Source organism: Rhizobium sp. Rhizsp42 (genome assembly GCF_047304155.1).
Classification (GTDB): Bacteria; Pseudomonadota; Alphaproteobacteria; order Rhizobiales; family Rhizobiaceae; genus Rhizobium.
Genome location: NZ_JBGLYS010000026.1, coordinates 55,680 through 103,885 on the forward strand (window position 1 = coordinate 55,680; position 48,206 = coordinate 103,885).

Below are 48,206 nucleotides of genomic sequence, written 5' to 3' on the forward strand. Positions count from 1 at the left end.
CGACGAGCGAGAGCGGCCAGACGAGCAATGCCGCGGCTTCTGCCCGCTGCTCGGGCAGGAAGAGCGAGAAGAACTTGATCAGGGTGGCGATCGGAAGGTCGATCAACCGCGACCAGTGCATCAGCGTGCCGTTGCCCAGCCCCATGCGGTACTGCATGAGATCGAACCAGCCCTGTCCGTTCAGGAAATCGCGAACCTCGACGAGGCGCATGACATCGTCATTGTCGGCGCCGACATAGTCCTTGGCGTTCGGCAGACGGAGCGCGACGATCGCGATTATCAGCAGCACGCTGTAGAAGAAAACGGAAGGCCAGAGCCGCGCCGCCTGCAATTGCAGCCTTTCGCGGAGGGACATGGATGTTGGTTCACCAGTCATCGGGGCAACAGTCGCCATGAAGCAGATCTCGTCATTGATTGCGGCGCGACTTTACGATGCGCGTATCAAGAAAGCGTAAAGTAGCGGCGCTGACACATCTTCGCGGCCTCATCCGTGACCTTCGCCCTCGTCATAGGCACTTGTTAACGGCCCTCATTTAGACTTGCCGCAAATTCCTCCTGATGGGTGTGATCATGACTGGATCGCGTGTCGATAATCTGAGCGTTGCCGTTTTGCTTCCCTGCTATAACGAGGCGGCGACGATCGGCGCGGTCGTGCGCGGCTTCAAGGCGACGTTGCCGGATGCTGCTGTTCATGTCTACGACAACAACTCCACCGACGGCACGGCGCTCCACGCCATGCTGGCGGGCGCCCATGTCGTGCGCGAGCGGCGCCAAGGCAAGGGCCATGTGGTGCGCCGCATGTTCGCCGATATCGATGCCGACATCTACATCATGGCCGACGGCGACGGCACCTATGCGCCTGAGGACGCCGAGGAGCTCATCCGCACGCTGCTGTCGGAACGCGCCGACATGGTCGTCGGCACACGCCGTGGCGTGCATGACGACGCCGGCCGCCAGGGCCACGCCTTCGGCAACCGCATCTTCAACATCTTGTACCGCACGATCTTCGGGCCCGATTTCACCGATATCTTCTCCGGCTACCGGGTGTTTTCCCGCCGCTTCGTGAAAAGCTTCCCGGCGGTCTCGGCCGGCTTCGAGATCGAGACCGAGATGTCCGTGCACGCCTCGCGGCTGAAGCTGCCTGTCAGCGAGCTCGAGCTCGACTATGGCCGCCGGCCCGAGGGCTCGCATTCCAAGCTCTCGACCTTCAAGGATGGCGCCAAGATCCTTTGGATGTTCGCCATGCTGATGAAGGAAACACGTCCCTTCGCCTTCTTCGGCATCATCACCGGCCTGTTCATGGCGCTGAGCCTCGGCTTCATGACGCCGGTCCTAGCCGAATATTTCGAGACGGGGCTCGTCAGCCGCATGCCGACCTGGGTCATGTCGATGGCGCTGATGATGATCTCGTTCATGATGTTTACCGCCGGCGTGATCCTGGATTCGGTCGCCCGCTCGCGCGCCGAGCATCTGCGCATCGAATACATGCGGCTCGAGGCATCGCATCTTCTCGGCAACGGTTTCGCCTCCGAACTCGAAGAGATCGACATTCGCCGGCAGCCCTCTCAAGCAGGTGCGGCGTGAAGAAACTACTGCGCTTCGGCATTGCCGGTGGGCTGGGCTTCATCGTCGATGCCGGCGTGCTCATGCTTCTGCTGCACACGACGCAGATCGGGCCTTTCATCGCCCGGGTGATCGCGATCGCGCTCGCCATGGTGACGACATTCGTCTTCAACCGCACCTTCACCTTCGAACGCTCGGGAGATTCTCTCGCCGCCGAAGGGTTTCGCTACGGCTCGGTCGGGATCACCGCCGCATTGGTCAATTACGGGCTCTATTCGGCGCTGCTTCTTTCGATGCCCGACCTGCAGCCGCTGGCGGCGATGGTGTTTGCCACCGCCGCGGCAACTGTCTTCAGCTTTTTCGGCTACTCGCGCTTTGTCTTTCGCGAGAAATAATCACACCGTCTCCCAGCCATCCTTCTCGCTGGCGCGATAGATCGCGTCGATGAATGCCTGGCTGAGCTTGGAGCTCTCCAGCGACACGATCTCCTGCGGCTCGCCCTTGGCGGCGCGCGCGAAAGCTTCGGCCTCGCGCTTGTACTGGCGGCTGTCGGGGAAGCGGAAGGTGGTGGATTCGTTGTGGCTGCGGTTGCTGAGCTCGATCTCTTCCGCGCCCCAGCGATCGGCGTTGAAGGGCGACTTCACCTCGATGAAGCCTTCGGAACCGTGAAACACCATGGTCTGGCGGTTCGCCATCTGCGTGGAGATGTAGAAGCTGAGCTCGAAGCCGCCGAAATCCGCCTTGACGCTGGAATAGATGTCGGTGCCGAAATCAGGATCGCGGCGGGTGACGGCCTGAACGCGGCGCGGCTCCTCGCCGGTGACGAAGCGGGTGGTGATGGTCGGGTAGACACCGATATCGGGCAGCGCGCCGCCACCGAGCGAGGGAATGTTGCGCATGTTGCCGGGGTCACGGTTGAAGTAGGTGAAGGCACCCTGCACGTGCAGCAACGTGCCGATGGCGCCGTCCTTGATCAGCTGGCGCACCTTCAGCCACACCGGCGCGTAGGTGACCATGTAGGCTTCCGTCACCAGCACCTTGTTGCGGTCGCGCGCGGCGATCAGGCTGTCGATCTCGTCTGCCTTCAAGGCGATCGGCTTTTCGCAAAGCACATGCTTGCCGGCATCGGCCGCCTTGATCGTCCATTCGACATGCTGGGCTGTTGGCAGCGGGATATAGACGGCGTCGATCTTGTCGGAGGCCAGCATTTCCTCATAGGAGCCGAAGGCGTGCGGCACCGAGAAACGGTCGGCCATTTCCCTTGCCCTGCCGAGATCGCGGCTGGCGATGGCCGTGACGACGCAGTTTTCCGCGTCCTGGATGGCCGGAACCACGAGCTCGCGGCCGATCTTGGCGGTCGACATGATACCGAAGCGCAGCATGGTCTTTTCCTCTCCTGATTTGATTTCGGGGGAGCTTAGAGACGGCCGGCCGAGGGCGCAATGGCGCGATCACAATTCGCGGCGCTTGCCGCGGCACAGGTTTTCATCCGCCCGGATGCGCACTAGGTTACATCGCAGCGGCGTCCTGTCGCGGTCCGAATTTCACCAGATTGAAGATTTCAGGAGTATTTCATGGAATTGCGTCGCCTTGGAAAAACCGGCCTTTCGGTCGCGCCGATCGTGTTCGGCGGCAATGTGTTCGGCTGGACGGCCGACGAGAAGACCTCTTTCAACATCCTCGACGCCTTCTTCGACGCCGGCTTCAACACCATCGACACCGCCGACGTCTATTCGGCCTGGGTGCCGGGCAACAAGGGCGGCGATAGCGAAGAGATCATCGGCAAGTGGCTGAAGCAGAACAAGGTCGCCCGCGACAAGGCCGTGATCATCACCAAGGTCGGCTCGGAAATGGGTCCCGGCAAGAAGGGGCTGAAGGAGCAGTATATCCTTGAAGCGGTCGAGGCGTCGCTGACGCGGCTGCAGACCGATTATATCGACCTCTACCTCTCGCACTGGCCGGATGCCGAGACAGCCTATGAAGAAACGCTCGGCGCCTTCGCCAAGCTGAAGCAACAGGGCAAGATCCGCGCCATCGGCTGCTCCAACCTCGACGCCACGCAGCTGCAGGCCTCCTTCGACGCCGCCGAGAAGGCCGGCTTGCCGCGCTATGACGTGATCCAGCCGGAATACAATCTCTACGACCGCGCCCCCTTCGAGGGACCGCTGGCCGATCTCTGCGTGAAGGAGGATATCGGCGTCATCACCTATTTCAGCCTCGCGGCCGGCTTCCTGTCGGGCAAGTACCGCAGCAAGGCCGATACCGAAGGCAAGGCGCGCGGCGGCAAGGCGGCCGGCTATCTCGACGACAAGGGTTTGAAGATCCTCGCGGCGCTGGACACGGTCGCCACCGAGAGCGGCGCCAAGCCAGCCGAGATCGCGCTTGCCTGGCTGCTGCGCAAGAAGGGCGTCACCGCCCCCATCGCCAGCGCCACCAGCCTGTCGCAGCTCGACAGCCTGACGAAATCGGCGACGCTTGCGCTTAGCGGCGAGGCGATGGCGCTGCTGGATAAGGCGGGCGCCTGAGGGCGGACACTCCGACTGCCATGCGACCGCCCCGTTATTGGTGGGCGAGCGCCCCATTCTCCACGTCATGCTCGGGCTCGTCCCGAGCATCTAAGCACACCTCGGCTGGCTCGACGTGGATTGCTCTACCATCGTCGGAAAGGCTCTAGATGCAGGGGCCATGACCGTTGCATTTGGGATGACGTGATTAGATCCTCGGGACGAGCCCGAGGATGACGTCGCGTATGATAATAATGTTGCTATTTCAATAGCTTATCGGATGGGCGTCTTGCAGTGCCAGGCGTGCTGCAAGCTCACCGCTGCACCAGCCTCCAGGTCACAACCGTTCGGCCACCCCACATGCCGCGTCATGCTCGGACCTGTGTCGAGCATCTGCCACGCATCATACCTCAAACAAAAATGCCGCCAAGCGCATCACGCCGGCGGCATCATTGTCAGCATGAGGCAATCAGCCCCCTGTCTTCAAGCGTGAAGCATCATTCCCACTCGATCGTGCCCGGCGGCTTGCTGGTCACGTCATACACCACGCGGTTGATCCCACGCACTTCGTTGATGATGCGGGTGGCGGCGCGGCCGAGGAATTCCATGTCGTAGTGGTAGAAATCCGCCGTCATGCCGTCGACGGAGGTGACGGCGCGCAGGGCGCAGACGAATTCGTAGGTGCGGCCGTCGCCCATGACGCCGACGGTCTGGACTGGGAGCAGCACGGCGAACGCCTGCCAGATCGCGTCGTAGAGACCGGCCTTGCGGATTTCGTCGAGATAGATGGCGTCTGCTTCGCGCAGAATCTCCAGCTTTTCGCGGGTGATGCCACCCGGGCAGCGGATCGCGAGGCCGGGGCCTGGGAAGGGATGGCGGCCGATGAAGCTATCAGGCAGGCCGAGTTCCTTGCCGAGCACGCGCACTTCGTCCTTGAAGAGCTCGCGCAGCGGCTCGACGAGCTGCATGTTCATACGTTCAGGCAGGCCGCCGACATTGTGGTGCGACTTGATCGTCACCGACGGGCCGCCGGTGAAGGAAACGCTCTCGATCACGTCGGGATAGAGCGTGCCCTGGCCGAGGAAATCGGCGCCGCCGAGCTTCTTGGCCTCTTCCTCGAAGGTCTCGATGAACAGGCGGCCGATGATCTTGCGCTTGGTCTCCGGGTCGGAAACGCCCTCGAGCTCGCCGATGAACTTGTCGGCCGCATCGACGTGGATCAGGTGCAGATTGTAGTGTTCACGGAACATGGCGACGACATTGGCCGCCTCGTCCTTGCGCATCAGGCCGTGGTCGACGAGCACGCAGGTGAGCTTGTCGCCGATCGCCTCGTGGATCAGCAGAGCCGCAACCGAGCTGTCGACGCCGCCGGAGAGCGCGCAGAGCACGCGCTTGTCGCCGACCTGCTTGCGGATTTCTTCAACCGCCTTCTGGCGGTAGGCCGACATCGACCAGTCGCCCTTGATGCCGGCGATGTTGTGAATGAAGTTGCCGATCAGCTTGGCGCCATCGGGCGTGTGGACCACTTCGGGGTGGAACTGCACGCCGTAATACTTGCGCTTCTCGTCGGCGATGAAGGCGTAGGGTGCGTTCGGCGAGGTCGCGACGACCTTGAAGCCTTCGGGAAGCGCGGTGACGCGGTCGCCATGGCTCATCCAGACCTGGTGGCGCGAACCCTTCGACCAGAGGCCCTCAAACAACGCGCTGTCCTCGTCGACTTCGAGGAAGGCGCGGCCGAATTCGCGGTGATGGCCGCTCTCGACCTTGCCGCCGAGCTGCATGCACATCGTCTGCTGGCCGTAGCAGATGCCGAAAACGGGAAGGCCGCTGTCGAAGATGATCTGGGGTGCGCGGGGCGAACCCTCATCGACCGTCGAGGCCGGGCTGCCGGACAGGATCACGGCTTTCGGCTTCAGGCTCTTGAAGCCTTCTTCGGCGGACTGGAAGGGAACGATCTCGCAGTAGACGCCCGCTTCGCGCACGCGGCGCGCGATCAGCTGGGTTACCTGGCTGCCGAAATCGACGATGAGAACGCTGTCGGGATGTGCTGTCTGGGTCATGGCGAGCCTTTAATGAAAAGCACCCGGTCTTGCAATGCGGGAAATCCGCCGCCGCGGGATTTTATTGCATCGATTGTCCCGCTTTCGCAGGGCCTGGAGCCGTTTTTCGGGCATAAGAAGCGCTAGAACCAGAATACCCCATCTTCCAGCGCGGTGAACAGGCTGTCGGTGGCATCCGATAGCTTGCGGTCGATCACGTGCAGATATTCGGTCCAGCCGGAAATGTGCTGCAGCTCCTCGGCGCCGTCGGAAATTCCGCGCAGGCCGATCAGCGGCAGATTGTAGGCTTGGCAGGCGCGCAGGATGGCGAAGGTTTCCATGTCGACCATGTCGGCATCGATCGAAGAATAGGCCGCGCCCGAAACCACGTTGCCGCCGGTCGACAGCGTCGCTTCCGCGACACCGGGGATGCGGAGCGGCAGGTCGATCACGGCAGGCAGGTCGAGAAACGGCGTGCGCCCCTTCTCGAAACCGAGCGGCGAGGCGTCCATGTCGCGGTAGGAGACTGACGTCACCTGATAGACCGCCGTCTGCTCGAGCTTGGCGGAACCGGCCGAACCGAGCGAGACCACGAGCTGCGGCAGGTCTCCGGCATGGTCGAGGGCTGCCAGCGTCCGCGTCAGCACCACAGCGGCCTCGACTGGGCCGACGCCCGTCATCAACGGCTCGAAGCGCGAGCGCAGGAAGGGGCCATACTCGGCCTCGGCTGCCATCACGAACAGGATGGATTTTCCCGCGACCGATTTCAGTTCGAACGTCATCCAGTAATGCCCTCTCTGCCGCGTATGATCATCATGGTGCTGGTCATCGAGGCGATCAGCTTGGCTGGGCCGTCGCTGATCGCGTAGCCGCGCCCGTCGGCGACGATGATATTGGTGCCGGGCTTGGTGATCTCGCCGCGAAACAGGAAGCGCTCGCCGCGCCCTGGCGAAAGCAGATTGACCTTGAATTCGATCGTCAGCACCGAGGCGTCGGGGTCAATGACGCTGTAGGCGGCAAAGCCGCAGGCTGAATCCAGCACGGCCGAAATGATGCCGGCATGCAGGATGCCGTGCTGCTGCGTCAGCTTCACGTCGAACGGCAGCTCGATCTCCACCATCGCTCGCTCCACGCGGGTGAGTTCGGCGCCGATCGTGTGCAGCGCCGCCTGGCGCGAAAAATTGGTCTGGATGCGATCGCGGAAATCGCCGCTATCGGTATTGGTCATCTGTCTGCCCTCTTGCGAGCCGGAAAGTGCCATGCGTCGCCGCGCCACACAAGCGCAATGGATCGCAGCCGGTACGATTGTGCACTCAACGCCGGCGGCGGGTCGTGCTAGATCGGGGTTGAGATGAAGGAGAGATCGGCATGCTGCAGGTGAGGCGTTACACGGCGGATGATTGCGACGACACGATCGCGATCTTCTTGTCGGCGATCCGCGAGGTGGCGTCCCGCGATTACAGCCCGGCCGAAATCGAAGCCTGGGCGAAGGTCGAGGATCGCGCTGCCTGGGTCGAGCGCCGCGCCAGCCGGCCAACCTTCGTCGTCGAGCATGCGGGACGCGCGATCGGCTTTTCCGATCTGGAGCCCGACGGTCATCTCGACATGATGTTCGTCCATCCCGCCCATCAGGGCATCGGCGTCGCCAGTCTGTTGCTCGCGACGGTCGAGGAGGAAGCGAAAAAACAGGGCATCGGCCGCATCTTCACCGAGGCAAGCCTCACCGCGCGGCCCTTCTTCGAGGGTCGTGGCTTCGGCGTCATCGCCCGCCAGAGCGTCGAGAAACGTGGCCAGCGCCTCACCAACTTCCGCATGGAGAAATTTCTCTAGAGCAGCTTCTGCCAGGCATGGCCGGGGTGCGCTTGTCCCAGCATGGCCTTCAGCCAGTCGCGCTCGGAAGGGGCAAGCTTCGGCAGCGCGTTGGCAAAGTCGATCTCGTCCTTGTCGCGCCGGTATTTGGCCTTGAACAACAGCACGCCCGCCGGCCTGAGATAGGGTATGCCGTCGGCGGTGGTGGCGATCATCTCGGCGCGGGGAAACGCAATCGAGGGATCGCGCTTGTAGACCCAGCGATCGGCCGTTCCCTCCTCGATCATCATGTCGACGCGCCAGCAGCCGGTGGCGTGATCGTGACACCATATCTGCGCGATCCCGGCGGGCGGCGCCACGTCATCCGGCAGGGGCGAGACCACGCCGCTTCCGACAGCGTAAAAATCCATGTCGCCGAGCGCCTCGCGAAACACCGCGACGTCGCCGCGCAGCACCGTGAACTCCAGGTCCTCGTGATCGCGTGTCTTCTCGCCATGCCAGAGATCGAGCGCCCAGCCACCGACCACGCACCAGGGTCTCGAAATCCTGCCGAGCCGCAAGGCAAGTTCCGCAGGCTGCCAGGCGTCCCATGCGCCGTGATCGGGGATCGGTCGTGTCTCCATGCGGCCCGTGTTAGCGGGGAGCGGCATCAAGGGCAATCTCAGTTGAGATAGACGATCGAGGCGTTGAGCAGCGTCGCGAAGGAAACCCAGGCGAGGTAGGGCAGGAAGAGCAGCGCGGCGATGCGGTCGGCATTCCAGCGGTTGAGGATGAAGGCGATGATCAACGCCAGTAGAGCAAGGATCACGATGAGCGCCACCATCGGCACCTGCAGGCCGAAGAAGAACGGCGACCAGAGAAAGTTCGCCACCATCTGTCCCGCCCAGATCAGCATGCCCACGGAGAGATGTCCGCGCATCCAGGTGCGCGCGCCGGCAAGCCCGATCAGCACGTAGAGTATGGTCCAGGCCGGCCCAAACACCCAGTTCGGCGGGTTGAAGGGCGGCTTGGCAAGCGATTGATACCATTCGCCCGGAAGATTGTTGACGCCGATCACAAGACCGCCGCCAAGCACGATCGCAACGAAGATGATGTAGGTCAGGGCTTTGCTCATGTGGGCGGAGATAGGGCGCGGCCGTCGCCTCGCCAGAGCCATATCGCATACGATTCAAATGATCGTGCAATGATCCCGATTGCCCGCCACGCGCTTCGGGATATGCTCGGCGAGGCAGGAAATTGGAGTGCTTCGAAATGGCCGGTATCGTGCAGTCCACACAGGCCTATGAAAGCTGGCTTCGCGGCCAACTCGGGGCCGATCTGGTCGAAGGCGACCTCCTGCGCAAGCACATGAAGATGCGATCAAGCAGCTTTTCCTTCCTGCGCGCCACCTATTGGCGCTTCTCGGAAACCATCCTCGATATCTGCCCCGATGCTGCCGCCGCGCCAAAGGTTCTGGCTATCGGTGATACGCATCTCGAAAATTTCGGTACCTGGCGCGATGTCGAGGGACGCCTCGTATGGGGCGCCAATGATTTCGACGACGCAGCCGTCATGCCCTATGCGCTCGATCTCATCCGGCTGACGGCAAGCGCGCTCCTGGCGGTCACCGAGGGCGGCCCGCCGGCGCAGACGATCGCGGCCTCGGTGCTGACGGGATATCTGAGAGCCCTGCAGACGCCCGCGCCCATCATTCTCGAGCGCGATCACAAATGGCTGCGCAAGGCCCTGACGCTTCCCGATAGCGAGCGCCGCGCCTTCTGGGATAAATTCGCGGGCCTTGCGCCGGGCGAAAAGCCGGCGTCGTCAGCCTATGCCGGAGCGCTCGACGCGTCCTTGCCGCCGGGCCATGCCGCTTACTTTCCGAAGCCGCGCACGGCGGGCACCGGCAGCCTCGGGCGTCCGCGTTTCATCGCTTACACGGATTGGCGGGGCGGGCCGGTGCTGCGCGAGGCCAAGGCCATGCTGCAATCGGCCTGGTCGCTCGCCCACGCGCCAGATGATCGCGCCATCCACGCCGTCGAGATCGCCACATCCAACATGCGGTCTCCCGATCCGCACTATCGGCTGATCGGCTCGGTTCTGGTGCGGCGGCTGTCGCCGAGCAGCACCAAGATCGAGATCGACGGCAATTCCGATTTGCTGCTGTCGCCGGATATGCTTGATCTGATGGGCTTCGAGATCGGCAACTGCCACGCCAATGATCCCGCAGCCGCCGATGCGATCCTGCGAGATCTGAAGGCGCGCAAGCCGGGCTGGCTGGTGGAGGACGCCAAGGCTGCCGCGGCGCAGATCGGCGCCGAGCAGAAAACATGGTCACACGCGTCGTGAAGGCGCGATCCTGACGATGTGCTGGTCCCAGGCCACGTCGCTGCGCTGGCCAAGGAAATCGCCCTCATAGGAGGAAACGGCAAAGCCGGTGCTCGCGGGCGCGATGCCGGCCGCCTCGGGCACGATCTCCTCGCGCAGCACCCGGCCGCTTATGGCATCGATCGTCACCGACGCCCCGCCCTTTGGAGACGTCACGCCCACCAGCCCGTCCTTGCGGTTGACGGCAATGGCGCCGACATAGTTGGCGAGCCTTCGGGTGGTCTCTTCGGGCAGATCGACGAAGCGCAGGTCCTCGCCCTTGGCGAAGGAGCCGACCATCGGCGGCAGGTCGTTGCGGCGGCCTTCATATTGGCAGGCGAACCAGATGCGGCCGCTGTCGTCGACATCGACATGGCGCGTCGAGACCTGCGCCCACTCGGCCGGCAGCGTGTGCTTTTCGATCAGGGCGCCGGTCGCGGCGTCCACGAGCGTCAGCGAGGGCTGCATGTTGCCGAGGTTGAGCTTGGTGCGGCCGAAATCCGGATGCGTCTCGATCCCGCCATTGGCAATGATGAGCATGTGCCCGTCGTCGCTGACGGTCATGTCGTGCGGGCCGACGCCATAGGTCTCGAACTCGCCGATCCGCTCGAAGCGGTGGGTGGCGTCGTAGAGCCCGATCATGCCGCGATTGCCGTCGAAGTCGTTCTCGCTGGCGTAAAGGATGCGCCCATCGGGCGAAAACGCGCCGTGTCCGTAGAAATGCCGGTTCTCGGCGGCCGTGATCACGATCGGCTTGGCTTTTCCATGCGGGTCAAAGATCATCGCATAGGTGCCGGGCCGCCGCGCGAAGGCGACGGTCTTGCCCGTGGCGGCGCTGAAGGCCATGCCGTGCGAGCGCGCCGGCAGCGCCACCTGGTCGATGATCTCGCCGCGCTCGGAAACGGTCGCCACTGCGAAGGACCCGTTCGCCTGCCGCATGCCCGAGGCATAGACAGCGTCGGCGCGCTCGAGCGCCATCAGCGCGCGCGGCTGCAAGGCCGCCAGGAAGGTCAGCCCGGCCGCCTTGACGAAGCTGCGCCGGTCGATCGCGGCACTCCGGATCATCGGCTCAATCGCCGTCGGAGAAGGAGAAGCCGGCCGAAAGGCCGATCGCCGCGCCATAATTGTCGCTGATCATGGTCACGAGATCGCGCGTATCGACCAGGAGCTGGTCGAGCTTCGCCTTCTCGGCGTCGCTGGTGGCGACCTCGATGTCAGGGTTGAGCTTGGGCACCGTTTCCAGAAGTGACTTCAGCTTGGCGTCGATCGCGTCGGCAACCGGCTTCTTGTCTGATGGAAGCAGGTCGGCCATTTCGGCCTTCTGCCAAAGGTTGCGCAGCCCCTCCAGATTGGATGTCATCGACTTCCAGGTGTTCTTGGAGCGCCAGTAGATCGCCATCTTCGGGCGCGGCGTCGTGTCCTTGCCCTTGTAGAACTGCTCGAGGCGCTGATCGCGGACATTCTCGGCGCCGTGCACGAGAGTGCCGAGCAGCGCGGTCACGGCTTCCTTGTTGTCCATGAAATCGGCGCTCTGCGGGCCGGGATGCTTCCAGCTCGCCTGGATGCCGTCAGGCTTTTCCCAGGCGGCGACCACTTCAGCCGCCTCGCGCTGGATGTTGCCGGCCACGGCCGCACCATAGAGGCAACGGAAACCGCTCTTCTGGTTGGTGAGGTCTTCCGATCCCGTGCCGTAGAGCACGTATTCAAGCGCCGTCAGGCCCTGCAGGGCAACGCTCTTGGAAGCGATCGCGTCGACCGTTGTATCCTTGGGATCGGCCTTGGCGATCAGCGTCTGCACCTGCCTCAGGCCCACGCCCTTGCGATCCGGATAGAACAGGATGTGCTCGAACAGATTGTCCTGAATGACGGGACCGACCTGCACCATTTCGATTGCCGACCAGTAGCGGATGATGTCGTCGAAGGCCGACTTCGCCTTGTCGAGGCTGCCGGGCGTGCCCTTGTCGCAGAGATCCTTCATCGCCGTGGTCAGCCGCGCTGCCGATTGCTGGGCATTGCGGTAACCCGGGCGGATCACCTCGTCGACCGCACGCTGCATCACGGCAGGCACGGCATCCTCGTTCAAGCCTGCCTGTGCTGCAGCCTGACCCGCCGGTGCTGGGGTCTGGCCCGCCTGCGGAGCGGCCGTCTGCGCCACGGCATTGGAGGCAAGGGCAAGGGAGAGAACCAGAGGGTACCAAAGGCGCATCAAAGAGACTCCAAAAACGTAATCAGTGCCTGCCTGTTATCCGCAGGCAGGGAGGCAAATGCGTCGCGCGACTTTTGTGCTTCGCCGCCGTGCCAGAGAATGGCCTCGGTGAGGTTTCTGGCCCGGCCGTCATGAAGGAAAAAGCTATGTCCGCTGACAGTCTTGGTGAGACCTATACCCCATAGCGGCGGCGTGCGCCATTCACGTCCGCTTGCAAGTCCAACCTGTTGTCCGTCCGCCAGCCCATCGCCCATGTCGTGCAGCAGGAAGTCGGAATAGGGCCAGATCAGCTGGAAGGATTGCGCCTTGTCGAGGCTGTCGCGGCGCGTCACATACTTCGGAACATGGCAGGCCGTGCAGCCGCTTTCGTAGAAAACCTGCTTGCCCTTGAGCGTTTCCGGAAAGCTCGCCTTGCGCCGCGCCGGCACGGCCAGATTGGCGGAATAGAAGGTCACGAGGTCGAGGATCGGCCCCGGCGCTTCCTCGTTTCCAAGCCGCTTCTGTACGCCTGTGGCCATCGCCTTGCACTTGGCCTGCGCCTCCGTGCAATCGCCATGCGGGTCGGGCTGGTCAGGGGTGGAGATGCCGATGTCGTTGAGGAACGCATCGGCGCTCTGGTCGCGCACGCTTGCGTTCTGCGCCTTCCAGCCGAAGCGGCCAAGCGCGATCTTTCCGGTGCGGTGATCGCGCACGATCGCCGCCTTGCCGTGGATGCCGTCGCCGTCCTTGTCGTCCGGGTCGGCATGCGCGAGGATATCGGCCTCCGGAATGGCCTCGATCAGCCCCAGCCCGATCATCGCCGGCGCCACGCGCGGCGAGATCGTCGTTGCCTCATCAAGCGGGCCGTAACCGAGATTGTCTATCGCGTAGAGCGGCCGCCGCAGCGAGACGGTCTCGCCACCGGCAAGCGTCACCGACTCCTCGGTGTAGCTGACCGCCATCTTCCCCTCGGCGGGAAGGCCGGGTACCGCGCGGTCCTGCAATTGGTGGCCGTAGACGGGATCGGGGAAGTTGATGGTCTCGGCATTGGCGACGGCGCGCTCCTCGTCGGGCGTCTTGGCCGTGCGCGCCAGTCTGAGAAACATCGAGCTGGTGCTGGCGTCGGGCTCCGGCTTGCCGCGCCCGTCGTTGAGGTGGCAGTTCATGCAGGAGCGCGCGTTGAAAAGCGGCCCCAGCCCGTCGGAGGCCTGCGTCGAGGAAGGGGCGGAGACCCAGAGCTTCTTGAAGAGCGCATTGCCGAGCTTGAACGGCTGCTCCTCCTCGAAAGGGATGTTCGCGGAGATATGCGAGAAGGAATTGCGCGTCACCGGATCGATCGACGTCGCGCCGCCCGCCTGCATGGCTTCGTATTGCTCGGCCTTGGAGAAGTCGGTGGTCGGCCGCGTCACGTCGGCGACGCGCTTGGCGTCGGCTTCGGTGAGATCGGTGCGCTTGGTGGGAAGGTCGAAATTATCCGCAAGGGCGGCGGATAGGCCGGCGATCGTGGCGCAGATGGTTGCGCTGAAAAGAAGACGACGGGCCGGGAAAGGCGACATTTCGGAGTTCGGGCCGCCTCGATAGCGAAGCGGCCCGCCTTTTCACTTATTTGAAGACGGCAGTAGGATTATCCAAGCTGTCGGAACCTTCAAGCTTGACCGTGCCGAGATCGAGCGCGGCGATCACGCGCTGCACCGATTTCGTCTGGTCGACGAGGCCGTCGATGGCAGCCTGAACGACGGCGTTGCCCTTCTTGTTGCCCTCGGCGATCATTTGGTCGTACTTCTCGACGTTCTGGCCGCGCTTGGCCATGATGGCCATCGCCTTCAGCGTCGCGTCGAGCTTGCCCTGCATTTCCTTGTCGAGCTTCTTGTCCTTGGCGGCGACGAGATCGTGCAGCGACGGACCCTTCATCTTCGTACCGTCGACGCGGGTGTAGTTGCCCGTATAGGCGGCAGCGATGCCGACAGCGTCGTTGAGATGCGAGTTGTAGGTGTTGTCGGAGAAGCAATCATGCTCTTCTTCCGGATCGTGCAGGATCAGGCCGAGCTTCATACGCTCGCCGGCGAGTTCGCCGTAGGAGAGCGAGCCCATGCCGGTCAGGATGGCGACGAGGCCGGCCTTCGGATCGGCTTCGACATGCTTGGTGGCTTCGCCATCCGGCTTCCAGTTGTCGGTCATTTCCTGCAGGTCGGAGACCAGAAGCGTCGAGGCCGACTTCAGATATTCGGCGCGGCGGTCGCAATTGCCGTGCGTGCAATTCTTCAGGTCGTAATCGGTTGCCGGGCGGTTGCCGGCGCCTGGGCCGGTGCCGTTCAGATCCTGGCCCCAGAGCAGGAATTCGATGGCGTGATAGCCGGTCGCGACGTTGGCTTCGACGCCGCCCGCTTCAGCCAGCGTACCGGAGAGGAATTCGGGCGTCAGCTTCGAAGCGTCGACATCCTTGCCGTCGATCTTGATCGTCTTGTTGGCGATCACGTTGGCGACGTAAAGCGAGTTCTCGTCGCTCTCGGTGCCGTAGGAGGCGTCGACATAGTCGATCAGGCCTTCGTCGAGCGGCCAGGCGTTGACCTTGCCTTCCCAGTCATCGACGATCGGGTTGCCGAAGCGATAGACTTCCGTCTGCTGATAGGGAACGCGGGCCTTGATCCAGGCGGCGCGGGCAGCTTCCAGCGTCTTGTCCGTCGGCTCCTTCAAAAAGGCGTCGATCGCGGCGTCGAGCGCCTTTGCCGTGGTCAGCGCGTCTTCATACTTCGCGTGGCCGACTTCAGTGTAATATTTCACAACGGCAGCAGCATCCGGGGCCGCGTAAGCGGGGATGGCGGACAGAGCGGTTGGGGCCACCGCCAGCGCCAGGGCTGCGCAGAAATTTTTGTTGAGTTTCATGGGATCCTCTCCTGTGACGGGCGAGCTTTATAAGGCCCGACGAAAATGTCTTCGCCCAAAAGCAAACTGGTGTCAAACACTCTAGTTTGGAATGGTTTTAAGGAAACGAAATCCGCCGAAAGGCCATGAAATCGAAATCGAATTGCTTGGAAAATGGGCGATATATGAGTAATCACTGTGCAATTGCATAAACATTGTCCGGATTGATCGCGTATGCGCCGACATCTCAAGCATTTCACCCATCGCCATGAACCGAAGGGTACCGTTCATCTCCATCTGAAATCCGGCATCGGCGCCATGATCGGCATGGCCTCCGTCGGCGCGCTCACCGTTTTCACCGGTATTCCGCTGCTGATCGCGCCCTTCGGCGCCACGGCGGTCCTGATCTTCGGCCAGCCGAAGAGCCCGCTCGCGCAGCCGGCCAACGTCATCGGCGGCTACCTTCTGGCGGCGCTGATCGGCGGCCTGGCGGTCTTCCTGTTTCCGGGGCTTTGGTGGGTCGGCGCGATTGCTGTCGGGCTGACGATTGCCGGCATGCTGATGCTGCGCGTTACACATCCGCCGGCGGGCGCCGTGCCGCTGGTGGCCTTCGGCTCGCATATGGGCGGACCGATGCTGTTTCTGATCGTCGGTTTCGGCAGCGCGCTGTTGATCGCGATCGCCGTGCTGCATCACTTCATCCCGCCGCGGCATCAATATCCGCTGCGGGCCCCACACTGATCTAGGCTCCTCTGGAGCCCTCCATCAGCTCTTGCGCTTCATCCGGCAGAAGAAGAAGCCGTCCGTGTCTGTCGATGCGGGTGTCAGCGTAATCGTCTGGCCGTCCGAAGAGCGGGGATGCGGGCTGTCCTTGCCGAACAGCTGATCCCAGCCCTCGAGCGCGCCCGCAATCTCGAACGCGGGATTGGCGGCGGTAAACGCGCGCACCTGTTCCTCGTTCTCCTGCGGCAGCACCGAGCAGGTCACATAGATCAACTCGCCGCCGGGGCGCACATAGGCGCTCGCTTGGCTGAGTGCGTCCTGCTGCTGCGCGGTGCGCTCGTCAAGATTCTTGGGCGTGAGGCGCCATTTCGTGTCCGGGCGTCGGCGCCATGTGCCGGTGCCCGTGCAGGGCGCATCGACCAGCACCTTGTCGCAGCGATCCTCAAGGTTCTTTAGCGCCTTCGGATTGTCGTGCACCTGAACGTTCCGGGTGCCGGCGCGCTTCAGCCGCTCGATGATCGGCGCCAGCCGCTTGCGGTCGGCGTCATAGGCGTGAACCTGGCCCTTGTTGTGCATGGCAGCCGACATGGCGAGCGTCTTGCCGCCGCCGCCGGCGCAATAATCGAGCACCTGCTCGCCATCCTGAGGCAGCACGAGATCGGCGACGATCTGCGATCCCTCGTCCTGAACCTCGAACCAGCCTTTTTGGAACGAAAGCTCCGCTGTCACGTTGGGAAGACGGGAGGCTCCTTCGCCCGCGGCAATCCGGATGCCGTAGCGCGCGATGCTGGCTTCCTGAGCGCCTGATCTTTCGAGCGCCTTGACGGCCTTTTCGCGGGTGGCCTTCAGGATGTTGGCACGGAGATCGAGCGTCGGTCGCTCGGCGAGCGCCTGTGCTTCCCTTAGCCAGGTATCGCCGAAGGATTTTTCGAAGGTGGGCTGTATCCACTCCGGGATATCGCCCTGAATATGGGAAGGAGCGTCCTTGAGATCACGGGAGTGAAAGGCCGAAAGCGTTGCCTCGGAGAGTGCCGCCGGCGCGAACTTGTCATCGGCAAGCTCGGCGGCGAGCGTCTCGGGCGTAAAGCCCCACTGGCGGAACATGACGGCATGGGCAATCGCCGATGCACTGTCGTCGTCCATCAGCCAGGCGTGCGAGAGGCGCATGCGAAGCGCGTCGTAGACGATGTTGCCGATTGCGGCGCGGTCGCCGGAGCCGGCGAAGCGATGCGCGAGCCCCCAATCCTTGAGGGCATCGGCGACAGGCCGTCTGCGGGCATCGATATCTTCAAGAACCGAAATCGCCCCTTCGAGCCTACCGCCCAATCGCATTCACAACGCTCCTATTGCCTGGATCAATGCCGGACCTTGAAGGGCCGGCGGCTTGTGAACGATCCGCAGGAAGCGCGACTGACGCAGCGGATGGTACACAAGTCTCAACCGCGTGGTATCCGCGATTGGCGGCAAGAGCAAGCGGTGGCTTGTATCAGGCGTTAGCCGATGACTTCGTAGCAGACCTTGGCGGTGCCGGTGCTGACCATGCCGATGTTGCTGGCGGCTGCACGGGAAAGATCGAGAACGCGGCCGCGGATGAAAGGACCACGATCGTTGATGCGGACGACGACGCTGCGGCCGTTGTTGCGGTTGGTGACCTTGACCTTGGTGCCGAAGGCGAGCGAGCGGTGCGCGGCAGTATTGATGGTCGGGTTCATGCGTTCGCCGGAAGCGGTTTTGGAGTGAAGTGCGTACCACGACGCGCCACCGCAACCATTTGCAGCAAAACCTTCCATCGGAAGGATCGTAGAACAGGCTGCTATAGTTGTGACGGCGATAATAGAACGACAAATTTTCTTCAAAACGGGGTGTCCCTCAACTGTTAAACCTACGCCTTGTGGGCGGCGGGGGCTTAAACCGGTCGAAAAGTGGCAGAAAAGTGCCCCGAGTGATCACGGAATGTTACATATTGAAATATATGTGATGAGCCGGCAAAATGATTCGAACCGTCGTCAAGCGGTTTCGAATGAAAAAAGCGCAATTGAATCAAGTAAAATTAGAACTTTTTTTGCGGGAAGCCGTTCGCGACTCCCGCGATCACAAAAATCACGAAAATAATTTTGCGCGGGCGTCATAATTCCCGCCCCATTTGGGCAATTTCCAAGGCTTCCGCCCAAATTTTGCGCCAAATTTTAACGAAATATGCCTGGAGTAGGAATTTCCTACCAATTCATCTGGTGCGATATGGCGATATCAGCGGCGTTTAAGTCAGCCGCGCCAGCGCTCGTTTTGCAACAACTGCGCGAGTGATTGCGGGTAGGTGGGGAAGGCGAAGGTGAAGCCGGCGGCCTTCAGCTTGGCGTTCGAAACGCGCTTGTTCTCGCCATAGAAGGAGCGTGCCATCGGCGTCAGCTCGGCGGTTTCGAAGGCCTGTTCCGGCGGCGGTTCGACGCCCATGAGGCGGGCCGCCTCGACGATGACATCCTGCGGCGGGCCGGGGCGGTCGTCGGTCACATTATAGATGCCGCCAAGTTTATGCTCGGCAAGAAACCACGCGCTGGTGCCGATATCCTCGACGCGGATGCGGTTGAACACCTGATCCTTCTTGATCAGCCGCCGCGCCGTGCCGCGCGCCAGATTGACGAAGGCATTGCGGCCCGGGCCGTAGATGCCGGACAGGCGCAGAACGGCTGCAGGAATACCGATCCGTTCGCCGATTGCAATCCACGCCGCCTCCGCCTCCAGCCGCTCCTTGGAACGGCCTGAGACCGGAACGCACGGCGTCTCCTCGCTCACCCATTCGCCCTTGTGGTCGCCATAGACACCGACCGTCGATAGATAGCCGATCCAGGAGAGCTCAGGCATGAGCGTCTCGATGCGCTCGCCCGCAAGCTTCAGCAGCGGATCGCCCGCCTCGCGCGGCGCGATCGATTGCACCAGATGCGTGGCCGAGCGCATGGCGTCGACAAGCGTCGCGTCGAGCGTCTCGCCATCGAACACGAACGCCTCGATGCCCTCGGCTCTCAGCGCCGCCGCTTTCTCTTCCGAGCGCGTCGTGCCGGAAACACGGAAACCCTCGGCCATGAATGCCTTGGCGATGGCCGCACCGGAGAAGCCACAGCCGAAAATCACAAGATGCATCACGCCGCTCCCGCCAGTCTCCACTCGTTCAGCACATCGCTGTCCGACTCATCCTGAGGCCTTTGTGCCGCAAAGCGCCGGAATTCGCCAGCCTCCATCAGCCGCGACAGCGCCCATATCGCCATGGCGCGCACGACAGGCGAGGCATCGGCGGCAAGCGAAAGGCAGGCATCGAGGAATTGGCGGTCGCCGGAATTGCCGGCCGCGATCAGCACATTGCGCACGAAGCGATCGCGGCCGATGCGTTTGACCGGGGAGCCGCTGAAGAAACTGCGGAAGGTGGGATCGTCGAGCGCAAGCAGCGCGGCGATATCAGGCTCCTGCAGATCCTCGCGCGCCTTCAGCTTCATTTCGGACGCAGCGCTGGCGAACTTGTTCCACGGACAGGCGGCGAGACAGTCGTCGCAGCCATAGATACGGTTGCCGATCAGCGGCCGGATGGCGGGATCGATCGGTCCCTTGTGCTCGATCGTCAGATAGGAAATGCAGCGCCGCGCGTCGATCTGGTAGGGCGCAGGGAAGGCCGCCGTCGGACAGGCGTCGAGACAGGCCCTGCACGAGCCGCAATGATCGATCTCGGGCGCGTCGATCAAGAGGTCGGCCGTCGTGAACATCGAGCCGAGAAACAGCCAGGAGCCATGCGCGCGGCTGACGAGATTGGTGTGCTTGCCCTGCCAGCCGAGCCCGGCCGCGGCCGCCAGCGGCTTTTCCATCACGGGGGCGGTATCGACGAACACTTTCACGTCTTCGCCGGCGCGCGCGGCAAACCGCGTCGCGATCTCCTTCAGCCGGCCCTTGATGATGTCGTGATAATCGCGGTTGCGCGCATAGACCGAGATCGCCGCCTTGTCCGGTTTTTCAAGAATGCCGCGCGGGTCTTTCTCGGGCCCGTAATTCATCGCGAAGACGACGACCGATTTCACGTCGCTCCACAGCGTGCGCGGATCGCCGCGCCGCTCGCGCGTCTCGGCCATCCACTCCATCGTCCCGTGCCTGCCGGCATCGATGAACTGGCCGAGACGGTCCTTCGCTTCGGGAATGCTGTCCGGCCGCGTGATCCGACAGAGGTCGAAGCCGAGCGCCTGCGCTTCCGCCTTGACGAAGGCGGTCAATGTCATCAGGCGTTTGTCTTCCTTGGTCAGTGCGGATCGTTCGGGCATGAGAGGCCCCGTCAGAAATCCAGATCGGCGTAGTGCGAAACAGGGGTCAGGCCGCGCACGCGCTCGGTGAGCAGCGGGCGGAACGACGGGCGCGATTTGATGCGCTGGTACCACTCCTTGACGAGCGGCGATTCCGTCCAGTCGATCTCGCCGAGATAGTCGAGAATGGAGACGGAAGACGCGGCCGCCAGATCGGCATAGCTCATCCGGTCGCCCGCCAGCCACTGACGCGAGCCGGAGAGCCAGGTGAGATACTTCATGTGCTGGCGGATATTGGCGCGCGCCGTGCGCAGGATCTTCGAATCCGGTGCGCCACCGCCCTGATCCGCCGTCATCTGCAGCTTGTAGACGCGCTCGCGGGCGAGCGGCCGGGTCACGTCGGTTTCCATCTTGACCATGAACCACTCTGTCAGCCGCCGGATTTCGGCGCGCTGGAAGGGGTCCTCGGCCAAGAGCCGGCGATCGCGCTTCAGCACACCGTGCGTTTCGTCGAGATATTCGGAGATCACGGTGGACCCACAGAGCGCGCGCATGCTGTCGTCGACATAGACGGGCAGGGTGCCGGCCGGGTTGAGCGCCAGGAAATCCCTGCGCTTCTCCCAGGTCTGCTCTTCGATCAGGTCTGCCTGATAGCCATACTCCGTCAGGATCAACCGGACGAAGCGTGATGCGGATGACATGGGGTGATGATAGAGCGTGGGCATCGAGACTCGGATTTTTTGGATGGCTGGGGGTGCACGTCGCATGGACGCGATGATTATAGCGCCCTAGTCATGACTCATTCGTTGAAGCTATAGAAGTTTGGCCCCTCCAACACAAGCGAGTCGGGCCGCCCGAAACCCTGACGAAGGAAATCGACCTCGCCCAAAAATCGCCGACAACCGATCAGAGGTTCTCGTCGCATCCTCGTCTGGTGAAAATTGGTGTCGTTCCCCCAGCGGCACAGCACAATTCCCGTCTGACCGAACCCCGAAACGGAGACAATTGATGGATTACATAAACGCGATAATCCTAGGCATAGTCGAAGGCATTACCGAGTTTCTACCGATTTCAAGCACCGGCCACCTCATCATTGCGGAGCAATGGCTCGGCCACCGGTCTGATCTTTTCAACATCGTCATTCAGGCCGGCGCCATCCTCGCCGTCACCATCATCTATTGGCGCCGTATCATGACGCTTCTGCTCGGCTGGCAGAATCCCGAAAACCGCTCCTATCTCTTCAAGCTCATCCTTGCCTTCCTGATCACCGCAGTCCTCGGCCTGATCGTCAAGAAGCTTGGCTTCGAGCTCCCGAGCACTGCCACCCCGATCGCCTGGGCGCTGATCATCGGCGGTATCTGGATGATGGTTGCCGAATGGCTCGCCGCCCGTCGCCCGCCGCACAAGGAGATCACCTGGCTGGTCGCCATCCTGGTTGGTATCGCGCAGGTCGTCGCCGGCGTGTTTCCGGGCACCTCGCGTTCGGCGTCCACGATCTTCGTCGCCATGCTTGCTGGCACCGGCAACCGCGCGGCCGCCACGGAATTCGCCTTCCTCGTCGGTATCCCGACCATGTATGCGGCAAGCGCCTATGAATTGCTGAAGACGTTCAAGGATGGTGGCGCGGCCAATGAAGACTGGACCGCTCTCGGCATCGCTTTCGTCGTGTCGACGATCGTTGCCTTCGTCGCCGTCAAATGGCTGCTCTCCTATATCCAGAGCAACAAGTTCACGGCCTTCGCGATCTACCGCATCATTCTCGGCGCCATCCTTCTCGGCATGGCATCGGTCGGTATGATCGCCTGATCGGGAAGCAAAGCTCCCCAACCAAAAAAAGAAACCGGCGTCTTGGGGCGCCGGTTTTTCTTTTACCTGAGAGCTGCGGTTTCGCAGGGATCGACGCCGTAGGCTGGCGAGCATTCGCCCTTCACGGCAGCGACCGAACCGGGCGCCACGAAAGAACCAGCCAGAATCACCAGCGCCGCGGAAGCAAAAAGCAGCGCAATTGACCTACCCATCGAAGTAACCTTTCAAGTCGTTTGAGCGCGCCTGTTTGAGGCGCTGAGTCCAAGCACAGACGCGCGGGGTGTGTAGTCAGAGGAATGGGAAATAGCAATAAATGTTCCTGCTAAATTTCCTGTTAATTCCGCTAAACTTTTCATGCGACTTTTATGCAACGCCCGGCGGTGCACAACCCCGCGAAAGCTGATGATTCAGCCTGTTTTTTAACCCCTGCCTCAAAACGCGCAACGCCGCCCGCGGGGTCCGCGAGCGGCGTTGTCGTTAAGAAAATCGGCGTGGATCAGGCGGCCTTGCCGCTGTTCGTATATTGGCCCTGCGGGCGGAACTGCACGAGGTAGCTGTCGATGACGGAGCTTACCATCGTCGGCGCAATGCCGAGGTCCCTCAGCGTCCGTCCTTCGGCTTCCGCTTCCTTGGAAACCACGTTGTCCTTCTTCAGGAGCTTCACCTGATCGGCGGTGATCGGCGGGGCGATCAGCGGGATCATGGAGGCAACGCTGCCGATCAGCGAGGCAACGCCGAAGGGAAGCGAGACAAGCGGGTTCGTGCGCGCCGTCGACTTCAGCACCGCTTCGAGACACTGGCGGAAGGTCAGCACTTCCGGGCCGCCGAGTTCATAGATCTTGCCGCCGGCAACCTTGCCCTCGACAGCCTTGGCCACAGCCTCGGCAACATCCATGACATAGACCGGCTGCAGCTTCGTCTTGCCGCCACCGATCAGCGGCAGAAACGGCGCCGAGCGCGCCATGCCGGCGAACTTGTTGAAGAAGCCGTCTTCCGGACCGAACACGATCGACGGACGGTAGATGATGGCATCGGGCGCGACAGAGTGGATCGCGGCTTCGGCGCGGCCCTTGGTGCGGGCGTAGGACGAATCGGAGTTGGCGTTGGCGCCGATCGCCGAGATGTGAACCAGCTTGGCGCCGACGCCGCGCGCGGCTTCGGCCACGGCCCGACCGCCGAATTCCTGGACGGCCTCAAACGAGTTGCGGCCGCTTTCAAACAGGATGCCGACGCAGTTGACGACGTAGGACGCACCCTCGACGGCGCGGTCGACAGACTGGCGGTAGCGCAGGTTGGCCTGCACGAAGGAGATCTGGCCGACATTGCCGAGCGGCTGCAGGAAACCGGCGAGATCGGGGCGGCGCACGGCAACCCGGATGCGGTAGCCGCGCTTGGCCAGCGCGCGTACGACGTGCCTGCCAACGAAGCCGGAGCCTCCGAACACGGTGACGAGTGGCGGCAGGTTGGCAAGGGTCATGGCAGGTTCCTCGGAAGGCTGATGTGATTGGCGGGTGATCTCGTCTTAGCCCAATCAGGGTGCGACGAAAAGACCTATCGCACCACGCTTGCCACGACTTTGATCTGCCTCAAACGCCTTCGACGACAACCATTTCGGCGTCGGCCACTTCCTGACGGATCTTGGCGGCGATCTGGTATTCCGGCGAGTTGTAGCAATCCACCGCATGCTGCATCGAGGGGAACTCGATGACGACATTGCGCGCCCGCGCCTTGCCCTCGAGCTCGGTCAGTGCACCACCGCGGGCGAGGAAATTGGCGCCGTATTTCTCGAAGGCCGGCTTGGCGGCGGCGACATAATCCTTGTAGCGCTCGGTATCGCGTACATCCACGCGAGCGATCCAGTATCCCTTGGCCATGGTGTCTCCTCCTCGAGAGCGATGATGTGAAACGTAGATAGCGATCAGCGGTTGGCCGGCCAGAGCGCAAGCACCATCTCGTCGAGAATGGCCTTGGCCGCCTGCTCAGGTTCCGGCGCCTTGACGATCGGGCGGCCGACGACGAGATGCGTCGATCCGGCGCGCAGTGCATCATAGGGCGTCATCACCCGCTTCTGGTCGCCGCGGTCGCTGCCGCTCGGGCGAATGCCGGGGGTGACGATCGCCATGTCGGGGCCGACGACTTCGCGAACGACAGCAGATTCCTCGGCCGAGCAGACGATACCGCCCATGCCGGCTTCGCGCGCCTGTTCGGCGCGGCGCAGCACCAGCGAACGCGGATCGCCGCTATAGCCGGCCTCGGTGAGGTCGGCCTCGTCCATCGAGGTCAGCACGGTGACGCCGAGCAGGCAGAGCCCCGAGCCCTTGGCGGCCTCGACAGCGGCGCGCATCGCCTTCGGATAGGCGTGCAGCGTCAGCATCGACATGCCCATCTTCGCGATGTTTTCGACGCCCGAGGCGACCGTGTTGTCGATGTCGAGCAGCTTCATGTCGAGGAAGACTTTCTTGCCGTCGCTGGCAAGGTCGCGGGCGAATTCCAGGCCGCCGGCGAAGACCAGCTGGTAGCCGATCTTGTAGAAGGAGACGGTGTCGCCGAGCGTCGCGACCATCTTCTCGGCTTCACCGAGTGTTGGAACATCCAGTCCGACGATCAACCGTTCGCGCGCGTCCATCTCAAATCCATCCCTGCCAGTCTTCGATAGGCGTCCAGTCGCATGATAGGCGCCGATCCGCAAGACGGAAACAATAGAGATTGCCGCCGCCACCGGGCTGGTCGCGGTCGCGCCCGATCGGCCGGCCCTCAAGGTGACATTTCAAAAGCGTGCCCACGCCGCCATGGCCGACGAATGCGATCGGCAGGCTGCTATCATGCGTGGCGAGAATGCGCTCGACGTTGGATACGATCCGGCGCTGCGCATCGATCGCCCGCTCCCATCCGTTGAAGCTCTGCTGAGGATTGGCGAAGAACCAGTCCGCCGCCTTCTCGAATTCTGAGGGAGGCAGGAAACCGGTCGCCGACCGGTCATTCTCGTGCATATCCTCGACGATCTCGACCGAGACGCCGGAGGGCGCGGCCAGGATCGCGGCGGTCTCGATCGCCTTGGTCTCATCGCTACTGACGATACGTCGCAATTGCGACGCCCAGGGATTATCCGCCGCCAGCCGCGCGCGTGCGGCGCCGACATCCGACAAGCCCCATTTGGGGACAGGGACGGCGGCGTCGATCTTCACTTGCGGGTGGGTGATATAGAGACCGAACACGTCAGCCTCGGCGGTAGATCCAGAGCTGCGCCGGCGGAATGTTGCGGACGATGAAGTCGAAGTGCTGGATATGGTAGCGCTCGGGCCGCGCGATGATCGGCGAAACCGGACCGTAGGAAATCTGCACGAAGGGGCGGCCTGCCGGCAGACGATCGAGCACGCTTTCCAGCATGGCGATGCGCGCCTGCATCGGGAAGTTCAAAAGCGGCACGGCGGAAACGACGCTGTCGAATTTCTGCCCATCCATGTGGGCGAGCGTCTTGTCGAGATTGAAGGCGTCGCCGTTGATGACGTTCACGCCGGGATAGAGCCGCACCAGGTGCTCGTAGAAGTCGGTCGAATATTCGATTGCGACAAGGTTTTCAGGCTTCACGCCACGCTGTAGGATGGCCTTGGTGATGGCGCCGGTGCCGGGCCCGAGTTCGAGAACCGGAAGACCGGAGTTCGGGTTGATGACGCTTGCCATCTTGCGCGCCGTGATCGACGACGTCGGCACGATCGAGCCGACTGTCTTCGGCCCCTGCATCATCCCCTTGAAAAACCGGATTTCCTCGTCGAATTTCTTGCCCAGCCGTTCCTTGAGGCGCAAGCCACCCATGCCGTTCTCCTTCGTGCAGCACATGCTGCATGCTTATGTGCAGGCAATACGGCGCTAAAACAAGGCCAAGCGTCGCAATTGACAAAGTTTGAACGGCAAATGCGACGCGCTACACGCGCATCGGCATCAGCACGTAAAGGGCATCGTCGCCGGCGGTGTCGCGAATGAGCGTCGGAGAACCGGCATCGGCCAGAAGGAAGATCGCCTGATCGCCGGAGAGCTGCGCGGTGATATCGAGCAGGTACTTGGCGTTGAAGCCGATTTCCATGGCATCGGTGTCGTAGCCGACGGCCACTTCTTCCGTCGCGCTGCCCGAATCCGGGTTGTTGACGGTGAGCAGCAGCTGTCCGTCCGAAAGCGCCAGCTTCACGGCGCGGCCACGTTCCGAAGAAATGGTCGAGACGCGGTCGACGGCCTGCGCGAAGCTCGTGCAATCGACGCGCATTTCCTTGTCGTTGCCGGTCGGGATGACGCGCTGGTAGTCGGGGAAGGTGCCGTCGATCAGCTTCGAGGTCATGACGATCGAGCCGATGGAAAGGCGGATCTTGGCGTCGGAGACTTCGACGGTGACCATCGCTTCCGGATTGTCGACCAGCTTCTGCAGCTCGCCGACCGTCTTGCGCGGAATGATGATGCCAGGCATGCCCTCGGAGCCCGAGGGAGCGTTGACGTCGGCGCGCGCCAGGCGGTGACCGTCGGTGGCGACGGCGCGCAGCTTCAGGTCGCCTTCGCTTTCGATCGTGTGGAAGAAGATACCGTTCAGATAGTAGCGGGTCTCTTCCGTCGAGATCGCGAACTGGGTGCGATCGATCAACATCTTCAAATCCGTCGCCTTCAGCTTGAAGGTGTGCGTGAAGGTGCCGGCCGTGAGGTCGGGGAAGTCGGATTCCGGCAGGCACTGCAGCGAGAACTTCGAACGGCCGGACTGAACCGTCATCGAGCCGCCATCCTGGCTGGTGGCGAGCAGCACTTCCGAGCCGTCGGAAAGCTTGCGCACGATGTCGTAGAGAAGATGGGCGGGAACCGTGGTGGCGCCGGGCTGCTCGACGTTGGCGGGCGTCGCTTCCGTCACTTCCAGATCGAGGTCGGTCGCCTTCATGTCGAGGTTCTGGCCATCGGCGCGCAGCAGGATGTTCGACAGGATCGGGATCGTGTTGCGGCGTTCAACCACGCGGTGAACGTGGTTCAGCGACTTCAAAAGGTTGGACCGCTCAATAGTAATACGCATGGGATGCTACCGCTTTCGACCGTTACTGCCCGGGCGCGCTTGAACGCGCCTGAATAATGCCTTTCCCAAAAGCTGGGATCGGAGGATTGGACGCGCAAAATGGCAGAATTTTGCGGACGAATGCAAGAGGCGCAAAGGTCGCTGCCCCAGCAATTGCCATTTTCGCTGCGGATGCTCACAGAAATCACCGTTACCGGCGAAGTCCTGCCCCTTGCCGAAGAGAAAGGTGTCGCCCATAAAGGCCGGAAGCCAGAAAGGGCAGACATATCTTGAGCAATGACGACGCGACGACAGAGGGCGGCAGGCAGCGCAGCTTCCGCCTGCACAACATGGCCGTTCCCGCCCGCCCGCAGGAGCCCGGCCTTTATCTCGTCGCGACGCCGATCGGCAATCTCGGCGACATAACGCTGCGCGCGCTGGAAACGCTGGCCGGCGCCGATGTGCTTGCCTGCGAGGACACCCGCGTCACCCGCGTGCTGCTCGATCGCTACGGCATCCAGAACCGCCCCTACGCCTATCATGAGCACAATGCCGACGAAGCCGGCCCCCGGCTGCTTGCAGCGCTTGAAGCGGGCAAGTCCGTGGCGCTCGTTTCCGATGCCGGCACGCCGCTGGTCTCCGACCCCGGCTACCGCCTCGCGCAATCGGCGATCGAAGCCGGCTATCGGGTGATCCCGATCCCAGGCGCCTCGGCGCCGCTGGCGGCCCTTGTCGGTTCCGGCCTTCCGAACGATGCTTTCCTGTTCGCCGGTTTCCTGCCGACCAAGGACAAGGCCCGCCGCGACTGCCTGTCCGAATTCGCCGCCACGCCGGCAACGCTGATGTTCTTCGAATCCCCGCACCGCATCGGAGCCACGCTCATTGCCGCCGCCGACGTTCTCGGCGGCGATCGCCCGGCTTCCGTCTGCCGCGAGCTCACCAAGAGCTACGAGGAGTTCCGCCGGGGCACGCTCGCCGAACTCGCCGCTCATTATGCTGATGTCGACAATGTCAAAGGCGAGATCGTCCTGGTGATCGGTCCGGCGCCGGAGCGCGCCATCGAGGAGACGGATATCGACGCCATCCTCGCCGATCTCTCGCAAACGCTTCCGACCGCCAAGGCGGCCGCCGAGGCCGCCCGCATCACCGGTCTCCCCCGCAAGGAGCTCTACCAGCGCCTTCTCGACCGAAAGGCGGGCGATGCCAGGTAACGACGCCACGGACCCGCATCAAAAGGGTCTTCGCCGCAAGGCACTGCGTCGGGGCCATGTCTCCGAATACATCGCCGCTTTCTATCTCATTCTCAAGGGCTACCGCATCGTCGCGCTGCGCTATCGCACGCGGCTTGGCGAGATCGACATCATTGCCCGCAAGGGCGATCTGGCCGTCTTCGTCGAGGTGAAGGCGCGTCGGGACGAGGGCGCGGCGGTCGATGCGGTCTCGCATCTCGCGCAAACCCGCATCCGTGGCGCCAGCGATCTCTGGCTCGCCCGCCAGCGCGACCAGGCCCGCCTGTCTCAACGCTACGACATCGTCGCGATCTTGCCCGGGCGATGGCCCGTCCATTTGCGCGATGCGTTCTGATTGCTTTCGTTAGTCGGTTAACATTTTCGGAATTTGTAATCGGCCTGTCATGAAAGCGTTAAGGAGGTGTCACAATAGGCCTCTATTGCGTCCTCACGCCAACAACGGTGGAGAGGGTTTTTCATGTTTAAGTCGATTTCATTGGCCGCTGCTGCGGTTGCTTTGTCCGCTTCCGCGTCCTTCGCTGCAACCGAAGTGACCTGGTGGCACGCCATGGGTGGCGAGCTTGGCAAGAAGCTCGAGGAAGTTGCCCAGAAGTTCAACGACAGCCAGAGCGAATACAAGATCGTTCCTGTTTACAAGGGCACCTATCCCGAGACGCTGACGGCCGCCATCGCCGCTTTCCGCGCCGGCCAGCAGCCCGCCATCGTTCAGGTTTTCGAAGTCGGTACCGGCACGATGATGGCCGCCAAGGGCGCCGTCTACCCGGTTTACCAGCTGATGAAGGACGAGGGTGAGCCTTGGGATCCGTCGAAGTTCCTGGCGCCTGTCGTCGGCTACTATTCCGACGCTGAGGGCAACATCCTGTCGATGCCGTTCAACTCGTCCACCCCGATCCTCTACTACAACAAGGACGTCTTCAAGAAGGCCGGCCTCGATCCTGAAGTCGCCCCGAAGACCTGGGCCGAGCTTGCCGAAATGGGCAAGAAGATCGTCTCCTCCGGCGCTGCCAAGTGCGGCTTCACCATGTCCTATGGCGCGACCTGGGTTGGCCTGGAAAACTACTCCGCCATCCAGAACCTGCCTTACGGCACCCAGCAGAACGGCTTCGGCGGCATGAACGCCGAGTTCACCTTCAACGGTCCGAACCAGGCCAAGTTCTGGGATCACCTGAAGACCTGGCAGGATGAAGGCGTCTACAAGTACGGTGGCCCGAGCGCCGGTGCCGACGCTGCTCCGCTCTTCTATTCGCAGCAGTGCGCAGCCTACATGAACTCGTCCGCTTCGCGCGCCGGCGTCATCAACAACGCCAAGGACTTCAAGGTCGGCTTCGCGCCGATGCCTTACGACGACACGGTCACGCAGGATCCGAAGAACTCGATCATCGGCGGCGCAACGCTGTGGGTTCTGAACGGTCAGAAGGACAAGGCTGTCTACAAGGGCGCCGCCAAGTTCTTCACCTACTTGTCGCAGCCTGAAGTCCAGGCCGATTGGCACCAGTTCACCGGCTACCTGCCGATCACCAACGCTGCTTACGAGCTTGGTCAGAAGCAGGGCTACTACGAAAAGAACGCCGGTTCTGACATCGCCATCAAGCAGATCATGCGCGGCACGCCTTCCGAAAACTCCAAGGGTGTTCGCTTCGGCAACCTGACGCAGATTCGCGACGTCATCGACCAGCAGTTCGAAGCCGTTCTCAACGGCAAGAAGACCGGTCAGGAAGCGCTCGACGAAGCCGCAAAGCAGGGCAATGCCAAGCTGCGCGAATTCGAAGCTGCGAATTCCAACTAAGGGTCGCTCCCTCCGTCAGCCCTCTCCGGCCCGTCCGGGGAGGGCATTTTCCTTGAGGGGTCATGCATGCAAACCAAACGCACCGTCTTCCAAAGCCGTCTCCTGCCTTATCTCCTGATCGCACCGCAGCTGCTCATCACGATCGTCTTCTTCGTGTGGCCGGCGGTTCAGGCCGGATGGCAGTCCTTCCTGCGCCAGGATCCCTTCGGTCTGAAGGACACCTTCGTCGGTTTGGCGAACTACACGCGCTTGCTGCAAGATCCGGATTATCTGAATTCGCTGACCGTCACCTTCGTCTTCTCGATCGGTGTCACCGTGCTGTCGATGGGGCTGTCGCTGCTCTTCGCGATCTGCGTCAACCGCGTGATCCGCTCGCAGCGCTTCTATACGACGCTTCTGGTCTGGCCCTATGCCGTGGCGCCGGCCGCATCCGGCCTGCTCTGGTGGTTCATGTTCAACCCCAGCGTCGGCATCATTCCCTATGTGCTGGAACTTTTCGGCTACAGCTGGAACCACCGCCTGAATCCGAACAACGCGATGATCCTGATCATCATCGCAGCCGCCTGGAAGCAGATCTCCTACAATTTCCTGTTCTTCGTCGCCGGCCTGCAGTCGGTCCCGCATTCGCTGACCGAGGCTGCCGCGATCGATGGCGCCGGTCCCATCAAACGCTTCTGGACCGTGGTCTTTCCGCTGCTGTCGCCGACCACCTTCTTCCTGGCTGTCATCAACATCACCTATGCAATGTTCGACACCTTCCCGATCATCGACGCGGCCACCTCGGGCGGTCCGTCGCAATCGACCAACATCCTTGTCTACAAAGTCTATGCCGATGGTTTCGTCGGTCTCAATCTCGGCCCGTCGGCCGCGCAGTCGGTCGTGCTGATGCTGATCGTGGTCGTCCTGACCGTCGTCCAGTTCCGCTGGATCGAGCGCAAAGTGCAGTATTGAAGCGAGAGCCAGCCATGGTCGAGAACCGCCCCTTCCTCAATTTCCTCACCCACTTCGTGCTGATCATCGGCATCGGCATGGTGGTGTTCCCCGTCTATCTCGCCTTCATCGCCTCGACGCGCGGTCCCTCGGACTTCTTGACCGGCGTCGTGCCGATGACGCCGGGCCACCAGATGCTCGAGAACTACGGCGTGCTGCTCGGCACCGGCGCATCCAACGCCGGCGCACCGCCATTCCTGTTGATGCTCGGCAACAGCCTGGCCATGGCTATCCTGGTGGCGATCGGCAAGATCGCGATTTCGATCATCTCGGCCTTCGCCATCGTCTATTTCCGCTTTCCCTTCCGCACGGTCGCATTCTGGATCATCTTCATGACGCTGATGCTCCCCATCGAGGTGCGCATCCTGCCGACCTACAAGGTCGTCGCCGATCTCGGCATGTTGAACTCCTATTCCGGCCTCGTCATTCCCGTCATCGCGTCGGCCACCGCCACCTTCCTGTTCCGGCAGTTCTTCCTGACGGTTCCTGAAGAGATGATGGAAGCGGCGCGTGTCGATGGCGCCGGCCCGATGAAGTTCTTCTGGGATATCCTGCTGCCGCTGTCGCGCACCAATATCGCGGCACTTTTCATCATCATGTTCATCTACGGCTGGAACCAGTATCTCTGGCCGATGCTGATCACCACCGAACCCGGCTACTACACCGTCGTCATGGGCATCAAGCGCCTGGCCGCGGTGCTGGATGGCGACACCCAATGGAACCTTGTGATGGCAGGCGTCATCCTCGCGGCCCTGCCGCCGGTTCTGGTCATCATTTTCATGCAGCGCCTTTTCGTCAAAGGCCTGGTTGAGACGGAGAAGTAACAATGGCCTCCATCGACGTCGATAATGTCGGCAAGATCTACCACGGCGGCGTTCGCGCCGTTTCCGGCATCGAACTCAAGATTGCCGATGGCGAGTTCATCGTGCTCGTCGGTCCCTCCGGCTGCGGCAAGTCCACTCTGCTGCGCATGATCGCCGGCCTTGAGACCATCTCCGAAGGCGAGGTGAAGATCGGCGCGCGCGTCGTCAATAATGTCGAGCCCGCCGATCGCGACATCGCCATGGTCTTCCAGAACTACGCGCTCTATCCGCATATGAGCGTGCGCCAGAATCTGGAATACGGCCTGAAGAACCGCAAGACGCCGAAGGCCGAGATCGATGCGCGCGTGGCCGAGGCCGCCCGCATGCTGGAGATCAACCAGTATCTCGAGCGCAAGCCGAAGGCGCTCTCCGGCGGCCAGCGCCAGCGCGTCGCCATGGGCCGCGCCATCGTCCGCAAGCCGGCCGTCTTCCTCTTCGACGAGCCGCTGTCCAACCTGGATGCCAAGCTGCGTGTTTCCATGCGCGGCGAGATCAAGCGCCTGCAGCGCCGCCTCGGCACCACCTCAATCTACGTCACCCACGACCAGCTGGAAGCGATGACGCTGGCCGACCGCCTCGTCGTTCTGAACGGCGGCAAGATCGAGCAGGTCGGTTCGCCGCTCGACGTCTACCACCGCCCGGCCTCCACTTTCGTCGCCTCCTTCATCGGCTCGCCGGCCATGAACCTCCTGAAGGGCGAGCTGCACGGCGACAAGCTGGCGCTCGGGCCCAGCCTGATCGACCTTTCCGGCTGCGCTCCGACCTCGGGCGCCGTCACCGTCGGCATCCGCGCCGAGGACTTGTGCCTTGCCGCTCCCGACCAGCACGCCATGCCAGTCAGTGTCGAATATGTCGAGGAACTCGGCGCCCAGCGGCTGGTCCACGGCCTGCTCGGCGATCAGCCGATTACCGCGGTGCTGGCGCCCGATATCGACATTCCCGCCGAACTGCGCCTCACCATCGCGCCCGAAAAGCTGCACTTCTTCGCGGCCGACACAGGCAAGCGCATTGCCGCCGCCGACACTGATGGTGCATCCACGCGCGCCATGGCTGCCCAGCCCGCTTGAAGCTAGCGCCCGCGTTAGGCGGGCGTTGCAATATCGCGGCACTCGTTACAACTTTAGCGAATGTCTGAACGGCTCCGTCAGGACTCCCTGATATCTCCCACTCTAGGGGATAGTGTACTCAGGGGGTTCTGGTGGCATCACTGCATCTTATGTTCGCGAGCGCGATGGCCTTGGCCGCCCGCTCCATGCCCGATATCGTGGCATTTCCGCGCGGCAAGTCCTTCGTCGCGCATTCCAGCGATCTCATCGCCATGAAATCGACGCCGATCAATCCCGACTGGATTGTCGCCGGCGATCCGCAGGCGCGCACCGGAGAGCACTCGCGCGGCCACGACGACGCCGCGCTGACGGCGATCTGGGACTGCACGGCCGGCGAGTTCCGCTGGTTCTTCGGCTGGGACGAAACGGTGATGATCCTCGAGGGCGAGGTTCACATCACCGCCGACGACGGCACCGAGCGCGTGCTTCGCGCTGGCGACGTCGCCTTCTTCGCCGGCGGCACCTGGGCCAACTGGCGCGTCGACAATTACGTCCGCAAGGTCGCCTTCCTGCGCAAGCCCTTCCCAAAGCCGGTGGCGCTCGCCTATCGCCTGCGCAACCTGCTGCGCGGCAACGGCCAGCAGGGCATTGCGGCCTGAAACACGGCTTGAATTGAAACCTGAAGGGAACGCCGGCCAATTGCGCCGGCGCACCGCACAAAAGCCGTCCATTGACCGTTGCGTTCGCGCCCTCTGCGGCCTACATCTGTCCGGCAATCGCTAAGGGACAGAAATGGCCAAGATCAAGAACGTAGCGGTCCAGATGGACCATGTCGCCTCCATCAATATCGCGGGCGACTCCACCTTCGCCATGAGCCTCGAGGCGCAGACCCGCGGCTACAAGCTCTTTCACTATACGCCCGACCGCCTGAGCTTCCTCGACGGCAAGCTCTACGCTTCCGTCGAGCCGATGACGCTGCGCGACATCAAGGGCGACCATTTCGATCTAGGCGCGCCCGAGCGCGTCGACCTGTCGACCATGGATGTGATCCTGCTCCGCCAGGACCCGCCCTTCGACATGTCCTACATCACCTCGACGCATCTCTTGGAGCGCATCCACCCGAAGACGCTCGTCGTCAACGATCCGGCCTGGGTGCGCAATTCGCCGGAGAAGATCTTCGTCACCGAATTCTCCGACCTGATGCCGCGGACGCTGATCACCAAGGATCCCGCCGAAATCCGCCGCTTCCGCGACGAGATGGGCGACATCATCCTGAAGCCGCTCTACGGCAATGGCGGCGCCGGCGTCTTCCATTCGACCAAGGACGACCGCAACCTCTCCTCGCTGCTCGAGATGTTCGGCCAGCTCTTCCGCGAGCCCTACATCGCCCAGCAATATCTGCCTGACGTGCGCAAGGGCGACAAGCGCATCATCCTCGTCGACGGCGAACCCGTCGGCGCCATCAACCGCGTCCCGGCCGAGCACGACAGCCGCTCCAACATGCATGTCGGCGGCCGCGCCGAGGCGACCGAGCTCACCGCACGCGAAAAGGAAATCTGCGCCCGCATCGGCCCCGCCTTGCGCGAACGCGGCTTCCTGCTCGTCGGCATCGACGTCATCGGCGACTACATGACCGAGATCAACGTCACGTCCCCCACCGGCATCCGCGAAGTCAAGAAATTCGGCGGCGCCGACATCGCCAGCCTGTTGTGGGATGCGATCGAGCGCAAGCGCGCGTAAGGCTGAGCGAGGGGACGGGCGGCGACGCCTGACGTCCCCCTTCATCCGCCGCCAGCGATGGCGCCTGCTGTAAGCGCGGCCGCCCACTCTCCACCGTCATCCTCGGGCTCGTCCCGAGGATCTGCCAAGCAACCAACTTGCTCGACGTGAGTGGATAGCTTGCACCATGGTGGCTGCAAGCGAGACCCATCTGCACCCTTGCATCCGTGGAGACGTGCTTAGATCCTCGGGACGAGCCCCAGGATGACGCCGCGGCTGAGGAAAGCCCGGTCTCTTCAAGCGCTTAGCACCATTTCAGTGTTGGGGAGGCGACGTCCCCCAACCCTCCACCGTCGTGCTCGGGCTTGTCCCGAGCATCTAAGCACGCCGCAACGAGTTCAACGTGCATGGATCACTCGCACCAAGTTGGCTCGTTGCCCAAGCGACGAGACCACCGTTGCGATCCTCTTTCTCCCCACCTTTGTTCTACCCCCACAACCCGCCACAACCGCGCCACATCAATGGCGCGCAATTGTTCATTTATTGTTCTTGTTTCATTCCAATTTCTATGCCAGATTGCAATCCGCGACCATGATGGGTCGCGGTTTCAGGTGCAAGGGGTTGCACCACAGGGGATCTGGGCCAGGGGGTTGGGCATGGTGGCGCGCGTCAGCACGGTTGCATTCCAGGGCATAGAAGGGGTTCCGGTCGAGGTCCAGGTCATGGTCGCGCCCGGCAAGCTGATCACCCAGATCGTCGGCCTGCCCGACAAGGCGGTGGCCGAAAGCCGCGAGCGGGTGCATGCCGCACTCCACGCCTCCGGCCTGGCGCTCCCCGCCAAGCGCATCACCGTCAACCTCGCCCCCGCCGATCTTCCCAAGGAAGGCAGTCACTTCGACCTTCCCATCGCGCTCGGCCTGATGGCGGCCCTCGGCGCCATTCCGGCCGATGCGCTCTCGGGTTATGTCGTCATCGGCGAACTCAATCTCGACGGCACGATCGCCGCCGTTACCGGCGCGCTGCCGGCCGCGATCGGCGCCAATGCCATGGGCAAGGGCCTGATCTGCCCGGCTGAAAGCGGCCCCGAGGCCGCCTGGGCCGGCGCCGAGCTCGATATCCTGGCGCCGCGCAGCCTGATCGCACTCGCCAATCATTTCCGCGGCACCCAGGTGCTCTCGCGTCCCGAGCCGTCGATCCGCGCCACCGCCGCCAACCTTCCCGATCTCGCCGACATCAAGGGCCAGGAAAGCGCCAAGCGTGCGCTGGAGGTGGCCGCCGCCGGCGGGCATAATCTCTTGATGGTCGGACCTCCCGGTTCCGGCAAGTCGATGCTCGCCGCCCGTCTGCCGTCGATCCTGCCGCCGCTCTCGGCCGCCGAACTGCTTGAAGTCTCGATGATCCACTCGATCGCCGGCCAGCTCTCCGGCGGCAAGCTCTCCGATCGCCGGCCGTTCCGCACCCCGCATCACTCCGCCACCATGGCGGCCCTCGTCGGCGGCGGTTTCCGAGCGCGCCCGGGGGAGGCGTCGCTTGCCCATCACGGCGTGCTCTTTCTCGACGAGTTTCCCGAGTTCTCGCCGCAGGCACTCGATGCGCTGCGCCAGCCGTTGGAAACCGGCGAGTGCATCATTGCGCGGGCCAATCACCGCGTCAGTTATCCCGCCACCATCCAGTTGGTGGCGGCCATGAACCCCTGCCGCTGCGGCATGGCGGGTGAGCCCGGTCATAGCTGCGCCCGTGGTCCGCGCTGCATGGCTGATTACCAGGCCCGCATCTCCGGCCCGCTGATGGATCGCATCGATATCAGGATCGACGTCCCCGCCGTCTCCGCCTTCGACCTGATCCGCCCGGCGCCGGCCGAAAAGAGCGCCGACGTCGCCCGCCGCGTCGCCCGCGCCCGTGATCTGCAGCGAGACCGCTTTCGCGCCGCCGGCCTCGGCGAGACCGGCACCAATGCCCGCTGCTCCACCGCGATGATCGAGACCTACGCAGCGCCCGATGCATCCGGCCTGCAATTGCTGCGTGACGCCGCCGAAAAGATGAAGTTCTCCGCCCGTGGCTACCACCGCGTCCTCAAGGTCGCCCGGACGCTTGCCGATCTCGATGGCCAGGAGATGGTCGGCCGCATCCACTTGGCCGAGGCGATCTCCTACCGCATGGCGGGCGAGCGGCTGACGGCGGTGGCATGAAGGGCAGGGGCGAGCGAAGCGTAGACGCAGTGGGGGCGTCGTCGCTGCCTTGACGGAGGGGAGTAGTCCGGTGCCTCAGGTCTCGCGCGCTGCGCCGACCTCGTAGCTCTGGAGCTTGCGGTCATGAATGCCGAGTGCTGGCCATGCGGCGCGCTAGTCGCTCAGGTGCGTGGTTTGAAAGTGGCGGTCGAGCGAGGCTTGGTCGCGCCAGCGTTCGGTGACGTGAATGAGGCCGGGCTCGAGCACGTCCTCGGCATAGGAATAGTCCAGGCAGCCGTCTTCGGCGCGGCTCATCTCCACCATGCGCTGCATCACGGGGCGTGCGAGCGCGAGGTTCTCGTGGGGGAGGCGGATGGTTCCGACGATCAACAGCATGGGGTGGCTTGCTTACGTTAGGAAGTTGGTGCGGGATCGTAAACAGCATGAAGGGCGCCGAAGCGCCCTCCCTGACGTCGAGCTAAGTCGATCCTCAGCCGCCGAGGCCTTCGAACAGCGCCGTCGAGAGGTAGCGTTCGGCGAACGACGGAATGATCACCACGATAGTCTTGCCGGCGTTTTCCTCGCGGGAGCCGATCTTGATCGCCGCTGCCAATGCGGCACCCGAGGAGATGCCGACGGGCACGCCTTCGAGGCGGGCGACGTGGCGGGCGGTTTCGAGCGCGGTCGCGCTGTTGATGGTGACGACCTCGTCATAGATGTGGGTGTCGAGGATGGCGGGCGCGAAGCCGGCGCCGATACCCTGGATCTTGTGCGGACCCGGCTGGCCACCGGAGAGAACCGGCGATTCCTCGGGCTCGACGGCGATCACCTTGATTTCCGGCTTCTTGGATTTCAGCACCTGGCCTGCGCCGGTAATCGTGCCGCCGGTGCCGATGCCAGACACCAGGATATCGACGGTGCCATCCGTGTCGTTCCAGATCTCCTCGGCCGTCGTCTTGCGGTGGATCTCTGGGTTGGCGGGGTTTTCGAACTGCTGCGGAATGATCGCGTCGGGCAGCGTTGCGGCCAGCTCCTCGGCCTTGGCGATCGCGCCCTTCATGCCCTTCGCGCCCTCGGTCAGCACCAGCTCGGCGCCGAGCAGCGCCAGCATCTTGCGGCGCTCGACCGACATGGTCTCGGGCATGGTGAGGATCAGCTTGTAGCCCTTGGCGGCGGCGGCGAAGGCGAGCGCGATGCCGGTGTTGCCGGAAGTCGGCTCGACCAGCGTCGTCTTGCCGGGCGAAATCTTGCCCTGCGCTTCCAGTGATTCGATCATCGCCACGCCGATGCGGTCCTTGACCGAGGCGATCGGGTTGAAGAATTCGAGCTTGGCCAGAAGATTGGCCTTCACGCCCTTTTCCTTGGCGAGCTTGTCCAGTCGAACGATCGGGGTATCGCCGATCGTTTCCGTGATCGAGGAGTAGATGCGGCCGCGGCCCGGTTTCTTCGACATGATAAGGCTCCCTTGATGAAATATGGAGTGAGAATAGGGTCTAAGCCGGTGGTCGGCCAGAGTAGCTTCACCCGCCAACCCTGTGGTTCAGAGAAAAAAGCCTTTTCGAACCACGGTTTAGCGGATGATTTTTTCAGGCCGCGCGGGTGGCGATGAAGGCCGCGGTGCCCGCCAGAATGCTCGCCGCCACCCGGTTCAGCGCCTGCAGCGCGCGCGGCTGTTTGAGCAACGTGCGCGCCCTTGAGGCCAGCAGCATATAGGGGATCAGCACCACCAGAAGCACGACGAAGGTGGTCAACAGAAGCAGGCCGTATTCGCGCATCCCGACGCTGTCGATGCTGATCAGCGTCGGCACCAGCGCGACGTAGAAGAGCATGGTCTTCGGGTTGCCGAGCGTGACCAGCAGGCCCGATAGAAAGCTCATGCCGATATTGCTGGATTTCTTCGCGGCGATGTCCTGCGGCAGCAGGCCGGCGGTCCAGAGCTTGTAGGCGATATAGCCGAGATAGAGCGCGCCGAGGATCTTGATGACGATGAACACCTCGGTGAAGGTCTGCGCCACAAAGGCGAGGCCGAGGATCACGGCGGTCAGATAGGTCATGTCGCCGAGCACCAGCCCGAGGCCCATGAAAAAGGTCTCGCGGAAGTTCGAGCCCAGCGCGCGGGCAACGATGGCTGTAATGCCGGGGCCGGGAATGGCGGCGGCGATGAACAGCGCCGCGGCATAGGCAAAGAGTGCGGTGAACGACATGTGAGCCTCCCAATCGGCTGTGTTCTACGCCTCTTGCAGGACCGTTTCAACAGGCCGTTGGGTAACCTCAACGGGACGGATTTCCGGCGCGCGCCATCTGTCACGGGCGTCTGCTATTGACGCCTCGGGTCGCGGTTCTAGTTCTCGGTTGGTGGCGGATGTCTGGCCGTAGCCGGAGCCGGAATTGTCGGCCACATGGGGGACGCAACCCGTTCCGGCACCCGTATCACGCCGATCTGGCGAAGGAGAAAATTTCATGTCGACACCCGTCGAAAAGCGCAAGACCGCGGCGCTGGCAACCCCGACCGATCTGAAGAGCAACGCCATCCAGGATATTTCCGGCGCGCTGACGGCGCTTCTGGCCGATACCTTCGCGCTTTATCTGAAGACCAAGAATTTCCACTGGCACATGTCCGGCCCGCATTTCCGCGATTATCACCTGCTGCTGGATGAGCATGCCGAGCAGATCTTCGCCATCACCGATGAAATGGCCGAACGCGCCCGCAAGATCGGCGGCACCACGCTGCGCTCCATTGGCCATATCGGTCGCCTGCAGCGCCTTGCCGATAACGACGCCGACTACGTGACGCCCGAGGACATGCTGGCCGAACTGCGTGACGATAACCGCCAGTTGATCTCGCTGATGCGCGAGACCCACGACGTCTGCTCCGAACACAACGACGTCGCCACCACGAGCCTTCTCGAAAACTGGATCGACGAGGCCGAGCGCCGCCACTGGTTCCTCTTCGAGATCACCCGCCAGGCGAAGTGATCGCCGCTTTCTGGTCCAAGGCTCAGGCCCGGGCGCCCCGCAGCACACCGCGCAGCCGCGCGGGCGTCCAGCCAAGGTTCATGCCCGCCGCCGCCAGAAGAATGATGGCGGCGCCGGCGATCTGCAGCGGCTGCAGCGCGTGGCCGAAGGCGACCCGGTCGACCACGATCGCCGCGATCGGATAGAGAAAGGACAGCGCGCCGGTCAGGTGGATCGGCAGCTTCTGGATCGCACCGTAGAGCAGCACATACATCAGCCCCGTATGCACCACGCCCAGCGTCACCAGCAGCGACCATGTTTGGGTGTCACCGGGTATGGCGGAAAAGTCGGTGATCGGCGCCAGCATCACGACACCCGTGGCGACCTGGATCAGCGCGATCAGATGCGGCGGCGTGCCCTTCAGCCATTTCGCGGCCAGAGCCGCCAGCGCGTAGAAGAAGGCCGCGCCCAGCGCCATGGCGATGCCGATGGCATAATCGCCGCCCGCGCCCGCCACCTGCGGCTTGCCTTCGACGATCCCGATCATGCCTGTGAAGGCCAGCACCAGCCAGAACAGCTTCGCTGCCGTGATCCGGTCGCCGAGAAGCAGGGCGCCGAGCCCGAGCAGCATGAAGGGCTGCGTGTTGTAGACGGTGGTCGCCACCGAGATCGACGTATGGCCATAGGCGCCGAAGAGCAGCAGCCAGTTGAGCACGATGGCGACGCCGCCGAACACGGCAATCGCAAAGGCGCGCAGCCCGATCGTCCCGGGCTTCAGCAGTCCCATCACCGCGCAGACGACAAGCAGGCTGATCGCCCCGAACAGGCAACGCCAGAAGACGACGCCGCTGACCGGTTGGCCTGACATCACGACGAACCAGCCGATCGTCCCCGAAATCAGCATCGCCGCCGTCATCTGCATGCTGCCGTTGCGGATATCCTGTTGCATCGCAGTCTCCCATTTTTGAGAATGAGAATATTGCGGCCGCGACACCATTTATATAATCTTGAAGTGCCAGATGGCGGCTTTCACCTTTCATTGTGAGGCGAAATGAGTGTTCAACCTAACAATGATCTTGACGATATCGACCGCCGCATTGTCGAGGCGCTGGCCGCCGATGCGCGCATGTCGCTGAAGGAGCTGGCGCAAACAGCCGGTCTGTCTTCCCCCAGCGCCGGCGAGCGCCTGCGCCGGCTGGAGGAGCGCGGCGTCATTTCCGCCTTTACGGTCGATATCGATCCCACGGCGCTCGGCTATCCTCTACAGGCAATCGTCCGCGTCCGGCCGCTGCCGGGACAGCTGCATGTGGTGGAGCGCATCATCCAGGAGACGCCTGAGTTTGTCGAATGCGACAAGGTCACCGGCGATGATTGCTTCGTCGCCCGCCTCGTCGTCCGCTCCATGGCGCAACTGGACACGATTTTGGACAAGGTCGCGGAGAAGGCCGAGACCAGCACATCGATGGTAAAGGCCTCGCCGGTAAAGCGCCGTTTGCCGCCGCTGAGCTGAAAGCCTAGAAATCCGCCATCGGCGAAAGCATCGCCGGCCGCTCAAGGCTGATGTCGAGATCGGTGCGGATCATGAACTCAGTGCCGCCGTCAAGCGCCCGCGCCTCGCCCTGCCAGCCGAGCTTGTCCGGCGAAAATAGAGCCTCGACCGCCAGCGGCGCGATACCGAGCCCTCCGAGAATCGCGTCGAGTGGCGGAATGGTTTCGGCAATCACATCCGACAGCACGAATGTGTTGTCATCCCCCACCTTCCATGCAACCACCGCCTGCCGGTCCTCCAGCCAGCTCAGCCGCACATCCGGATCGAACTGCGTGTTGATCAGGAACATCGCCGCGCTCTCGCAGACCGCGAGAGCATCCGATACCGGCGTGCGGGACCGCAGCGCCCGCTGCAGCAGCGCGAGATCCTCGGGCTTCCAAGGGTCGAGCATCCGCGCAGGCATGGCGCCCGTCGCAGGCTCCGGCGCCGCGCCGGCATAAAGATGCATCGGCAGCGAGCGGAAGCCATAGGGCGTGTAGAGATCAGGCTTGTCCGTGTAGAGCACGATCGCCTCGAAGCCCTGGACCGCGCACCAGTCGAGCGCCTTGTGGGTCACGTCGCGATAAAGCCCGCGCCCGCGCCAGGGCGGCCGCACGGCGCCCGATTGCAGGCCGGCGGCGTTGATTTTGCGGCCGTTGATGACGATAGGCATGGCGAAGGCCGAGAGATTGGCGGCCAGAAGTCCTGTCTCGTCGAACCAGCCGAAGGGCATGCTGGTGGGATCGGCGCCGCCGAGACGCTTCAGCGGGTCGAGATCGATGCCGAATGTATCAGAGAGAAGCGACACCAGCGCCGCCCAGGCCTTGTCGTCGGCGAAATAGTCCTGCCGGAATTTGAGGCCGGAGCTATCGGTCGCCTTGTCCATCACACGCCCGTGGAGCCGAAGCCGCCGGCGCCGCGCGCCGTCGTGCTCGCCTCGGTGATTTCGGCGACGCGCGCCTGCGTCACCGGCGCGATCACCATCTGGGCGATGCGCATGCCGCGGGTGATCTCGAACGGCTCCTGGCCGAGATTGATCAGGAGCACCTTCACTTCGCCGCGATAATCGCTGTCGATCGTGCCTGGGGTGTTGAGGCAGGTGATGCCGTTCTTGAAGGCGAGGCCGGAGCGCGGGCGGATCTGGCCTTCGAAGCCCTCGGGGATCTCGAAGATCAGCCCGGTCGGCACCAGCGCCCGCTTGCCTGGCGCAAGCACCATCGGTGCACCGTCGTCTACGGCGGCGCGCAGGTCCATGCCGGCGGCGCCCTTGGTTTCATAGGCGGGCAGCTCGATGCCTTCGCCATGGGTGAGACGCAGGAGATTGAGGGTCGGGCGGGTATCTGTGTGAATGGTCATGCGCCATTACTTTGCCCCCGCAAGGCCAAGGTCAATTGCAAAGCGGCGCCTAAATCGCTAGATACGCCGCAACTCCACAGGATTCATAGCATGGCCGAAAGTCTCGCCGAGGCGGTTTCCCGCCGCCGCACATTCGCTATTATCGCCCACCCGGACGCGGGCAAGACGACGCTCACCGAAAAGCTGCTGCTGTTCGGCGGCGCCATTCAGCTTGCCGGCGAGGTCAAGGCGAAGAAGGATCGCATCCAGACCCGGTCGGACTGGATGAAGATCGAGCGCGAGCGCGGCATCTCGGTCGTCACCTCGGTGATGACCTTCGAATATGAAGGCAACGTCTTCAACATTCTCGACACACCAGGCCACGAAGACTTCGCCGACGACACCTATCGCACGCTGACGGCGGTGGATGCGGCCGTCATGGTCATCGACGCCGCAAAGGGTATCGAGCCCAGAACGCTGAAGCTCTTCGAAGTCTGCCGCATGCGCGACATCCCGATCATCACCTTCATCAACAAGATGGACCGCGAAAGCCGCGATCCCTTCGAGATCCTGGATGAGGTCGAAGAGAAGCTGGCGCTGGACACTGCTCCGGTCACCTGGCCGATCGGCCGCTCCAAGACCTTCTGCGGATCTTACAACCTCGCGAACAACACTGTTCGCGGCTCCGATACCGAAGTCGAGGGAACGCCGGTCAACGGCCCGCAGGCCGTCGCCGACCGTCTGCCGGAAAATGAGCGCTCGGCCTTCGTCGATGAGACGGAACTGGCTATCGAAGCCTGCCGCCCCTTTGACCGCAAGGCCTTCCTCGAAGGCCACCTGACTCCTGTCTTCTTCGGCTCGGCGCTGCGCAATTTCGGCGTCCGCGATCTCATCAACGCGCTCGGCGAATTCGCGCCGCCGCCTCGCGACCAGGTCGCCGATATCAGAACCGTCCACGCCGCCGAAGACAAGATGACGGCCTTCGTCTTCAAGATCCAGGCGAACATGGACCCCAACCACCGCGACCGCATCGCCTTCGCCCGCATCTGCTCCGGCAAGCTGGAGCGTGGCATGAAGGCGCGTCTTGCCCGCACCGGCAAGCAGCTCGGCCTTACGGCGCCGCAGTTCTTCTTCGCCTCGCAGCGCCAGCTGGCCGATACCGCCTTTGCCGGCGACGTCGTCGGCATCCCGAACCACGGAACGCTCAGGATCGGCGATACGCTGACCGAAGGCGAGGCGCTGGTGTTCCAGGGCGTGCCGAACTTCTCGCCGGAAATCCTGCGCCGCGTGCGGCTTGAGGATGCGATGAAGGCGAAGAAGCTCAAGGAAGCCCTGCAGCAGATGGCCGAAGAGGGTGTCGTGCAGCTCTTCTCGCCGGAAGATGGTTCGCCGGCTATCGTTGGCGTCGTCGGCGCCCTGCAGCTCGATGTTCTGAAGGAACGACTTTCGGCCGAATACACGCTGCCGGTCTCGTTCGAAATGTCGCGCTTCTCCGTCTGCCGCTGGATCTCGTCGGACCAGCCGGCCGAGCTTGAGAAGTTCCTGAACGTCAAGCGCGGCGATATCGCCCGCGACCTCGACGGCGACCCGGTCTTTTTGGCGCAGGACAGCTTCTCGCTGCGCTACGAATCCGAACGCTTCCCGGCGATCAAGATGGTCGCGATCAAGGAATATCACGTCGCCAAAGCGGCGTGATTCTGGTCACGCTTTCGTCATGAGGGGAAAGAGGCGCTGCTTGCAGCGCTTCGACATATTCCATCGGATATAGCGTCATGACATAGTGGCTCCGATTTCATCGGGAAGCCACCATGCTCAAACTCGCCAGCACGATCCTCGTCGCCCTCTTCACGGTCTTCAGCACCGGCGCCTTCGCCCGCCCGTTCACCGATGCGGGCGGCCGTACGGTGGAGATTCCCGACCACGTCACCCGCGTGCTGACGGCGGGGCCGCCGGCCTCGGTGCTGGTCTATGTGCTGGCGCCGGATAAGCTCACGGGCTGGGTGCGTGAGCCGAGCGCGGAGGAGAAGCAGTTCCTGGCGCCATCGGTGCAGAACCTGCCTACCTACGGCCGGCTGACGGGGCAGGGCGGCACCGCCAATATGGAGGCGGTGATCGCCGCCAAGCCCGATCTCATCATCGATGTCGGCACCGTCAATCCGACCTATGTCTCGCTGGCCGACAAGGTGCAGCAGCAGACCGGCATTCCCTATGTGTTGATCGACGGCAGCTTCGAGAACACGCCACAGACGCTGCGAGCGGTCGGAGACCTGCTTGGCGTCGCGCCGCGCGCGCAGGAGCTGGCGACTTATGCCGAGACGACGCTGAAGACCCTTCATGACGGCCTGGCAAAGCTTCCCTCGGACAAGCGCCCAAAGGTCTATTACGGGCGCGGTCCTGAAGGCCTTGAGACCGGCCTTTCAGGCTCCATCAACATGGAGATTCTTCAGGCGGCCGGCGCCGACAATGTTGCGGCCGCCGCCGGCAAGGGCGGGCTCACCAATGTCTCGCTGGAACAGGTGCTCGGCTGGAACCCCGATATCATCCTCGCCGCCTCGCCGAAATTCGCGCAAGCCGTGAAAAGCGATGCATCCTGGGCAAGCGTCGAAGCGGTGAAGAGCGGCAAGGTGTTCACCGCGCCCGCACTTCCCTTCGGCTGGTTCGATTCTCCGCCCGGCATCAACCGCCTGATCGGCATCCGCTGGCTGGAGACGCTGCTTTATCCTCAAAGCTTCGATGGCGATCTGAAAGCCGACGTGAGGACATTCTTCAAGCTGTTCTATCAGGTGGATGTGAGCGATGCTGATCTCGACACGCTGCTGAAAGGCGCGCTACCGTCGTCGAAATGAGCAAGGATAGGCAAACCGCCGGCGGAAGCTGGAAACTGGTCGTTTTCGGAGCCGCGCTCGTGCTGCTGCTGGCGGTGCTCTCCATGGCGATCGGCAAATATGCCGTCCCGCCCTCGACCATTTTGCGAGCGCTGGCAGCCGGCATCACCGGCACGCCATCCGATGTCGATCCAATCCAGCAGACGGTGATCTGGAACGTGCGCTTGCCGAGGGTCGCCGCCGCGCTGCTGATCGGCGCGGCACTGTCGGCCGCCGGCGCCACCTATCAGGGCCTGTTTCGCAATCCGCTGGTCTCGCCGGATATCCTCGGCGTCTCCGTCGGCGCCAGCCTCGGAGCGGTACTGGCGATCTTCATGGAAATGCCGGTTGCGGTCATCCAGCTCATGAGCTTCTGCGGCGGCCTTCTTGCCGTCGGCGCGGTCTATGCCGTGGGTGCCGCGGTGCGCGGGCGGGACCCGGTGCTGACGCTGGTCCTGGCGGGTGTGGCGATCGGCGCTCTGGTCGGCGCCGGCATATCGCTCATCAAGATCCTCGCCGATCCCTATGACCAGCTGCCCGCCATCACCTACTGGTTGCTCGGCAGCCTGACCGCCGTCACCCGCGCCGATGTCGGCTCCATCCTGCCGGCGATCATCCTCGGCCTCGTCCCGCTCGTCCTGTTGCGCTGGCGCATGAATATCATGACGCTGGGTGACGAGGAGGCGCGTACGCTCGGTATCGATACCCGGCTAACAAGGTTGGCGCTGATAACGGGGGCGACGCTCATCACTGCCGCCTCCGTCTCGATCGCCGGCATCATCGGCTGGATCGGCCTCGTCATTCCGCATGTCGCGCGGCTGCTTGTTGGACCCGATTTCCGTCGGCTGCTGCCCGCCTCGATCCTGCTCGGCGGCGCCTATCTGCTTGTCGTCGATACGCTGGCCCGCAGCATTGCGATGATCGAGATCCCGCTCGGCATCCTGACGGCCGTGGTGGGAGCGCCGTTTTTCCTGTTCCTGCTCGCCTCAGGTAAAAGGGGCTGGTCATGAGGGATAAGTCATGACGTTGGAACTGCGCGATCTCGCTTTCGGCTATGGCGCCCGCACGGTCGGCCGGGATGTCACGCTGACGCTGGCAAGGGGCGAGGTTCTGGCGCTGCTCGGGCCCAACGGCGCCGGCAAGACGACGCTGTTCAAGACCATGCTCGGCCTGCTGCCGGTGCAGGCGGGCGAGATCGTCCTCGATGGCGCACCGCTCATCTCGCTCAGTCGGGCCGATCGCGCCAAGCGCATCGGCCATGTGCCTCAGGCGCATGCGGCACTCTTTCCCTTCACCGTGCGCGACGTGGTCCTGATGGGCCGCGCCGCGCACCTGTCGCCCTTTGCCGCCCCCGGCGCCGCGGATCGCGCCATTGCCGACGCAGCACTCGCCCGGCTCGGCATGACGCATCTGGCCGATCGCCCCTATACGGAGATATCGGGCGGCGAGCGGCAGATGGTGCTGATCGCCCGCGCGCTGGCGCAGCAGCCGGGCATTCTCGTCATGGACGAGCCGACCGCCAGCCTTGATTACGGCAACCAGATGCGCGTGCTCTCGCATATCCGCCGGCTGGCGCGGGAGGGCATGTCGATCGTGCTTTCCACCCACAATCCCGACCATGTCTTCATGGTCGCCGATCGGGTGGCGCTGCTGCACGAGGGCAAGCTCTCCGGGCTAGGTCCGCCGCAAACGGTGTTGACGCCGCAGCGGATCAAGCAGCTTTATGATGTCGATGTGGTCATGGGCGTTCTGCCGGGTGGCAATGCGCCCGTCTGTTCGCCACGCCTGGATACGGGAGAAGATTGATGGTGCGCGAAAACGAAATCCGGAAAAACGAAGTGGCGGTCGAGGCGCCCGCTGCGACCGATGCCGGCTTGGTCTTCATCGGCCGCATCCGCACGCCCTGGACGTCCCGCATGGAGACCCCGCGCCAGGGGCGGCATGACGGGCCGATCTGCCGGATCGAGATATTCGAGCCCTGGACGCAGGCGCTGCAGGGCGTCGAGGCTTTCGAGCGGCTGGAAATCCTCTATTGGCTGGATCGCTCCCGCCGCGATCTCGTGCTCCAGAGCCCGGCCAATTCGGGCAAGGTGCACGGGACCTTCTCGCTCCGCTCCCCCGTCCGCCCCAATCCGATCGGGACGTCCATCGTCAAGCTGGAAGCCGTGGAGGGATCGACACTTCTGGTGCGCGGCATGGACTGCCTCGACGGCACACCGCTGCTCGACCTGAAACCGGACCGCACCCTCTTCAAACCGATCGCCCCGCCGCAGCCGGGCGATTTCCAGACGAGCGATGAGGGCACGGCGCATTATTGCCAGAAGGCGTGATCGCTGACGTCGCGCCCGCGGCCCCCTCATCCGGCTGCCGCCACCTTCTCCCCACGGGGGAGAAGGGGATGGCTTGGCTCGCTCGCTTCTATCTCAGGCGTTTGCGATAGGTCTTCAGCTGACATGATCAGGGCAAAGCGCCGCCACGAGTCTCTTCTCCCCAGCGGGAGCCGTTGCAAAATCTCACCGTTGTGATTCTCTGTCTTAGCGATGAGCGGAGATGATGCGATGTCGGTTCGGG

At 63.1% G+C, this 48,206-nt stretch carries 53 protein-coding genes and 1 pseudogene (1 of these 54 only partly in view); 24 read left to right on the forward strand and 30 right to left on the reverse strand.

Going from position 1 to position 48,206, the window contains the following annotated elements; genetic code table 11:
* Nucleotides 1-355 carry the start of a hypothetical protein gene (locus tag ACCD05_RS22025; RefSeq protein ID WP_413395349.1) on the reverse strand. Its footprint begins 1,448 nt before the window's first position, so only the first 355 of its 1,803 coding nucleotides appear in the window; it begins with the start codon at nt 353-355; its stop codon lies off the left edge, out of view.
* 215 nt (nt 356-570) lie between these two features.
* On the opposite strand from ACCD05_RS22025, the gene ACCD05_RS22030 reads away from it, so the two are divergent.
* Both ACCD05_RS22030 and ACCD05_RS22035 read left to right on the forward strand, forming a co-directional pair.
* Nucleotides 571-1,584, forward strand: a complete 1,014-nt coding sequence (locus ACCD05_RS22030) for a glycosyltransferase (RefSeq protein ID WP_113011041.1) — start codon at nt 571-573, stop codon at nt 1,582-1,584.
* A complete protein-coding gene (locus tag ACCD05_RS22035) occupies nt 1,581-1,958 on the forward strand; it encodes a GtrA family protein (RefSeq protein WP_413395351.1) in 378 nt (125 codons plus the stop codon). Before ACCD05_RS22030 ends, ACCD05_RS22035 begins: the two co-directional genes overlap by 4 nt.
* Here the strand turns inward: ACCD05_RS22035 and ACCD05_RS22040 are convergent, their stop codons facing one another.
* Nucleotides 1,959-2,945, reverse strand: a complete 987-nt coding sequence (locus tag ACCD05_RS22040; protein ID WP_413395353.1) for a Gfo/Idh/MocA family protein — start codon at nt 2,943-2,945, stop codon at nt 1,959-1,961.
* A 192-nt stretch (nt 2,946-3,137) separates the two neighbouring features.
* Between ACCD05_RS22040 and ACCD05_RS22045 the strand changes: the two genes are divergently transcribed.
* Nucleotides 3,138-4,088 (forward strand): aldo/keto reductase, encoded by a 951-nt coding sequence (locus tag ACCD05_RS22045; protein WP_413395355.1) that lies wholly within the window; start codon nt 3,138-3,140, stop codon nt 4,086-4,088.
* Between the two features lie 476 nt (nt 4,089-4,564).
* Here the strand turns inward: ACCD05_RS22045 and guaA are convergent, their stop codons facing one another.
* The 3 genes from guaA to ACCD05_RS22060 all read right to left on the reverse strand — a co-directional run bounded on the left by guaA (nt 4,565) and on the right by ACCD05_RS22060 (nt 7,334).
* Nucleotides 4,565-6,127 (reverse strand): glutamine-hydrolyzing GMP synthase, encoded by a 1,563-nt coding sequence (guaA, locus tag ACCD05_RS22050; protein WP_112944837.1) that lies wholly within the window; start codon nt 6,125-6,127, stop codon nt 4,565-4,567.
* A 122-nt stretch (nt 6,128-6,249) separates the two neighbouring features.
* Nucleotides 6,250-6,888: a 5'-methylthioadenosine/S-adenosylhomocysteine nucleosidase gene (locus ACCD05_RS22055; RefSeq protein ID WP_413395357.1), complete on the reverse strand. Its 639-nt coding sequence runs from the start codon at nt 6,886-6,888 to the stop codon at nt 6,250-6,252.
* The gene (locus ACCD05_RS22060; RefSeq protein ID WP_026283151.1) at nt 6,885-7,334 is read right to left on the reverse strand and encodes a PaaI family thioesterase; all 450 of its coding nucleotides are present in this window, start codon (nt 7,332-7,334) and stop codon (nt 6,885-6,887) included. Before ACCD05_RS22060 ends, ACCD05_RS22055 begins: the two co-directional genes overlap by 4 nt.
* Nucleotides 7,335-7,474: 140 nt before the next feature.
* Here ACCD05_RS22060 and ACCD05_RS22065 point away from each other — a divergent pair, with 140 nt between their 5' ends.
* The gene (locus ACCD05_RS22065; protein ID WP_413395359.1) at nt 7,475-7,936 is read left to right on the forward strand and encodes a GNAT family N-acetyltransferase; all 462 of its coding nucleotides are present in this window, start codon (nt 7,475-7,477) and stop codon (nt 7,934-7,936) included.
* Here the strand turns inward: ACCD05_RS22065 and ACCD05_RS22070 are convergent.
* Together ACCD05_RS22070 and ACCD05_RS22075 are read right to left on the reverse strand one after the other, a co-directional pair.
* Nucleotides 7,933-8,565, reverse strand: coding sequence for a nucleotidyltransferase domain-containing protein (locus ACCD05_RS22070; protein ID WP_413395361.1), 633 nt, complete (start codon nt 8,563-8,565; stop codon nt 7,933-7,935). The genes ACCD05_RS22065 and ACCD05_RS22070 overlap by 4 nt on opposite strands.
* Nucleotides 8,566-8,576: 11 nt before the next feature.
* Entirely contained in the window at nt 8,577-9,029 is a 453-nt protein-coding gene (locus tag ACCD05_RS22075) for a TspO/MBR family protein (protein WP_209189595.1), read from the reverse strand.
* Nucleotides 9,030-9,166: 137 nt separating this feature from the next.
* On the opposite strand from ACCD05_RS22075, the gene ACCD05_RS22080 reads away from it, so the two are divergent.
* Nucleotides 9,167-10,243, forward strand: a complete 1,077-nt coding sequence (locus ACCD05_RS22080; RefSeq protein WP_413395363.1) for a DUF2252 family protein — start codon at nt 9,167-9,169, stop codon at nt 10,241-10,243.
* Here the strand turns inward: ACCD05_RS22080 and ACCD05_RS22085 are convergent.
* From ACCD05_RS22085 to ACCD05_RS22100, 4 genes are read right to left on the reverse strand one after another with little or no spacing between them, the layout of a single operon-like run.
* Nucleotides 10,229-11,326, reverse strand: a complete 1,098-nt coding sequence (locus ACCD05_RS22085; RefSeq protein WP_413395365.1) for a DUF1513 domain-containing protein — start codon at nt 11,324-11,326, stop codon at nt 10,229-10,231. The two genes, ACCD05_RS22080 and ACCD05_RS22085, sit on opposite strands and share 15 nt — an antisense overlap.
* A 4-nt stretch (nt 11,327-11,330) precedes the next feature.
* A complete protein-coding gene (locus ACCD05_RS22090) occupies nt 11,331-12,467 on the reverse strand; it encodes an imelysin family protein (protein ID WP_413395367.1) in 1,137 nt (378 codons plus the stop codon).
* Entirely contained in the window at nt 12,467-14,002 is a 1,536-nt protein-coding gene (locus ACCD05_RS22095) for a di-heme oxidoredictase family protein (protein ID WP_413395369.1), read from the reverse strand. The genes ACCD05_RS22090 and ACCD05_RS22095 overlap by 1 nt, the downstream gene beginning before the upstream one ends.
* Nucleotides 14,003-14,048: 46 nt before the next feature.
* Nucleotides 14,049-15,329, reverse strand: coding sequence for an imelysin family protein (locus ACCD05_RS22100; RefSeq protein ID WP_018899317.1), 1,281 nt, complete (start codon nt 15,327-15,329; stop codon nt 14,049-14,051).
* Nucleotides 15,330-15,542: 213 nt separating this feature from the next.
* Here ACCD05_RS22100 and ACCD05_RS22105 point away from each other — a divergent pair, with 213 nt between their 5' ends.
* Entirely contained in the window at nt 15,543-16,049 is a 507-nt protein-coding gene (locus tag ACCD05_RS22105) for an HPP family protein (protein WP_111563194.1), read from the forward strand.
* Between the two features lie 24 nt (nt 16,050-16,073).
* Here the strand turns inward: ACCD05_RS22105 and ACCD05_RS22110 are convergent, their stop codons facing one another.
* From ACCD05_RS22110 to ACCD05_RS22130, 5 genes are all read right to left on the reverse strand, one after another.
* Nucleotides 16,074-17,363 (reverse strand): RsmB/NOP family class I SAM-dependent RNA methyltransferase, encoded by a 1,290-nt coding sequence (locus ACCD05_RS22110; protein WP_413395371.1) that lies wholly within the window; start codon nt 17,361-17,363, stop codon nt 16,074-16,076.
* Between the two features lie 161 nt (nt 17,364-17,524).
* Complete coding sequence (locus ACCD05_RS22115) at nt 17,525-17,887, reverse strand: septal ring lytic transglycosylase RlpA family protein (protein ID WP_026283154.1); 363 nt, start codon at nt 17,885-17,887, stop codon at nt 17,525-17,527.
* Between the two features lie 406 nt (nt 17,888-18,293).
* Complete coding sequence (locus ACCD05_RS22120; RefSeq protein ID WP_413395373.1) at nt 18,294-19,166, reverse strand: SDR family oxidoreductase; 873 nt, start codon at nt 19,164-19,166, stop codon at nt 18,294-18,296.
* Nucleotides 19,166-20,326: a tRNA epoxyqueuosine(34) reductase QueG gene (queG, locus tag ACCD05_RS22125; RefSeq protein ID WP_413395375.1), complete on the reverse strand. Its 1,161-nt coding sequence runs from the start codon at nt 20,324-20,326 to the stop codon at nt 19,166-19,168. The genes ACCD05_RS22120 and queG overlap by 1 nt, the downstream gene beginning before the upstream one ends.
* An 11-nt stretch (nt 20,327-20,337) precedes the next feature.
* Complete coding sequence (locus tag ACCD05_RS22130) at nt 20,338-21,030, reverse strand: glutathione S-transferase family protein (RefSeq protein ID WP_047506891.1); 693 nt, start codon at nt 21,028-21,030, stop codon at nt 20,338-20,340.
* Between the two features lie 283 nt (nt 21,031-21,313).
* On the opposite strand from ACCD05_RS22130, the gene ACCD05_RS22135 reads away from it, so the two are divergent.
* On the forward strand, nt 21,314-22,111 hold the full coding sequence (locus tag ACCD05_RS22135) for an undecaprenyl-diphosphate phosphatase (protein WP_413395378.1): 798 nt from the start codon (nt 21,314-21,316) through the stop codon (nt 22,109-22,111).
* A 62-nt stretch (nt 22,112-22,173) separates the two neighbouring features.
* Here ACCD05_RS22135 and ACCD05_RS22140 read toward each other — a convergent pair whose 3' ends face one another.
* The 7 genes from ACCD05_RS22140 to dnaN form a co-directional block, all read right to left on the reverse strand.
* The gene (locus ACCD05_RS22140; RefSeq protein ID WP_018899325.1) at nt 22,174-22,323 is read right to left on the reverse strand and encodes a hypothetical protein; all 150 of its coding nucleotides are present in this window, start codon (nt 22,321-22,323) and stop codon (nt 22,174-22,176) included.
* A gap of 284 nt (nt 22,324-22,607) precedes the next feature.
* A complete protein-coding gene (locus ACCD05_RS22145) occupies nt 22,608-23,588 on the reverse strand; it encodes a complex I NDUFA9 subunit family protein (protein ID WP_413395380.1) in 981 nt (326 codons plus the stop codon).
* A gap of 109 nt (nt 23,589-23,697) precedes the next feature.
* Nucleotides 23,698-23,985, reverse strand: a complete 288-nt coding sequence (locus ACCD05_RS22150; RefSeq protein WP_112820396.1) for a DUF1330 domain-containing protein — start codon at nt 23,983-23,985, stop codon at nt 23,698-23,700.
* A gap of 44 nt (nt 23,986-24,029) precedes the next feature.
* Entirely contained in the window at nt 24,030-24,737 is a 708-nt protein-coding gene (gene pyrF, locus ACCD05_RS22155; protein ID WP_413395383.1) for an orotidine-5'-phosphate decarboxylase, read from the reverse strand.
* A 1-nt stretch (nt 24,738) separates the two neighbouring features.
* On the reverse strand, nt 24,739-25,326 hold the full coding sequence (locus ACCD05_RS22160) for a histidine phosphatase family protein (protein ID WP_413395385.1): 588 nt from the start codon (nt 25,324-25,326) through the stop codon (nt 24,739-24,741).
* Between the two features lies 1 nt (nt 25,327).
* Complete coding sequence (pmtA, locus tag ACCD05_RS22165) at nt 25,328-25,924, reverse strand: phospholipid N-methyltransferase PmtA (protein ID WP_018899329.1); 597 nt, start codon at nt 25,922-25,924, stop codon at nt 25,328-25,330.
* 109 nt (nt 25,925-26,033) lie between these two features.
* Nucleotides 26,034-27,152, reverse strand: a complete 1,119-nt coding sequence (gene dnaN, locus ACCD05_RS22170) for a DNA polymerase III subunit beta (protein ID WP_026283155.1) — start codon at nt 27,150-27,152, stop codon at nt 26,034-26,036.
* 99 nt (nt 27,153-27,251) lie between these two features.
* On the opposite strand from dnaN, the gene ACCD05_RS22175 reads away from it, so the two are divergent.
* The 10 genes from ACCD05_RS22175 to ACCD05_RS22220 all read left to right on the forward strand — a co-directional run bounded on the left by ACCD05_RS22175 (nt 27,252) and on the right by ACCD05_RS22220 (nt 36,974).
* Nucleotides 27,252-27,425, forward strand: a complete 174-nt coding sequence (locus ACCD05_RS22175) for a hypothetical protein (protein WP_162718243.1) — start codon at nt 27,252-27,254, stop codon at nt 27,423-27,425.
* 56 nt (nt 27,426-27,481) lie between these two features.
* Nucleotides 27,482-28,342 (forward strand): 16S rRNA (cytidine(1402)-2'-O)-methyltransferase, encoded by an 861-nt coding sequence (rsmI, locus tag ACCD05_RS22180; protein WP_413395418.1) that lies wholly within the window; start codon nt 27,482-27,484, stop codon nt 28,340-28,342.
* Nucleotides 28,332-28,715 (forward strand): YraN family protein, encoded by a 384-nt coding sequence (locus ACCD05_RS22185; RefSeq protein WP_413395388.1) that lies wholly within the window; start codon nt 28,332-28,334, stop codon nt 28,713-28,715. The genes rsmI and ACCD05_RS22185 overlap by 11 nt, the downstream gene beginning before the upstream one ends.
* Before the next feature lie 123 nt (nt 28,716-28,838).
* The gene (gene ugpB, locus ACCD05_RS22190; RefSeq protein ID WP_112981618.1) at nt 28,839-30,167 is read left to right on the forward strand and encodes a sn-glycerol-3-phosphate ABC transporter substrate-binding protein UgpB; all 1,329 of its coding nucleotides are present in this window, start codon (nt 28,839-28,841) and stop codon (nt 30,165-30,167) included.
* Nucleotides 30,168-30,233: 66 nt separating this feature from the next.
* Nucleotides 30,234-31,118: a sn-glycerol-3-phosphate ABC transporter permease UgpA gene (gene ugpA, locus ACCD05_RS22195; RefSeq protein ID WP_413395390.1), complete on the forward strand. Its 885-nt coding sequence runs from the start codon at nt 30,234-30,236 to the stop codon at nt 31,116-31,118.
* A 14-nt stretch (nt 31,119-31,132) separates the two neighbouring features.
* On the forward strand, nt 31,133-31,981 hold the full coding sequence (gene ugpE, locus ACCD05_RS22200; protein ID WP_018899335.1) for a sn-glycerol-3-phosphate ABC transporter permease UgpE: 849 nt from the start codon (nt 31,133-31,135) through the stop codon (nt 31,979-31,981).
* Nucleotides 31,982-31,983: 2 nt separating this feature from the next.
* The gene (locus ACCD05_RS22205; RefSeq protein WP_413395392.1) at nt 31,984-33,087 is read left to right on the forward strand and encodes a sn-glycerol-3-phosphate import ATP-binding protein UgpC; all 1,104 of its coding nucleotides are present in this window, start codon (nt 31,984-31,986) and stop codon (nt 33,085-33,087) included.
* Nucleotides 33,088-33,236: 149 nt separating this feature from the next.
* Nucleotides 33,237-33,725 (forward strand): cupin domain-containing protein, encoded by a 489-nt coding sequence (locus tag ACCD05_RS22210; RefSeq protein ID WP_413395419.1) that lies wholly within the window; start codon nt 33,237-33,239, stop codon nt 33,723-33,725.
* A gap of 133 nt (nt 33,726-33,858) precedes the next feature.
* On the forward strand, nt 33,859-34,806 hold the full coding sequence (gene gshB, locus ACCD05_RS22215; RefSeq protein WP_018899338.1) for a glutathione synthase: 948 nt from the start codon (nt 33,859-33,861) through the stop codon (nt 34,804-34,806).
* A gap of 635 nt (nt 34,807-35,441) precedes the next feature.
* Nucleotides 35,442-36,974 (forward strand): YifB family Mg chelatase-like AAA ATPase, encoded by a 1,533-nt coding sequence (locus tag ACCD05_RS22220; RefSeq protein WP_413395395.1) that lies wholly within the window; start codon nt 35,442-35,444, stop codon nt 36,972-36,974.
* Nucleotides 36,975-37,049: 75 nt separating this feature from the next.
* Here the strand turns inward: ACCD05_RS22220 and ACCD05_RS22225 are convergent.
* The 3 genes and pseudogenes from ACCD05_RS22225 to ACCD05_RS22235 all read right to left on the reverse strand — a co-directional run bounded on the left by ACCD05_RS22225 (nt 37,050) and on the right by ACCD05_RS22235 (nt 39,157).
* Nucleotides 37,050-37,349 (reverse strand): annotated as a pseudogene (locus ACCD05_RS22225) (putative quinol monooxygenase).
* 94 nt (nt 37,350-37,443) lie between these two features.
* Nucleotides 37,444-38,406, reverse strand: a complete 963-nt coding sequence (cysK, locus tag ACCD05_RS22230) for a cysteine synthase A (protein ID WP_413395397.1) — start codon at nt 38,404-38,406, stop codon at nt 37,444-37,446.
* Nucleotides 38,407-38,539: 133 nt separating this feature from the next.
* On the reverse strand, nt 38,540-39,157 hold the full coding sequence (locus ACCD05_RS22235; RefSeq protein ID WP_047506924.1) for a LysE family translocator: 618 nt from the start codon (nt 39,155-39,157) through the stop codon (nt 38,540-38,542).
* A 256-nt stretch (nt 39,158-39,413) separates the two neighbouring features.
* On the opposite strand from ACCD05_RS22235, the gene ACCD05_RS22240 reads away from it, so the two are divergent.
* Entirely contained in the window at nt 39,414-39,929 is a 516-nt protein-coding gene (locus tag ACCD05_RS22240; protein ID WP_047506926.1) for a Dps family protein, read from the forward strand.
* Nucleotides 39,930-39,951: 22 nt separating this feature from the next.
* Here ACCD05_RS22240 and ACCD05_RS22245 read toward each other — a convergent pair whose 3' ends face one another.
* Nucleotides 39,952-40,857, reverse strand: a complete 906-nt coding sequence (locus tag ACCD05_RS22245; protein ID WP_413395400.1) for a DMT family transporter — start codon at nt 40,855-40,857, stop codon at nt 39,952-39,954.
* A gap of 102 nt (nt 40,858-40,959) precedes the next feature.
* On the opposite strand from ACCD05_RS22245, the gene ACCD05_RS22250 reads away from it, so the two are divergent.
* On the forward strand, nt 40,960-41,418 hold the full coding sequence (locus ACCD05_RS22250; protein ID WP_413395402.1) for an Lrp/AsnC family transcriptional regulator: 459 nt from the start codon (nt 40,960-40,962) through the stop codon (nt 41,416-41,418).
* A 4-nt stretch (nt 41,419-41,422) separates the two neighbouring features.
* On the opposite strand, the gene ACCD05_RS22255 is transcribed toward ACCD05_RS22250, so the two are convergent.
* Together ACCD05_RS22255 and dut are read right to left on the reverse strand one after the other, a co-directional pair.
* Nucleotides 41,423-42,322 (reverse strand): GNAT family N-acetyltransferase, encoded by a 900-nt coding sequence (locus tag ACCD05_RS22255; RefSeq protein WP_413395404.1) that lies wholly within the window; start codon nt 42,320-42,322, stop codon nt 41,423-41,425.
* A complete protein-coding gene (gene dut, locus ACCD05_RS22260; RefSeq protein ID WP_413395406.1) occupies nt 42,322-42,792 on the reverse strand; it encodes a dUTP diphosphatase in 471 nt (156 codons plus the stop codon). Before dut ends, ACCD05_RS22255 begins: the two co-directional genes overlap by 1 nt.
* Before the next feature lie 90 nt (nt 42,793-42,882).
* On the opposite strand from dut, the gene ACCD05_RS22265 reads away from it, so the two are divergent.
* The 5 genes from ACCD05_RS22265 to tsaA all read left to right on the forward strand — a co-directional run bounded on the left by ACCD05_RS22265 (nt 42,883) and on the right by tsaA (nt 47,965).
* Complete coding sequence (locus ACCD05_RS22265) at nt 42,883-44,466, forward strand: peptide chain release factor 3 (RefSeq protein ID WP_047506941.1); 1,584 nt, start codon at nt 42,883-42,885, stop codon at nt 44,464-44,466.
* Between the two features lie 113 nt (nt 44,467-44,579).
* Nucleotides 44,580-45,617 carry an iron ABC transporter substrate-binding protein gene (locus ACCD05_RS22270; RefSeq protein ID WP_413395408.1) on the forward strand — a complete coding sequence of 346 codons (1,038 nt, stop codon included), beginning with the start codon at nt 44,580-44,582 and terminating at the stop codon, nt 45,615-45,617.
* Nucleotides 45,614-46,645 (forward strand): FecCD family ABC transporter permease, encoded by a 1,032-nt coding sequence (locus tag ACCD05_RS22275; protein ID WP_413395410.1) that lies wholly within the window; start codon nt 45,614-45,616, stop codon nt 46,643-46,645. The genes ACCD05_RS22270 and ACCD05_RS22275 overlap by 4 nt, the downstream gene beginning before the upstream one ends.
* A gap of 10 nt (nt 46,646-46,655) precedes the next feature.
* Nucleotides 46,656-47,441 (forward strand): ABC transporter ATP-binding protein, encoded by a 786-nt coding sequence (locus ACCD05_RS22280; protein WP_413395412.1) that lies wholly within the window; start codon nt 46,656-46,658, stop codon nt 47,439-47,441.
* Entirely contained in the window at nt 47,441-47,965 is a 525-nt protein-coding gene (tsaA, locus tag ACCD05_RS22285) for a tRNA (N6-threonylcarbamoyladenosine(37)-N6)-methyltransferase TrmO (protein ID WP_413395414.1), read from the forward strand. The genes ACCD05_RS22280 and tsaA overlap by 1 nt, the downstream gene beginning before the upstream one ends.
* Before the next feature lie 26 nt (nt 47,966-47,991).
* Here tsaA and ACCD05_RS22290 read toward each other — a convergent pair.
* Nucleotides 47,992-48,206 (reverse strand): hypothetical protein (locus ACCD05_RS22290; protein WP_413395416.1); only part of this gene is annotated, 215 nt, incomplete at its 5' end.

Bases quoted from the DNA above. Each gene is read 5' to 3' on its own strand.
- ACCD05_RS22030 (WP_113011041.1), top strand. From the start codon at position 571: ATGACTGGATCGCGTGTCGATAATCTGAGCGTTGCCGTTTTGCTTCCC.
- ACCD05_RS22040 (WP_413395353.1), bottom strand. From the start codon at position 2,945: ATGCTGCGCTTCGGTATCATGTCGACCGCCAAGATCGGCCGCGAGCTC.
- ACCD05_RS22045 (WP_413395355.1), top strand. From the start codon at position 3,138: ATGGAATTGCGTCGCCTTGGAAAAACCGGCCTTTCGGTCGCGCCGATC.
- guaA (WP_112944837.1), bottom strand. From the start codon at position 6,127: ATGACCCAGACAGCACATCCCGACAGCGTTCTCATCGTCGATTTCGGC.
- ACCD05_RS22055 (WP_413395357.1), bottom strand. From the start codon at position 6,888: ATGACGTTCGAACTGAAATCGGTCGCGGGAAAATCCATCCTGTTCGTG.
- ACCD05_RS22060 (WP_026283151.1), bottom strand. From the start codon at position 7,334: ATGACCAATACCGATAGCGGCGATTTCCGCGATCGCATCCAGACCAAT.
- ACCD05_RS22065 (WP_413395359.1), top strand. From the start codon at position 7,475: ATGCTGCAGGTGAGGCGTTACACGGCGGATGATTGCGACGACACGATC.
- ACCD05_RS22070 (WP_413395361.1), bottom strand. From the start codon at position 8,565: ATGCCGCTCCCCGCTAACACGGGCCGCATGGAGACACGACCGATCCCC.
- ACCD05_RS22075 (WP_209189595.1), bottom strand. From the start codon at position 9,029: ATGAGCAAAGCCCTGACCTACATCATCTTCGTTGCGATCGTGCTTGGC.
- ACCD05_RS22080 (WP_413395363.1), top strand. From the start codon at position 9,167: ATGGCCGGTATCGTGCAGTCCACACAGGCCTATGAAAGCTGGCTTCGC.
- ACCD05_RS22085 (WP_413395365.1), bottom strand. From the start codon at position 11,326: ATGATCCGGAGTGCCGCGATCGACCGGCGCAGCTTCGTCAAGGCGGCC.
- ACCD05_RS22090 (WP_413395367.1), bottom strand. From the start codon at position 12,467: ATGCGCCTTTGGTACCCTCTGGTTCTCTCCCTTGCCCTTGCCTCCAAT.
- ACCD05_RS22095 (WP_413395369.1), bottom strand. From the start codon at position 14,002: ATGTCGCCTTTCCCGGCCCGTCGTCTTCTTTTCAGCGCAACCATCTGC.
- ACCD05_RS22100 (WP_018899317.1), bottom strand. From the start codon at position 15,329: ATGAAACTCAACAAAAATTTCTGCGCAGCCCTGGCGCTGGCGGTGGCC.
- ACCD05_RS22105 (WP_111563194.1), top strand. From the start codon at position 15,543: ATGCGCCGACATCTCAAGCATTTCACCCATCGCCATGAACCGAAGGGT.
- ACCD05_RS22110 (WP_413395371.1), bottom strand. From the start codon at position 17,363: ATGCGATTGGGCGGTAGGCTCGAAGGGGCGATTTCGGTTCTTGAAGAT.
- ACCD05_RS22120 (WP_413395373.1), bottom strand. From the start codon at position 19,166: ATGCATCTTGTGATTTTCGGCTGTGGCTTCTCCGGTGCGGCCATCGCC.
- queG (WP_413395375.1), bottom strand. From the start codon at position 20,326: ATGCCCGAACGATCCGCACTGACCAAGGAAGACAAACGCCTGATGACA.
- ACCD05_RS22130 (WP_047506891.1), bottom strand. From the start codon at position 21,030: ATGCCCACGCTCTATCATCACCCCATGTCATCCGCATCACGCTTCGTC.
- ACCD05_RS22135 (WP_413395378.1), top strand. From the start codon at position 21,314: ATGGATTACATAAACGCGATAATCCTAGGCATAGTCGAAGGCATTACC.
- ACCD05_RS22140 (WP_018899325.1), bottom strand. From the start codon at position 22,323: ATGGGTAGGTCAATTGCGCTGCTTTTTGCTTCCGCGGCGCTGGTGATT.
- ACCD05_RS22145 (WP_413395380.1), bottom strand. From the start codon at position 23,588: ATGACCCTTGCCAACCTGCCGCCACTCGTCACCGTGTTCGGAGGCTCC.
- ACCD05_RS22150 (WP_112820396.1), bottom strand. From the start codon at position 23,985: ATGGCCAAGGGATACTGGATCGCTCGCGTGGATGTACGCGATACCGAG.
- pyrF (WP_413395383.1), bottom strand. From the start codon at position 24,737: ATGGACGCGCGCGAACGGTTGATCGTCGGACTGGATGTTCCAACACTC.
- pmtA (WP_018899329.1), bottom strand. From the start codon at position 25,924: ATGGGTGGCTTGCGCCTCAAGGAACGGCTGGGCAAGAAATTCGACGAG.
- dnaN (WP_026283155.1), bottom strand. From the start codon at position 27,152: ATGCGTATTACTATTGAGCGGTCCAACCTTTTGAAGTCGCTGAACCAC.
- ACCD05_RS22175 (WP_162718243.1), top strand. From the start codon at position 27,252: ATGGCAGAATTTTGCGGACGAATGCAAGAGGCGCAAAGGTCGCTGCCC.
- rsmI (WP_413395418.1), top strand. From the start codon at position 27,482: ATGGCCGTTCCCGCCCGCCCGCAGGAGCCCGGCCTTTATCTCGTCGCG.
- ACCD05_RS22185 (WP_413395388.1), top strand. From the start codon at position 28,332: ATGCCAGGTAACGACGCCACGGACCCGCATCAAAAGGGTCTTCGCCGC.
- ugpB (WP_112981618.1), top strand. From the start codon at position 28,839: ATGTTTAAGTCGATTTCATTGGCCGCTGCTGCGGTTGCTTTGTCCGCT.
- ugpA (WP_413395390.1), top strand. From the start codon at position 30,234: ATGCAAACCAAACGCACCGTCTTCCAAAGCCGTCTCCTGCCTTATCTC.
- ugpE (WP_018899335.1), top strand. From the start codon at position 31,133: ATGGTCGAGAACCGCCCCTTCCTCAATTTCCTCACCCACTTCGTGCTG.
- ACCD05_RS22205 (WP_413395392.1), top strand. From the start codon at position 31,984: ATGGCCTCCATCGACGTCGATAATGTCGGCAAGATCTACCACGGCGGC.
- ACCD05_RS22210 (WP_413395419.1), top strand. From the start codon at position 33,237: ATGTTCGCGAGCGCGATGGCCTTGGCCGCCCGCTCCATGCCCGATATC.
- gshB (WP_018899338.1), top strand. From the start codon at position 33,859: ATGGCCAAGATCAAGAACGTAGCGGTCCAGATGGACCATGTCGCCTCC.
- ACCD05_RS22220 (WP_413395395.1), top strand. From the start codon at position 35,442: ATGGTGGCGCGCGTCAGCACGGTTGCATTCCAGGGCATAGAAGGGGTT.
- cysK (WP_413395397.1), bottom strand. From the start codon at position 38,406: ATGTCGAAGAAACCGGGCCGCGGCCGCATCTACTCCTCGATCACGGAA.
- ACCD05_RS22235 (WP_047506924.1), bottom strand. From the start codon at position 39,157: ATGTCGTTCACCGCACTCTTTGCCTATGCCGCGGCGCTGTTCATCGCC.
- ACCD05_RS22240 (WP_047506926.1), top strand. From the start codon at position 39,414: ATGTCGACACCCGTCGAAAAGCGCAAGACCGCGGCGCTGGCAACCCCG.
- ACCD05_RS22245 (WP_413395400.1), bottom strand. From the start codon at position 40,857: ATGCAACAGGATATCCGCAACGGCAGCATGCAGATGACGGCGGCGATG.
- ACCD05_RS22250 (WP_413395402.1), top strand. From the start codon at position 40,960: ATGAGTGTTCAACCTAACAATGATCTTGACGATATCGACCGCCGCATT.
- ACCD05_RS22255 (WP_413395404.1), bottom strand. From the start codon at position 42,322: ATGGACAAGGCGACCGATAGCTCCGGCCTCAAATTCCGGCAGGACTAT.
- dut (WP_413395406.1), bottom strand. From the start codon at position 42,792: ATGACCATTCACACAGATACCCGCCCGACCCTCAATCTCCTGCGTCTC.
- ACCD05_RS22265 (WP_047506941.1), top strand. From the start codon at position 42,883: ATGGCCGAAAGTCTCGCCGAGGCGGTTTCCCGCCGCCGCACATTCGCT.
- ACCD05_RS22270 (WP_413395408.1), top strand. From the start codon at position 44,580: ATGCTCAAACTCGCCAGCACGATCCTCGTCGCCCTCTTCACGGTCTTC.
- ACCD05_RS22275 (WP_413395410.1), top strand. From the start codon at position 45,614: ATGAGCAAGGATAGGCAAACCGCCGGCGGAAGCTGGAAACTGGTCGTT.
- ACCD05_RS22280 (WP_413395412.1), top strand. From the start codon at position 46,656: ATGACGTTGGAACTGCGCGATCTCGCTTTCGGCTATGGCGCCCGCACG.
- tsaA (WP_413395414.1), top strand. From the start codon at position 47,441: ATGGTGCGCGAAAACGAAATCCGGAAAAACGAAGTGGCGGTCGAGGCG.